At 31.1% G+C, this 47,108-nt stretch carries 41 protein-coding genes, 7 tRNA genes and 1 pseudogene; 25 read left to right on the top strand and 24 right to left on the bottom strand.

The genetic code is table 11. The features are described from left to right. Window positions 1–245 precede the first annotated feature (245 nt). From B4J88_RS01050 to rlmH, 4 genes are read right to left on the bottom strand one after another with little or no spacing between them, the layout of a single operon-like run. Complete coding sequence (locus B4J88_RS01050) at window positions 246–1,166, bottom strand: ribonuclease Z (protein WP_219034751.1); 921 nt, start codon at window positions 1,164–1,166, stop codon at window positions 246–248. Further along, window positions 1,163–1,744, bottom strand: coding sequence for an RdgB/HAM1 family non-canonical purine NTP pyrophosphatase (gene rdgB, locus B4J88_RS01045; RefSeq protein WP_038334525.1), 582 nt, complete (start codon window positions 1,742–1,744; stop codon window positions 1,163–1,165). Before rdgB ends, B4J88_RS01050 begins: the two co-directional genes overlap by 4 nt. Further along, window positions 1,745–2,578: a CPBP family intramembrane glutamic endopeptidase gene (locus B4J88_RS01040; protein ID WP_280052062.1), complete on the bottom strand. Its 834-nt coding sequence runs from the start codon at window positions 2,576–2,578 to the stop codon at window positions 1,745–1,747. Continuing rightward, window positions 2,571–3,044 (bottom strand): 23S rRNA (pseudouridine(1915)-N(3))-methyltransferase RlmH, encoded by a 474-nt coding sequence (gene rlmH, locus B4J88_RS01035; protein WP_115001348.1) that lies wholly within the window; start codon window positions 3,042–3,044, stop codon window positions 2,571–2,573. Before rlmH ends, B4J88_RS01040 begins: the two co-directional genes overlap by 8 nt. A 26-nt stretch (window positions 3,045–3,070) precedes the next feature. Between rlmH and B4J88_RS01030 the strand changes: the two genes are divergently transcribed. Beyond that, window positions 3,071–4,042: a YihY/virulence factor BrkB family protein gene (locus B4J88_RS01030; RefSeq protein WP_125348824.1), complete on the top strand. Its 972-nt coding sequence runs from the start codon at window positions 3,071–3,073 to the stop codon at window positions 4,040–4,042. Here the strand turns inward: B4J88_RS01030 and B4J88_RS01025 are convergent. Further along, window positions 4,039–4,914 (bottom strand): ion transporter, encoded by an 876-nt coding sequence (locus B4J88_RS01025; protein WP_291065928.1) that lies wholly within the window; start codon window positions 4,912–4,914, stop codon window positions 4,039–4,041. The genes B4J88_RS01030 and B4J88_RS01025 overlap by 4 nt on opposite strands. A 45-nt stretch (window positions 4,915–4,959) precedes the next feature. On the opposite strand from B4J88_RS01025, the gene B4J88_RS01020 reads away from it, so the two are divergent. Both B4J88_RS01020 and B4J88_RS01015 read left to right on the top strand, forming a co-directional pair. Then, complete coding sequence (locus B4J88_RS01020; protein ID WP_291065927.1) at window positions 4,960–5,850, top strand: TIGR01777 family oxidoreductase; 891 nt, start codon at window positions 4,960–4,962, stop codon at window positions 5,848–5,850. A gap of 70 nt (window positions 5,851–5,920) precedes the next feature. Continuing rightward, on the top strand, window positions 5,921–7,789 hold the full coding sequence (locus tag B4J88_RS01015) for a DUF3857 domain-containing protein (protein WP_291065925.1): 1,869 nt from the start codon (window positions 5,921–5,923) through the stop codon (window positions 7,787–7,789). Between the two features lie 42 nt (window positions 7,790–7,831). Here the strand turns inward: B4J88_RS01015 and B4J88_RS01010 are convergent, their stop codons facing one another. The 3 genes from B4J88_RS01010 to B4J88_RS01000 form a co-directional block, all read right to left on the bottom strand. Next, the gene (locus B4J88_RS01010) at window positions 7,832–8,815 is read right to left on the bottom strand and encodes an acyl transferase (protein WP_125348829.1); all 984 of its coding nucleotides are present in this window, start codon (window positions 8,813–8,815) and stop codon (window positions 7,832–7,834) included. A 208-nt stretch (window positions 8,816–9,023) separates the two neighbouring features. After that, complete coding sequence (locus B4J88_RS01005; RefSeq protein WP_115001331.1) at window positions 9,024–9,413, bottom strand: hypothetical protein; 390 nt, start codon at window positions 9,411–9,413, stop codon at window positions 9,024–9,026. Window positions 9,414–9,442: 29 nt separating this feature from the next. Beyond that, window positions 9,443–11,089 (bottom strand): Na/Pi cotransporter family protein, encoded by a 1,647-nt coding sequence (locus tag B4J88_RS01000; RefSeq protein ID WP_219034760.1) that lies wholly within the window; start codon window positions 11,087–11,089, stop codon window positions 9,443–9,445. Between the two features lie 277 nt (window positions 11,090–11,366). Here B4J88_RS01000 and B4J88_RS00995 point away from each other — a divergent pair. From B4J88_RS00995 to B4J88_RS00975, 5 genes are all read left to right on the top strand, one after another. After that, window positions 11,367–11,440: transfer RNA gene (locus B4J88_RS00995), tRNA-Thr, on the top strand. Window positions 11,441–11,457: 17 nt separating this feature from the next. Then, window positions 11,458–11,538, top strand: a tRNA-Tyr gene (locus B4J88_RS00990). A 7-nt stretch (window positions 11,539–11,545) separates the two neighbouring features. Continuing rightward, window positions 11,546–11,622, top strand: a tRNA-Thr gene (locus B4J88_RS00985). Window positions 11,623–11,663: 41 nt separating this feature from the next. After that, window positions 11,664–11,737 (top strand) — tRNA-Thr (locus tag B4J88_RS00980). 32 nt (window positions 11,738–11,769) lie between these two features. Then, a tRNA-Tyr gene (locus tag B4J88_RS00975) sits at window positions 11,770–11,850 on the top strand. Window positions 11,851–11,949: 99 nt separating this feature from the next. On the opposite strand, the gene B4J88_RS00970 is transcribed toward B4J88_RS00975, so the two are convergent. Next, window positions 11,950–12,708 carry a 5'-methylthioadenosine/adenosylhomocysteine nucleosidase gene (locus B4J88_RS00970; RefSeq protein ID WP_219034761.1) on the bottom strand — a complete coding sequence of 253 codons (759 nt, stop codon included), beginning with the start codon at window positions 12,706–12,708 and terminating at the stop codon, window positions 11,950–11,952. Between the two features lie 218 nt (window positions 12,709–12,926). Between B4J88_RS00970 and B4J88_RS00965 the strand changes: the two genes are divergently transcribed. From B4J88_RS00965 to B4J88_RS00955, 3 genes are all read left to right on the top strand, one after another. Beyond that, window positions 12,927–13,580 (top strand): hypothetical protein, encoded by a 654-nt coding sequence (locus B4J88_RS00965; RefSeq protein ID WP_219034762.1) that lies wholly within the window; start codon window positions 12,927–12,929, stop codon window positions 13,578–13,580. A 74-nt stretch (window positions 13,581–13,654) separates the two neighbouring features. Then, window positions 13,655–13,981, top strand: a complete 327-nt coding sequence (locus B4J88_RS00960) for a DMT family transporter (protein WP_038334569.1) — start codon at window positions 13,655–13,657, stop codon at window positions 13,979–13,981. A 21-nt stretch (window positions 13,982–14,002) separates the two neighbouring features. Continuing rightward, a complete protein-coding gene (locus tag B4J88_RS00955) occupies window positions 14,003–14,827 on the top strand; it encodes a helix-turn-helix domain-containing protein (RefSeq protein WP_291046460.1) in 825 nt (274 codons plus the stop codon). 392 nt (window positions 14,828–15,219) lie between these two features. On the opposite strand, the gene B4J88_RS00950 is transcribed toward B4J88_RS00955, so the two are convergent. From B4J88_RS00950 to B4J88_RS00940, 3 genes are read right to left on the bottom strand one after another with little or no spacing between them, the layout of a single operon-like run. Continuing rightward, complete coding sequence (locus B4J88_RS00950) at window positions 15,220–16,572, bottom strand: UDP-N-acetylmuramate--L-alanine ligase (RefSeq protein WP_125348833.1); 1,353 nt, start codon at window positions 16,570–16,572, stop codon at window positions 15,220–15,222. Window positions 16,573–16,590: 18 nt separating this feature from the next. Continuing rightward, on the bottom strand, window positions 16,591–17,475 hold the full coding sequence (locus B4J88_RS00945) for a lysophospholipid acyltransferase family protein (RefSeq protein WP_038334575.1): 885 nt from the start codon (window positions 17,473–17,475) through the stop codon (window positions 16,591–16,593). 19 nt (window positions 17,476–17,494) lie between these two features. Further along, window positions 17,495–18,139 (bottom strand): NUDIX hydrolase, encoded by a 645-nt coding sequence (locus B4J88_RS00940; protein ID WP_115001319.1) that lies wholly within the window; start codon window positions 18,137–18,139, stop codon window positions 17,495–17,497. A 225-nt stretch (window positions 18,140–18,364) separates the two neighbouring features. Between B4J88_RS00940 and B4J88_RS00935 the strand changes: the two genes are divergently transcribed. From B4J88_RS00935 to B4J88_RS00920, 4 genes are all read left to right on the top strand, one after another. Then, window positions 18,365–20,473 (top strand): M3 family metallopeptidase, encoded by a 2,109-nt coding sequence (locus tag B4J88_RS00935; RefSeq protein WP_280035593.1) that lies wholly within the window; start codon window positions 18,365–18,367, stop codon window positions 20,471–20,473. 95 nt (window positions 20,474–20,568) lie between these two features. Then, window positions 20,569–21,300 carry a YebC/PmpR family DNA-binding transcriptional regulator gene (locus B4J88_RS00930; protein ID WP_038334591.1) on the top strand — a complete coding sequence of 244 codons (732 nt, stop codon included), beginning with the start codon at window positions 20,569–20,571 and terminating at the stop codon, window positions 21,298–21,300. An 85-nt stretch (window positions 21,301–21,385) separates the two neighbouring features. Beyond that, window positions 21,386–21,793: a hypothetical protein gene (locus B4J88_RS00925; RefSeq protein ID WP_291065920.1), complete on the top strand. Its 408-nt coding sequence runs from the start codon at window positions 21,386–21,388 to the stop codon at window positions 21,791–21,793. Window positions 21,794–21,928: 135 nt separating this feature from the next. Then, window positions 21,929–22,013, top strand: a tRNA-Ser gene (locus tag B4J88_RS00920). A 94-nt stretch (window positions 22,014–22,107) separates the two neighbouring features. Here B4J88_RS00920 and B4J88_RS00915 read toward each other — a convergent pair. From B4J88_RS00915 to B4J88_RS00895, 5 genes are all read right to left on the bottom strand, one after another. Then, the gene (locus B4J88_RS00915; RefSeq protein ID WP_291065918.1) at window positions 22,108–22,995 is read right to left on the bottom strand and encodes a Ppx/GppA phosphatase family protein; all 888 of its coding nucleotides are present in this window, start codon (window positions 22,993–22,995) and stop codon (window positions 22,108–22,110) included. Beyond that, window positions 22,985–25,051: a polyphosphate kinase 1 gene (gene ppk1 / locus B4J88_RS00910; RefSeq protein ID WP_291065917.1), complete on the bottom strand. Its 2,067-nt coding sequence runs from the start codon at window positions 25,049–25,051 to the stop codon at window positions 22,985–22,987. The genes B4J88_RS00915 and ppk1 overlap by 11 nt, the downstream gene beginning before the upstream one ends. After that, window positions 25,048–25,533: a SixA phosphatase family protein gene (locus B4J88_RS00905; RefSeq protein ID WP_291065915.1), complete on the bottom strand. Its 486-nt coding sequence runs from the start codon at window positions 25,531–25,533 to the stop codon at window positions 25,048–25,050. Before B4J88_RS00905 ends, ppk1 begins: the two co-directional genes overlap by 4 nt. Window positions 25,534–25,625: 92 nt before the next feature. After that, complete coding sequence (locus tag B4J88_RS00900; RefSeq protein WP_180904766.1) at window positions 25,626–26,057, bottom strand: acyl-CoA thioesterase; 432 nt, start codon at window positions 26,055–26,057, stop codon at window positions 25,626–25,628. A gap of 23 nt (window positions 26,058–26,080) precedes the next feature. After that, window positions 26,081–27,115, bottom strand: coding sequence for an AI-2E family transporter (locus B4J88_RS00895; protein ID WP_291065913.1), 1,035 nt, complete (start codon window positions 27,113–27,115; stop codon window positions 26,081–26,083). Between the two features lie 114 nt (window positions 27,116–27,229). Here B4J88_RS00895 and B4J88_RS00890 point away from each other — a divergent pair, with 114 nt between their 5' ends. The 3 genes from B4J88_RS00890 (at window position 27,230) to B4J88_RS00880 (ending at window position 29,728) form a co-directional block, all read left to right on the top strand. After that, the gene (locus B4J88_RS00890; protein ID WP_291065911.1) at window positions 27,230–28,249 is read left to right on the top strand and encodes an isoaspartyl peptidase/L-asparaginase family protein; all 1,020 of its coding nucleotides are present in this window, start codon (window positions 27,230–27,232) and stop codon (window positions 28,247–28,249) included. A gap of 36 nt (window positions 28,250–28,285) precedes the next feature. Next, a complete protein-coding gene (locus B4J88_RS00885; RefSeq protein WP_114999766.1) occupies window positions 28,286–29,068 on the top strand; it encodes a hypothetical protein in 783 nt (260 codons plus the stop codon). Between the two features lie 84 nt (window positions 29,069–29,152). Continuing rightward, the gene (locus B4J88_RS00880; protein ID WP_114999765.1) at window positions 29,153–29,728 is read left to right on the top strand and encodes a hypothetical protein; all 576 of its coding nucleotides are present in this window, start codon (window positions 29,153–29,155) and stop codon (window positions 29,726–29,728) included. A 70-nt stretch (window positions 29,729–29,798) separates the two neighbouring features. On the opposite strand, the gene B4J88_RS00875 is transcribed toward B4J88_RS00880, so the two are convergent. Next, window positions 29,799–30,680 (bottom strand): NifU family protein, encoded by an 882-nt coding sequence (locus B4J88_RS00875; protein ID WP_125348840.1) that lies wholly within the window; start codon window positions 30,678–30,680, stop codon window positions 29,799–29,801. Window positions 30,681–30,739: 59 nt separating this feature from the next. On the opposite strand from B4J88_RS00875, the gene B4J88_RS00870 reads away from it, so the two are divergent. After that, the gene (locus B4J88_RS00870) at window positions 30,740–31,252 is read left to right on the top strand and encodes a gamma carbonic anhydrase family protein (RefSeq protein ID WP_125348841.1); all 513 of its coding nucleotides are present in this window, start codon (window positions 30,740–30,742) and stop codon (window positions 31,250–31,252) included. Window positions 31,253–31,694: 442 nt separating this feature from the next. Further along, a complete protein-coding gene (locus tag B4J88_RS00865; protein ID WP_291065909.1) occupies window positions 31,695–32,951 on the top strand; it encodes a DUF3748 domain-containing protein in 1,257 nt (418 codons plus the stop codon). Between the two features lie 172 nt (window positions 32,952–33,123). On the opposite strand, the gene B4J88_RS00860 is transcribed toward B4J88_RS00865, so the two are convergent. After that, a complete protein-coding gene (locus B4J88_RS00860) occupies window positions 33,124–34,635 on the bottom strand; it encodes a carbon-nitrogen hydrolase family protein (protein WP_219034775.1) in 1,512 nt (503 codons plus the stop codon). A 104-nt stretch (window positions 34,636–34,739) separates the two neighbouring features. Between B4J88_RS00860 and B4J88_RS00855 the strand changes: the two genes are divergently transcribed. Next, entirely contained in the window at window positions 34,740–35,777 is a 1,038-nt protein-coding gene (locus B4J88_RS00855) for a hypothetical protein (protein ID WP_180904915.1), read from the top strand. A gap of 51 nt (window positions 35,778–35,828) precedes the next feature. Here B4J88_RS00855 and B4J88_RS00850 read toward each other — a convergent pair whose 3' ends face one another. The 3 genes from B4J88_RS00850 to B4J88_RS00840 form a co-directional block, all read right to left on the bottom strand. Continuing rightward, window positions 35,829–36,044, bottom strand: coding sequence for a hypothetical protein (locus B4J88_RS00850; RefSeq protein WP_291065907.1), 216 nt, complete (start codon window positions 36,042–36,044; stop codon window positions 35,829–35,831). A 65-nt stretch (window positions 36,045–36,109) separates the two neighbouring features. Beyond that, a complete protein-coding gene (locus B4J88_RS00845) occupies window positions 36,110–39,109 on the bottom strand; it encodes a hypothetical protein (RefSeq protein WP_291065905.1) in 3,000 nt (999 codons plus the stop codon). A 181-nt stretch (window positions 39,110–39,290) separates the two neighbouring features. Beyond that, the gene (locus tag B4J88_RS00840) at window positions 39,291–40,730 is read right to left on the bottom strand and encodes a glyceraldehyde-3-phosphate dehydrogenase (RefSeq protein WP_291065903.1); all 1,440 of its coding nucleotides are present in this window, start codon (window positions 40,728–40,730) and stop codon (window positions 39,291–39,293) included. Between the two features lie 339 nt (window positions 40,731–41,069). On the opposite strand from B4J88_RS00840, the gene B4J88_RS00835 reads away from it, so the two are divergent. Next, window positions 41,070–41,154 (top strand) — tRNA-Ser (locus tag B4J88_RS00835). On the opposite strand, the gene B4J88_RS00830 is transcribed toward B4J88_RS00835, so the two are convergent. After that, window positions 41,145–42,668 (bottom strand): recombinase family protein, encoded by a 1,524-nt coding sequence (locus B4J88_RS00830; RefSeq protein ID WP_291065901.1) that lies wholly within the window; start codon window positions 42,666–42,668, stop codon window positions 41,145–41,147. The two genes, B4J88_RS00835 and B4J88_RS00830, sit on opposite strands and share 10 nt — an antisense overlap. Further along, entirely contained in the window at window positions 42,643–42,813 is a 171-nt protein-coding gene (locus B4J88_RS00825) for a hypothetical protein (protein WP_291065900.1), read from the bottom strand. The genes B4J88_RS00830 and B4J88_RS00825 overlap by 26 nt, the downstream gene beginning before the upstream one ends. Before the next feature lie 461 nt (window positions 42,814–43,274). On the opposite strand from B4J88_RS00825, the gene B4J88_RS00820 reads away from it, so the two are divergent. The 3 genes and pseudogenes from B4J88_RS00820 to B4J88_RS15255 form a co-directional block, all read left to right on the top strand. Continuing rightward, the gene (locus B4J88_RS00820; protein ID WP_291065898.1) at window positions 43,275–43,415 is read left to right on the top strand and encodes a hypothetical protein; all 141 of its coding nucleotides are present in this window, start codon (window positions 43,275–43,277) and stop codon (window positions 43,413–43,415) included. 404 nt (window positions 43,416–43,819) lie between these two features. Then, window positions 43,820–45,040 carry a DNA cytosine methyltransferase gene (locus B4J88_RS00815; protein ID WP_291065897.1) on the top strand — a complete coding sequence of 407 codons (1,221 nt, stop codon included), beginning with the start codon at window positions 43,820–43,822 and terminating at the stop codon, window positions 45,038–45,040. Next, window positions 45,033–45,533: pseudogene (locus B4J88_RS15255) on the top strand (ATP-binding protein); the annotation flags it as partial. The gene B4J88_RS00815 and the pseudogene B4J88_RS15255, both read left to right, overlap by 8 nt. Window positions 45,534–47,108: the final 1,575 nt, after the last annotated feature.

Raw genomic sequence — 47,108 nt, 5'->3', positions numbered from 1 at the left:
AGGATATGACGTACCCACATATAGAAATGGGTTGACAATGGATAGACGCTACCCTGGTACACATTTATCAGGAAGTAATCCATTATACACTATTCTTGCTACAGCAAATGAAGTAATTGAATATATTCCTGAACAACAAATTATTGTTTCTAAAGGAGTTTTAGTTCAAAATCCATAGGATTGAGAAACATTTGTAAAACTAAAATCCGTTCGACTATCGAACGGATTTTTTTATATTTTGATTACTAACTTTCTATTTTTATTGTTTTCAACAATTCTGGTAAAACGGTATTCGTAAATTCTTCTTGGGCTTCGATTAACAAAGGTTTATAATCGTGATAACGATTAGAAAAATGACCTAAAATTAATTTCTTTACATTGGCTTGTTTCGCAATCATTCCAGCTTCTTTTGCAGTTGTATGCCCTGTGTAAACCGCTAAATCTTTCAATTCGTGTAAAAATGTTGATTCGTGATATAACAAATCGACATCTTTTATAATTGGAACAATATCTGGTTTATATTTTGTGTCCGAACAAAACGCGTAACTCAAGGACTTTTGAGCATCAAATGTTAAATAATCATTCGGAATTATTTTTCCAGATTCTAACGTAAAATCTTTTCCATTTTTCAAATTTTGATAATCGCAGATTTCAATTTCAGGAAATTCTTCGATTGTATCCATATTCAATTTTCGAGGTTTTGGCTTTTCTCGAAAAAGATAACCATTGGTATACACTCGGTGATTTAGCGGAATAGAATAAACTTCAACTTTATCATCTTCAAAAACTAAAACAGATTCTTTTGTATGCAATTCATTGAAAATAATCTCGAATGAATTATTGGATTCTGTTAAGCGTAATTGTGTCGTAATAAATTCCTCAATTCCTTTCGGACCATGGATATGCAAAGGCATATCGCGACCAAGTAATTGAAGTGTGGAAATTAATCCAATCAATCCAAAAACATGATCGCCATGTAAATGCGATATAAAAATGTGGTTTATTCGGTTGAATTTTGCCTTTGCTTTTCGCAATTGTACTTGTGTTCCTTCTCCGCAATCAATCAAAAAATAGCGTTCTGCAATATTTAATAATTGTGCGGTTGGATGCGTAAAAGCCGTTGGTAATGCCGAATTAAATCCTAATATTGTTAGTTGTAAACTCAATTTACGTTTAGATTAATTAAAAAATCGTTTAATTTTTCGACAGCTTTTCCTCTATGACTAATGGCGTTTTTTTCTTCAGCAGTCATTTGAGCAAATGATTTTGAAAAACCATCAGGAATAAAAATAGGATCGTAACCAAAACCATTATCACCCATAATTTCGGTAGCAATTGTTCCATTTACGCGACCTTCGAAAAAATATTCTTTTCCATTCAAAATTAAACAGAAAATAGAAATAAAATAAGCTTTTCGATTCGTTTCTCCTTCCAATTCTTTCAACGCTTTTGCGATATTATCTTCGTCTTTTCCAGTACCTGCATATCGAGCAGAATATACACCAGGCGCACCATCTAACGCTTCTATCACTAATCCAGAATCATCTGCAAAGATATTTTTACCCGTTTTATCGAAAATAGTTTTCGCTTTTAATTGCGCATTTTCTTCGAAAGTTGTTCCAGTTTCTTCAATTTCATCAAAGAAATTAATATCAGTCAACGATTTCATCGATAGGTAAGAAGGTAACATTTTTGTAACTTCTTTTACTTTATTGTTGTTATGTGTGGCAAAAATTAATTCCATTTATATTGTTTTTGTTCTGTTTTTTTTGATTAATAAATAGACAGATAAAATTCCGATAAGTGTCATTCCTCCAATTAATAAATAATCTCTTTGCGCAAAAACTTCGCCTTCCATATCGCCTTGCATTAACATTAACGAGTAGGAAAGTGTATTGTTTAAGAAATGTAATAACATAGGCAAAAACAACGATTTTGTGCGGTAATAAACTATTCCAAAAATGATTCCTAAAAGTCCGGCGCCTATAAATTGCCAAGGATTCATGTGTGCGCATCCAAAAATAAAACCATTGATTAAGATTGCAGTGGTAGGATTTACATTGAAATTTAGCATTCCTTTCAAGATTATTCCTCTGAAAATAATTTCTTCGAAAATTGGAGCCAAAATACAAATCATAATAAATCCAGCGATTTTGTAATCTAACATCATTTCAAAAGAAGCTTGAAAGATTTTATAGATTTCTTCTAAAGGTCCAGTTGTTGGAATTAAACTTGTTGCAACCTCGGCTAAAGGCAAAAGAAATAACCAACAAGCTATTGATAATATGAGCTGAATTGGAGTAAAAGAATGTTTGATATCTTTTAAAATTGATGCAAATTTAGTTTGTGTCAACATCAATAAAATAACAATTGCGCAAACCGTTCCTGTTAAAAATCCTAACGGTAAAAGTAAGTGATTAAGCGGTTTGTAAAAAAGTGCTGGAACTGAAATAATTCCGCCAGCAAACTGCATTATAATCACTGCAATTGCGCTATACAAAAGAGCTTTTCCAATACCAAAACTTAGTTTATTTTCTTGCTTAGGAACAAATTCTTCAAATGGAGAGGTGTTATTCATGATGATAAGGTTTACCCTGCAATATACTAAATCCTCGGTAAATTTGCTCAGTCAAAAATAAACGAACCATTTGATGCGTAAATGTCATATTGGATAAAGACATTTTTTTATTTCCACGATTGTAAACAGATTCGTCAAAACCATAAGGACCACCAATCACAAAGACAAGATTTTTGACAGATTGATTCATGTAATTCTGAATATCATCTGCAAATTGCTTCGAAGTAGGCTGTTTTCCTTTTTCATCCAAAATAATAACAAAATCTGTATTGATGATTTTATTCAAAATTTGCTCAGCTTCTTTTTGTTTTTGTTGAATTTCGGACAAATTTTTACGATTTTTGATGTCAGGAATTTCAATTCTTTGATAATTAATGTGCGAAGGCAATCGATTTTCATACTTTTGTAATAGCATTTCGATGGCTTTTTCGTCTGTTTTACCGATACAAATGGTCGTAATATTCATTCAAAATTATTTATTGAGACAAAAATATGCGCATTCTACAAGATTTTAAAACATATACAGGAATAAATTATTTTCGAGCTTGGTCGAAAACAAAATTGATGAACAAAAATACAGGTATCACGGTATATGATTTCTTGAAAGTTTTTTGGATTCGCGTCATGAAAGGTAATTTTCCGTTGCGTTCGGCAGCAGTTTCATGGATTTTATTTTTTAGTATGTTTCCATTTTTGCTTTTTTTGTTTAGTATTTTACCGCATTTGGTTTATTACCAAGAGATAAAAAACTTGTTATTTACACAACTTCTTCCGCAACTTTTGCCTAAACATGTGAGCAATGAAGTGATTTCGTATATTGATAAAACGACGGCTGTACAAGGAAAACGTAAAGTGAATTATTTCTTGATTTTGATTACAATTTTTATGTCATCTAACGGAATACAAGGAATTATAAATGGGTTTAATGTTTCGTATCAAGATGTTTATGTAAAGCGAAAAAACTCAAAATCGAGAATGATTTCGATAATTTTAACCTTGTTTTTTACAGTTTTTATTGTGTTACAAGTGTTTTTATCTTATTCGACATCAATTATTTGGAAATACTTAACCAACGTTTCATTTTTAAGTAAACTTGGACAGTTTTCGTATCTAATCAACTATTTTTCGGTATTTCTTTTCTACTTTGTTTCGATGTGTATGTTGTATTATTTCGGACCAAATCACAAAAAATCGCGTAGCACAGTTTTACCTGGTGCTATTTTGACATCAGTTTTGTTCTTGTTAACTGTGATAGGTTTTAATTCGTATTTAAGTTATTTTACAAACATTGATTTGTTGTATGGATCGCTTGGATTAGTAATGATTATGATGATTTTTGTATACATCAATGTGATTTTGATGTTAGTTGGTTATGAATTGAATATGTCAATTAATTACACCAAAAATTACGAATACGTTAACCATATCGACAATAATCGATTTATTAATTTGGATAAATTTTAAGGCTCATTTAAAAGATGCCCGCAGGTTTTGCAATAAATAGCACCATCTAAATGATAATCATCACCACAATTGCGACATCTTTGTGTATTTGTAGGGATATCTTCATTATGTTTAGCTGCTTTATTCATTTCCATTGTTACAATACTTGTCGGAACAGCAATTACACCATAACCTATAATCATAACAACAGATGCTAAAAATTGTCCCAAACCAGTGACAGGAGAAATATCACCATAACCTACTGTTGTTAAAGTAACAATTGCCCAATAAATACTAATTGGAATACTTGTAAAACCAGATTCAGGATGATCGTGTTCAACCATATACATAATCGAGCCAATTACAACAACAATTAAGAGAACAAATGATAAAAAAACAATGATTTTATCTTTACTTTCTTTCAGTCCAAGTACCAACACATTTTTTCCACGTGTAAATCGAGTAAGGTTAAAAATTCTGAAAATACGTAGTAATCTTAAAATACGAATACTTGCTAGGTACTTACTTGTAGGTAAAACTAAACCAAGATAAAAAGGTAAAATAGACAATAAATCAATAACTCCATAAAAACTAAAAATATAGCGCCAACGATTTTTAACACAATAGATTCTTAATAAATATTCTATAGTAAACAAAAAGGTTAAAATCCATTCTAAAGATACTAAAACTGTATGGTGTCTTGCGTTAATTGCCGGAATAGACTCCAACATAACTAAGCCAACACTCAATAAAATTAAAAGTAATAAAGAGATGTCAAAAAATTTTCCATAAGGTGTATCAGCTTCAAAAACTATATCGAATATTTTTTGTTTTAGCTTCTTTTCTTCATCAGCTCCCATTCTTTTTAGATAAGGAAATCTACCTTTAAACATTAGTTTATATTTTTGGAATGAGCTAAATTAGGAAAAAATTTTAGTATGAATATTCTATTGACTGGTGGAAGTGGATTAATTGGTTCAGAATTAACAAAGATTTTAATTAAAAATGGACATCAAGTTCGTATTTTGACAAGAGAAAAAGAGATTGAACATCCTTTTTATCATTGGGAGAAAGATACAATTGATGAAAAAGTTTTTGAAAATTTGGATGGAATTATTCATTTGGCTGGAAGCTTAATTGCGAAAAGATGGACAAATTCTTACAAAAAAGAAATTTTTTCGAGTAGAGTTGATACAGCGAATTTACTTTTTGAGTATGTCAAAAAATTGAATATTGATTTGAAATTTTTTATCTCCGCGTCTGGAACTGCTTATTATGGACAAATTACTTCGAACAAAATTTTCAAAGAATCTGATGAACCGAATATTGATTTTTTAGGTAAAGTTTGTGTCGCATGGGAAAATGCTGCTTATCAGTTCGAAAAAATAGGTGCAAGAGTGGTTTGTCTTAGAACTTCTTTTGTTTTGTCTAAAAACGGCGAAGGTTTCAAATTATTAAAAAAACCTATTCAACTTGGTGTAGGAGCAAATCTAGGTAACGGAAAACAATGGATGCCTTGGATACATATTACAGATTTGATACAAATGTATGCGGAAGCTGTAGATAATGATAAAATAAAAGGAAGTTATAACGCATCTTCACCGCAATATATAAATCATTCGGAATTCAATCATACGCTAGCGAGAATAATGAATAAACCTTTTTTTATTCCTAATATTCCTGCTTTTGTTATGAAATTAGCATTAGGTGAGATGAGTAGTTTAGTCCTAAATGGATCTAGAATTGACGCAACTAAAATTCAAGAAATAGGTTTCAAATTTCAATATCCTACTTTAGAAAAAGCGTTAGAAGAATTGATAGAAAAGTAACGAAAATTTTATTTAGATTATTCTTTATGTATTATTGTGTATTGTACTTTTGCAGGAATTACAAATTGAAATGAAATTAAAAATTACTTTACTCTTTTTATTTATTGCATTATATACAAATGCGCAATCGAAAGATTTAAAATTCGGAAAAATTTCGGAGCAAGAAATTAACTTAACTCAAGTTCCTTTTGAGAAAAATGTAGATGCTGTTATTCTTTCGGAAGAAGGAAAAATGGATTTAACTTCGTCTAATTATTATTTGACTGTAAAACGAAGAATCAAAATACTGACTGATAAAGGACTTGATGAAGCAAATATACAACTGAATTATTACAGCAAGAATAGAAATGAATCTATAAGCGGAATCAAGGGAAGTACGATAAATATTGTAAATGGAGTAGAGCAAATGACTCCGATTGATGAGAAAGAAATTTTTGATGTTTCTTTAAATGAATTGTATGCTGTAAAACGTTTTACTTTTCCAAATGTAAAAGTTGGTTCTATTATCGAATATACTTATATCAAAAGTAGCGAACACAATTTTTCTATTGATGCGTGGAATTTCCAACATGATATACCAACGCTTTCGAGCAAGTTTCGATTAAATAATCAGGCTTATGGTACATATTCGATTATTACAATTGGTGATGGTTTGAATACAAAGTATAAAGGCAAATCAAGTTCAACGGAGTGGTTATTACATAATATCCAAAGTTATAATCAATTAAAATACGTTTATAATCCTGAAGATCAAAGTGAACGTATCAAAATACAGGCTGCTACTTATCATACAGATGGTGCAAAGAAAACTACGATGAGCGCGTGGAGAGATTTGATTCAAGATATAAATGCACAATATGATTTGTATCGAAATCCTTCTGCAATCAGAGATTTAGCGCAAAATATTCCGAATGGAAAAGATGAGATAGAAACTTTGAAAAATGTGATTGAATATATTGATTCAAATGTAAAATGGAACAGATTTTATGGAATTATTCCAACGCGTTCAAACAAAACTTTATTGAAAGAAAAGTCTGGTTCTACAGCAGATATGAATCTTTTATTGAATGAAATTTTAACAGCCAAAGGTTTCGAAACTTCGATGGTTATGTTTAGTAGTCGTCATCATGGACAAATTTTGTTTTCTTATCCAATTGTCAATCAATTCAATTCTGTTTTGACGGTTGTGAAATTGAATAATGGCGCTTCAAATATTATTTTGGATGCTTCGAAATTAAATAAAGAGCAAATCGAATTTGGACCTTTAGACGTGTTTAATTATCACGGAATTGTCATCAAAAAAGGTGAAGCTTCTTTTGTAAAGTTGAATCAAAAATTGTCTTATTACGAATCATCATTAAAGTATGATTTTATGAGTAATGGAAATTTAGTTCTTTATCGTAAAGACAAATTCAATGGTTATTTTTATGATGATGATGTAGACGAAAAAAATGTTTTGAATAGGTATTTGACTGAATCTTTAGATGTGCGTTTGGACGAAGAAATTAATGATAAAACGTTTTTTGATACTGATTCTTACGTTAAAAATTATAAAGCAAAAGCTGTAATTCCGAATGCTCCATTTTATACATTTATTAATCCTTTGCGCGAATTTCTAAAACAATATACTTTTGAAGATAAAAATCGTCAGCGCAAAATAGAATTTAATTATCCTTATTTGTTTAATATTCAGGTGAAATCTAAAATTCCAGAAGGTTATGAAGTGATAATTGATGAAAAATACAAAGCGCATCACAAAACTGAGCTTGGTTTAGAGTATTATCAGGAAGCAAAAGTGAAAGATGGACAATTGATACTAGCAATTCAATTTTTATTGCCAGAAGGTGTTTATGAAGCGGATAAATACAATGAATTGAAACAATTTTTTGAGAAAATAAAAACAGAATCTCTGAAAGAAGTTTTAATGAAAAAGAAATAAACAAAATCCCGCACTGAATTTTTCAGTGCGGGATTTTGTTTATTATTCAATCACCATCAAATTACAACCTCGCACATCCGAATGATCGAAACGTCCTAATATTTCAAATTGATTGTGAGTTATTTTTTTACCTAAATCATCAGTTGCAATAAAACTAATCGAATTGTAATTTGCTAAATCAATCACATTTACGCCACCTGTTTTTCCTTCTTCAACATACTGGAAAGGATCTTCGGTTTCTCTAATCAGAATTCGCATCCAATTTGGCGATTTAAATGTCAAATCTCCTCTAGAATATCCTTGCGAAAGCAATTCCGTCATTCCATATTCCGAATGAATTTCATTTGTGCCGAAACCATTTTTCAAAATTGAATGCAATTCTTCGCGCGTAATTTCCTTCTTGCGACCTTTCATTCCGCCAGTTTCCATCACAATTGTATGCTGCAAATTCATTTTATAATTTTCAACAAAATCTAATAAAGCAAACGAAACACCAATCAAAATAGCTTTTTTACCCGTTTTTTCATGCGCGAGAATATTTTCGTACAATTCATCGTGATTATACAAATAAAAACCACTTTTATCGCTGCCAGATTTCTCAATCCAATACTCCACCATATCAATTAAAGACGAACCTGTACGCTCCAAATACGAAGGTAAAAGCGCGAAAATAGTGTAATCGGAAAGAGGTCCGTAAAATTGTTCAAAACATTTTTCTAAACTATAATGATACAATGCCAAATCCGTTACTAAATGTTTACTTGTCGCCATTCCAGTTGTTCCAGAACTTGTAAAAATCTTTTCCACTTCACGATTTCCTGAAATCAATTCAAATTTTTTAAAAAACTGAATCGGTAAAAAAGGAATTTCGTTTGTGTGTTTTACAGTAGAATAATCAACGTTCAAGAAATTTAAGAAGTTTTTGTACACTTCATTTTCTTGCGCTTGATAACGGAAAACTTCCAATGCTACGTTTTGGAAATCTTTTTCGGATTGAATAGAAAAAATTTGCTTTGAATCAAACATTTTGCAAAATTACAAAATAGAGTAGAAGTGAGCGAAGTAATTATATTATTTTATAAATAAAACCGTCAATTCGAGTGAAATTCGTTTAGAATTTTGTGTCGAGAATAAGGTTTTAGAAGATAAAATTCATCTTAATTCTCGATACAATTTTTAGAAATATATTTCTAAAAATCACTCGAATTGACGAATTTTAATTCAAGACAAGTTATTATTTAAAATATTCATCAAAATGATGTTTGAATAAAGTTGACATCGTTTCAGATTCTAAACCATATAAAGTAATTTCAAATTCAAATACGTCATCAGAAATTTCAATTCCAGAAATAGAACTTCCCCAACTTTTTAATTCTTCTTTAAAATCATTATAATAAATTCTAAGATTTGGAATAATCGCTGTGTCTATCAATCTTTCTTTTTCAGAATCATAATTTATATGGATGTTATTTGCTAAACAATAATTTTTGAATAATAAATAAGGAGATTCAATATCTATAAAATTTATTTTGCCATAAACAACTCCCATCGGAACATCTGCAAATTCAAATTCTGTAGTTCCAATAATTTGTTCTTCAAGCTTTATTGTAAATGTAGTAGCCATGCAATAAATTTCTTTAAACTTACAAAAATCTACTGATTTTTTAGCTTAACAATTGTTGCATTGGCTTTGTAAAGATGATCGCCAAGAATTTCGTAATTCTGAATTAGATCTTTGTAGAAAAGCGCACTTGTAGTCAAAAGTTTCTCTTTTTCGATCGTCTTCATTAAATTTGCTTCGGCTTCTTTGTAAATTGTATTAATCGTTTTTTCGATAAACTCCGCTTGTTTGATAGAAACTTCTTCTTGTGTTTCGTTCAAATTTTGATTTAGAATACGCGTTGTTTGATCCAAATTATTTTGAAATTCGACCAAATACGTTCTCATTTTTGGTGTAAAATAACTATTTGTCATTCTACGACGACGATGAATAGAAGAAATCTTAATCGCAATATCGCCCACACTTTCCAGATGATGACAAAGTGTAATTAGTTGATGAATCGCAATTGTATTTTCGTTTGGTAAATCTAAATCAGCAATTTCATTCAAAAATTCATTGACTTCTCTCTCCAATTGATCACCTTCTTTTTCCAGTTCCAAAATTCGTTCACGAAAAACCAAAATCTTTTCTTCATCACTTTCAGTAATCATTCGCCCAAGCGTATAAATCGTTTGTTTCGTTGTAGAAGCGAGTTTCAGAAGTTTTTTGTTGGCTTCATTTTTATATAGGTCAGAATTTGTTCCGAATGGAATTGCATAAAATTCTAATTTATTGTCTGCTGATTTTACAGAGAAATATTTTTTCTGACAATAGAAAGCTATTTTATTGATAAAAGGCGTAAACAAAATGACCCCGACGAAATTACTAATAGTATCAAAAGTAATCAGTTGAACAGCGATATTTGATGAAATTGTTGTTCCAATAAATTTTAAAACAAAATTTGCAATCAACATAAAAATCAACGCAATTACAATATTGAAAAATGTATGAAATGCTGCGACAACTTTCGTGTATTTATCTCCAATTGCGGCAACTAAATGCGCTGTAAAAGTTGTTCCTATATTTGCTCCCAAAACAATCATTGCAGCTAATTCGATAGGTAAACCTTTGCTCGCTAATAAAATTGCAATCGTAATTGATGCTGATGAAAAGTGGACTAAAACCGTTAGTAATATTCCAAATAGAATAAATAACAAATTAGTCAAAAAACCATAATGCGATAATTGCTGAAAGAATTCTTGTAACTTCTGATGACTTTCGATAGAAGGTAAAAAAGTTTTCAGGAAATAAAGCGAAAGAAAAAGTAAGGAAAGCGAAAATAAAATTCCACCTACTTTTCTTTGGTTACGTTTTTTCGATAAATAAAATGGAAAAGCCACCAGTATAAGAGGCAATGCAATTTGTACCAAATCGAATTTCATTCCGAAATAGACCAACCACAATGTAAGCGTAGTTCCGATATTTGCGCCTAATATTAAGCCAAATGCTTTTCGCAAATTAATCAATCCAGCATTTACAAATCCCAATATAAACACACTCGCAGCCGAGGAAGATTGTATAGCTGTTGTAAAAAAAGTACCTGTAACAATTGTCGATAAATTGTTTTTGGTTAATTTGTTTAGAGTGCGTTTAAAATTCGATCCAGATAACGCTTGTAAATTTTCGCTTAATAGTTTTATCGCAAAAATGAACAAAGCAATTGCTCCGAAAAGTTGCAAAATTTGTATGATAAGATGCATTAATGATTAATTGACTACAAAAATAGGGACTCTAATGTAAATAGAATATTATCTTTTTTACTTTTATTGAAAAAAAGTTTAATCTTTTTTTGAATTCTAAAATTCTGATTTTCAAAATTGAAGTAAATTTTTAGAAAAAACTTCTACTTTTTTTTGAAAAAACATTTGCGAGATTCGAAAAACTGCCCTAATATTGCACCACGAAAAAGGAACAATACTTCTTTCGAGAAATGAATATCCTGTTTTCAATTTGAAATATACAAATAATAATATTTTTGCCGATGTAGCTCAGCTGGCTAGAGCAGCTGATTTGTAATCAGCAGGTCGTGGGTTCGAGTCCCTCTATCGGCTCAGCAAAAATATAGGTCGGGGAGATACTCAAGCGGCCAACGAGGACGGACTGTAAATCCGTTGGGTAACCTTCGCAGGTTCGAATCCTGCTCTCCCCACTAAAAAGCCGATGTAGCTCAGCTGGCTAGAGCAGCTGATTTGTAATCAGCAGGTCGTGGGTTCGAGTCCCTCTATCGGCTCCAAAAAAGTTTATATTTTACTTTTAAAACAAAAATAAAAAATCGCCGATGTAGCTCAGCTGGCTAGAGCAGCTGATTTGTAATCAGCAGGTCGTGGGTTCGAGTCCCTCTATCGGCTCTTCTTTTTTGAAGAATACTTTATTATTAGGCGGGGAGATACTCAAGCGGCCAACGAGGACGGACTGTAAATCCGTTGGGTAACCTTCGCAGGTTCGAATCCTGCTCTCCCCACAATCCATTTTAAATATTTGGAAAAGCAAATCATCAAATCTTTTGATGATTTTTTTATTAATGTGAGCATCAAAAAAAAAGCCCTTTTTAAAGGACTTTTTACTTGATGATGTTCTTAATAATTTCTATTGAATATACATTCGAAATCTTTTCTATAAAACTATTAAAATCTAATGTAGAATGATCGTCGGCATCATCTGATATTGTTCTTATGATGATAAAAGGAATATCAAATTCGTAACAAACTTGTGCTACTGCAGCGCCTTCCATTTCGACACAAAGTATTTCGGGTAAGTTTTGTTGTAATTTTTCTTTCTGAGAATTTGTCGAGAAAAATAAATCTCCAGATCCAATTAAACCAACATGTAGTTGAGGCTGATGAATATTAAATTTATCCAAATCTTTTTCAGAAATCACATTATGCAAATGTTGCTCTTCTAAAATTTCTAAAATAGCTGTTGTCGCAACTTCTAATTGAGAAGAATCAGCCTCAAAATAAGCTTTTCCTAACATTGGGATTTCGTAAGCAGGAAAAAGAGGTTGAGCATTCATATCATGTTGAATCAAACTTTGCCCTAGAACAATATCTCCAATTTTTACATCAGCATGAATTCCACCTGCAACACCTGTAAAAATCAATTCAGAAACGTTAAATTCAAGGATTAAGGTTGTAACCGTAGCAGAGGCAGCAACTTTACCAACACGAGAATAAACGACCACAACTTTTTGATTGTTTAATTTTCCAGTAAAATAACTTCTTCGACCAATTTTATGTTCTTGCTTGTTTGTTAATAAATTGACTACACCGTTTATTTCTTGCGGTATAGCGCCTATTATTCCTATTATTCTTTCGCTCATCTTTCCAATTTGAAAGCGAAGTTACCAATTTATTTTCTGTATTTGTAAACCGAACAATAAATCTCATAAATTAAGATAAATGGCAAACAAATGATAATCAAACATGTATTTAGAAGATTTTTTATCATCTTACAAAAGTAGAGTTTTTTCAGAATATGTTAAAAATCAATTGTGAATTAGTCTTGGCTTGTTGTATTTTTGTAGCATAAAAGTTTGAAATGAAAAAATTATCTATAGCGATTATATGCTGTGCATCAGTAATGCTGATGAATTGTACGAATAAAACAGAAGAAAAACCAGTTGAACAACCTGCTAAATCTGCTGTTACAGTGGAAGAACCAACGGAAATTGTAGAGGGTGTAATTAGAAAATCTGGAGTTGAGTGGACGGCTTATAAAACAACAGAAAAAGTGGCTGTTTCAGGACGTTTTGATGTTGTTTTGGTGAAAGACGCAAAAGAAGATGGAAAAACGCCTCAAGAAGTTTTAGAAGGTGCAAATATTATAGCGACAGTTGCTACATTAAATTCTGATCAAATTGATCGTGATCAAAAATTGAAAGATATTTTGTTTGGAAATATGATTAATACAAGCGAAATCAAAGGTCAATTACATTTCAGAGATGGTAAAACTTTCTTGAATTTAACGTTGAATAATGCTTCTAAAGAATACGAAGTAAAATCAACGTTTGAGAACAATGTTTTTTCAATTGAAACAGATGTTGATTTGATGGATTTTAACACAGGAAAAGCAATAGAAGCTCTTAATCAAGCTTGTTTAGAATTACACAAAGGTGCAGATGGCGTTTCTAAAACATGGAGCGAAGTACACATCAAAGGTCAAGTAGAATTTAGCGATAGTTTCGGTAAATAATTCAAAAAATAAATAATTAATTTTAAGGCTACAATTTTTTGTAGTCTTAATTTTTATAAATAAATCAGTAAAAAATGAATTGGGTAATTTTACTAATTGCAGGATTGTGCGAAGTCGGTTTCGCATCATGTCTTGGAAAAGCAAAAGAAGCAACCGGAAATGACACGTATTTATGGTATGGTGGTTTTTTATTTTTCTTAACGGTGAGCATGGTTTTGTTGGTAAAAGCAACGCAAACATTACCAATCGGAACGGCTTATGCAGTTTGGACAGGAATTGGAGCAGTCGGAACAGTTTTAGTAGGAATTTTTATTTTTAAAGAACCAGCAAGTTTTTGGCGCGTTTTCTTCTTAACGACTTTAATTTGCTCTATTATTGGGTTAAAATTTGTGTCAAATTAACTGAAATTAAAGTGTTGATTTATGGAGAATTTTAATGTTTTTGATCAAGAGGAATTTATTCAGCAAACTGTTGAAAATAAACGTTTGAAAAAAGATTTGATTAAGACGATTTTTATTCAGCATGGTTATTTAATTATTTCTCAAAATGACCAAGAAATTAAACTAAAACAACACGATGTTTTCTTCCCAGAACCTAATAAATCTTACCAAATAATTTCAAAATCATCTGATTTAGAATTGTTGAGTTTAGTTTTAACCAAAAAGATTTTAGATACATCGATTATCGATTTGAGTGGTTATGAATACAACCAATTTTTTGGTGAAGGTAGAATCAATAATTATCATTTCAATGAAATAGAATTTTCTGCTTTAATCGAACTTTTATTGCAATTGAAGTTGCGTTTGCAAGAGAAATTGACCAAATTCGTACGCTATTTACAGTTCAATTTATTTTATGCGATTGTTTACACAACGTTTAGCGAACTTTCGAAACAACAAACAATTATTGTAAGAAAAGGAACGCGAAAAGATGATATTGTAAAGCGTTTTTTGAATGATTTAAATAAGAGTTATACAGAAAACAGAGATGCAAAATATTATGCAGATAAATTGAATATTACAGTACGATATTTAACTGAATGTTGCAAATCAATAACAGGTAGAACGACAAAAGAATTAATCAGTTCTGTTGTGATTCGTGAATCGAAAGTATTGTTGAGTGAAACAACTAAAACAATCTCTGAAATTTCGAATGAGTTAAACTTTTCTGACCAATATTCATTCGGAAATTTTTTCAAAAAACATCTAAAAATTAGTCCAACTCAATTTAGAAAAAGTTTACAATAACTTCCGTTTTGGACATCTTTAGGCTACTTTTCAAACTTTTTTTTATCTCGATTTTTATCATCTTTGTTACTATCAAAAGGGTCACTATAATTTTATAGTAAAACAGAGGTGTTTTTTGATGGCGAAAGCTAACAAAAGTGAGTAGAGTATTACTAAAAGTTTATATCACCTCTGTTTTTTCTAAAATAATGTTTTTAAAATTAATAGTTCCGAAAAAGTTTAAAATAGTTCTAAGTTTACTGATATTTGAAAAGAAGTAATCCAAAAACCTAAAATGATTATTTTGACCATTTGACAAAAAACAAAAAGAGAACCTAAAAAATTAAGTTCTCTTTTTCTATATTTTATAGATATTTAAGTGGAAAATCACCTTTTATTGAAAGGTGATTTTTTTATGCTTTAAATAATTCATTCAAGTTTACTCCACCGAAGTTTCCTGAACTCATCATCAAAAATACTTTATCTTTTTTATCTAAACTTTCGATATAATCTTGCAATTGTTCACCATTTGTAAATACCAAAATAGAATCATCTCCAAAGGCTTTTTTGATATCTTCTGGAGAAATCATTTCCATACGTTTTATTTCTAATGCTTCTGGGCTATACATTACAATTTTGATATCAGCTTTGTCTAAAGCACCTTTGTATTGCACCAAAAACTCAGGATTCAAAGACGAATAGGTGTGGATTTCTAAACATCCTACAACTGTTTTATCTGTATATTGTTCTTTTACTGCATTCGTAACTGAAGTTACTTTACTTGGCGCATGGGCAAAATCTTTATACGCAACAAAATCAGAAGTACGATTAATTAATTCCAAACGTTTAGATGCTCCTTTGAATGATTGAATTGCTTCGTTGAAATCATCATCCATTACACCTAATTGTTTACAAATTGCACGAGCACCTTCTAAATTCATCAAGTTATGATTACCAAAGACTTCTAACGGAATTGGTCCATCTTCTGTTTCGATAAAAGTGATTCCATTTTCGATAAAATGTTCTGGTAAATGATAAGGGAATTTCTTGATTGCTTTCTCCGTTTCTTCTACCACTTTAACAACTTCTTCGTCTGTTTCGTTGTAAATTAAAGCACCTCCATTCACGATAGATTCTACGAATTTTGAGAATTGAGAAGTGTAATCTGCAAACGTTGGAAAAACATTGATATGATCCCAAGCAATACCTGAAATCAACGCAATATTTGGTTGATACAACAAGAATTTTGAACGACGATCTAAGGCAGATGATAAATATTCATCACCTTCCATAATCATAAATTCGTTGTCTTCTGTCAATTTTACCATCACATCAAAACCATCCAATTGCGCACCAACCATATAATCAACATCGATATTATGATAATGCAAAACGTGAAGAATCATTGATGTAATTGTCGTTTTTCCATGCGAACCACCAATTACAACACGCGTTTTATCTTTTGATTGTTCGTACAAATATTCTGGATATGAATAGATTTTTAAACCTAATTCTTGAGCACGTAACATTTCAGGATTATCAGCGTGAGCATGCATTCCCAAAATCACAGCATCTAAATCTGTTGTAATTTTTTCTGGAAACCAACCCATTTCTTCTGGTAAAATTCTACGTTGGTCCAAACGTGTTTTCGAAGGTTCGAAAATTGCGTCGTCAGAACCTGTTACTTGATATCCTTTTTCGTGCAAAGCAATCGCCAAATTGTGCATTGCACTTCCACCAATTGCAATAAAATGAACTTTTTTCATTTTGTATGTTGTATTCTTTTAGTCTTTTTTATTTTCTTCGTCGTAGCCCATTTCTTCGAAATCATCAAACTCTTCGTCGTCTTCATTCAAATAATCATCCAATGATTTTTCACTATTTTCAGCAAGAATTTCGTCCATTGGTCGAACTTTATTAAATTCTGGTGCTTGCTCAATTGCATTCATAATTTTTTTCATGATTGCATCACTCGAATCATTTTCATAATCGATTTCCAAAGGCTCTTTGAATGTCATTGTCGCATTAATTCCACGTTTTTTAATACGCAAACCTTTTTTATCAAAAGCTCTACGAAAACCATCAATTACAACTGGAATTACAATTGGTTTATTTTTCTTGATTAAATGTGCAGTTCCACGACGACCAGGTGCAAACGCAGTTGTAGTCCCTTGCGGAAATGTTACTACCCAACCACTTTGCAACGCAATATCAATATTGTTAATTTCGCTTAAATCTACTTTTCTATTTACATTTTCTCCTTTTGCACGCCACGTTCTTTTTACGGTAACCGCTCCTGTGTAGGCGAATAATTTCGTCAAAAGATTATCTTTCATTGTTTCTTCAGCGGCAACGTAATAAAAGTCAATCTTAGGATTAAGTAAATAAATTGGATTTTTGATGGTATCAATAAAACCATTTTTTACACTACAAAATACATGATACATCGCGAAAACATCAGCAAAATAAGTTTGATGATTCGAAACGAATAATACATTTTGAGCTGGCAAATGAACCAAGTTTTTTGTACCGCTAACTTTTAATTTATTAAAACCATTGTAACGGTTATAAGTAAATGATCCTAATAAGAAAATTAACGTCCTTTTTAGGAAATATAAATGTCCAAATGAATCGCGAAATGCGTTCTTTTTCTTTGCTTTTTGAGACACGAGTTCTTAATTGTTTAAGTTACAAATTTAATACGATTTTTAGATAATCTTTAAATTCTTCTAAAATCATTGCCGTTGCGCCCCAAAGAAATTCATCATCACCAATGTTATAACCAGGAATTTCGACAACTTGACCAGAAAATTCTCTCTCAAAAACTTCGTAATCAGCATTCAAAAAAGCTTCCAAATTTAATGGAACAACGTATTGTACTTCGCGCTCATCTGGATTGAAATGTGGTTCTCCATGATAAATTCCGATGTAAGGATAAACCAAGAAATTACTTGGCGGAATATACATTTCGCTCAATTGTCTTACAATCTCAATGTTTTCGTACTCTACACCAAGTTCTTCCATAGTTTCGCGAATAGCAGTTTCGTCAAAACTAATATCTTGTTCTTCAAATTGTCCACCTGGCAAAGAAAACTGATGTGAATGCGCTCCTTCGTAAGAAACACGCATGGTTACTGGGAATTCAACTTCTCCATCTTCGTTTTGATACAATAAAATCATCACAGACGCACTTCTAGGATTGGTACGTTTTACATATTCTAAATCAAATTTTTGACGATATGGAGGTGAAAGCTTTTGGTGTGATTCCCAACTTGGCAATTCTTCAACACTTTCAGCTAATAAATATTTTAATTCTTCTAAATCTAAATACAAAATGGATTGATTTTTAGGGTAATAAAAAAGAGTGAAATTTTTCCTCACTCTTTTTCAAAGATAATTATTTTCGTTGAAGAAAATTCAACCTTTTCGGTAAGGTTTATTAATTATTTAACTTTTAAGATTTAGCTTAAATATTTCCCATTGTTTGAATGAAAAATTGAATATTTTTGAAATTTAACATTATAAGTTTTAACTTCGTTAGGTCTAAAAATTATAAAAATGTTTAATAAAAAACTTTTTTACGGAATGATGGTTGGATCGTCAATCCTTGCCACTTCTTGTAGTGAAAAGTCAACAAATAGTATGTGGAACGATAAAAATCCTTTTTTTGAAGTGAGCACTTTGCCTTATCAAACTGCTGATTTTTCGAAAATTAAAAACGAAGATTTCAAACCTGCTTTGTTGCAAGGAATGGCTGAACAATTAGTCGAAATCAATAAAATTGCTAATAATTCTGAAGCACCAACTTTCGAAAATACGTTGGTGGAAATGGAAAAATCTGGTCAATTATTGTCGAGAGTTAGCCATGTTTTTGGATTATTGACAGGAGCAAATACAAACGAAACGTTGCAAGCAGTTGAGGAGGAAATGTCGCCTAAATTTGCGGCTCATAGCGATGCCATTTATTTGAATGATAAATTATTTCAACGTGTAAAAACTTTACATGACAATAAAAAATCATTGAATTTAGATAAAGAGTCATCTCGTTTGTTAGATGTATATTATCAACGATTTGAATTGGCTGGCGCAAATTTATCTGCTGCACAAAAAGATGAATTGAAAAAATTGAATGGAGAAATCGCTTCTTTAGAAACTAAATTCTCCAATCAATTATTAAAAGGAACAAAATCTGGTGGCGTTACTTTTACGAAAGAAGAATTAGCTGGTTTGAGTGATGCTGATTTAGAGGCTTTCAAACAAGCTGATGGTACATATTTAATCAGTTTATTGAATACAACGCAACAACCTGAATTACAAAATATGACCAATGCAGTTTCAAGAAAAAAATTATTTGATGCAGCTTGGATTAGAACAGAGAAAAAAGATGAAAATGATACACGTTCTACAATTTTAACTTTGGTTAAAAAACGTGCGGAGAAAGCTAAATTATTAGGTTTTGCAAATTATGCAGAATGGAATTTGCAAGATCAAATGGCGCAAAATCCTACAGCAGCAAAAGGATTTTTAAATCAAATGATTCCGGCAGCAACTGCAATGGCACAAAAAGATGCAAAAGAATTTGAAGCCTTAGCGAAGAAAGAAAATCCAGCAAATACATTAACAGCTGCGGATTGGAACTATTATGCAGAGAAAGTTCGTAAAGAGAAATATGATATCGACGAAAATGAAATGAAACCTTATTTCGTTTTAGATTCAGTTGTAGAGAATGGAATTTTCTTTATGGCGAAAGAATTGTATGGAATTTCATTCAAAAAGCGTACAGATATTCCAACTTGGCATGAAGATGTAAAAGTGTACGAATTGTTTAATGAAGATGGTTCGCAATTGGGATTATTTTATACAGATTATTTCAAAAGAGATTCTAAACAAGGGGGAGCTTGGATGAGTAATATTGTGGAGCAATCGCACTTATTTGGCACAAAACCTGTTATTTATAATGTCGGAAACTACACAAAACCTGCAAATGGTCAACCTGCATTGATTTCGTATGATGATGTGGTAACAACTTTCCACGAATTTGGACATGCGTTGCACGGTTTCTTTGCGAATCAAAAATATCCAACTTTATCTGGAACAAATGTTTCAAGAGATTTTGTAGAGTTTCCATCTCAATTTCACGAGCATTATGTAACGGAACCATCTATCTTAAAAAATTATGCAAAGCATTATCAAACAGGAGCTGCGATTCCTGATGCGTTGGTAGAAAAAATGAAAAAAGCATCTAACTTTAACAAAGGTTATACGTTAACAGAATTACTTTCTGCTGCAGCTTTAGATTTGTCTTGGCATACAGTTTCAGTTGATAAAACAATTACAAGTGTAGACGATTTTGAGAAACAAGCCTTAATTGATAATAAAACAAATTTACCACAAGTTCCGCCTCGTTACCGTTCTTCTTATTTTAGCCATATTTTTGGTGGAGGATATGCAGCGGGATATTTTGCATATATCTGGGCAGAAATGTTAGACCATGATGCCTACGAATGGACAATAGAAAATGGAGGAATGTCACGTAAAAATGGTCAAATTTTGAGAGATAAAGTATTTTCTCAAGGGAATTCGGATGATTTGAATGTGATTTACAAAAATTTTAGAGGTAAAAATCCTTCAATTGAACCAATGTTGAAATACCACGGATTGAAATAATCATTCTAAAATATTAACAACTTAAAAATCCAAGACATAGTTCTTGGATTTTTTTCGTTTTATGAATAAATTTGCAACTATTAAAACAAGTATAAATGGGAAGAGCATTTGAATTTAGAAAAGGACGTAAATTAAAACGTTGGGCGGCAATGTCTAAAGCGTTTACTAAAATTGGGAAGGATATCGTAATGGCAGTAAAAGCAGGAGGACCTGATCCGCATTCAAATTCTCATCTTCGTGCGGTGATTCAGAATGCGAAGGCTGTTAACATGCCAAAAGATAACATCGAACGCGCAATCAAAAAAGCATCTGATAAAAATACAGAAAACTATAAGGAAGTTATTTTTGAAGGTTATGGACCTCACGGAATTGCCGTTTTAGTTGAAACTTCTACAAATAACAACAATCGTACAGTAGCTAACGTTCGTTCTTATTTCAGTAAATGTAATGGACAATTAGGAACGCAAGGTTCTGTTGAATTTATGTTTGATCATATCTGTAATTTCAAAATTCAAAAACCTGAAAATGTAGATTTAGAGGAATTAGAATTTGAAATGATTGATTTTGGAGTAGAGGAGATTTTTGAGGATGAAGATGGAATTGTATTAATTGCACCTTTCGAGAATTACGGAACAATCTTCAAATCTTTAGAAGAAGGTGGATATGAAATTATTTCATCAGAATTTGAAAGAATTCCACAAACAACAAAAGAATTAACAGAAGAACAAAAAGCTGACATCGAGAAATTGTTGGAGAAATTTGACGAAGATGAGGACGTAAATAACGTTTATCACACGATGAAAGAAGACGAAGAAGAGGAAGAATAATCTTTTTTGAAAAGAATAATATGAAAACCGTTTAAATTAGTTTAAACGGTTTTTTTTATCTTTAACCATAATTGAATTTTTGGAAATGATAAAAATTTTTACTTTACTTGGTTTGATTTTACAATTTGTTGCATTTTGGATGGCAGCGCCAGAAATTCTTGGAGCTGATTGGTTAAGTAAAACTGAAGAAATGATTCGGAAAGCAATTAACCAGTTGCCACAATTAATATTAGCTGTATTAGGAATGGCGATGGGAGTGATGTTTTATCATTCGATGAGTTCTTTTTTTGTATTTATCGTTGTTATAATGATTATAATTTTATTATTGATTTTCTATAAAAAAGTAGAAAAGCTTTTGGACGAAAAAATCTCGAAACCATTGGTTAATAAATTAATCTTGAATGAAACTTTTCGCTTTACTTTATTGAAGTTTGCCGCTTTGTTTTTTACACTTGGTTTTCTTATTCAGATAGCTTTGGTAGTTATTGTATAATTTTTTTTTTAAAAAATATTTATTTGATACTGAATAAACTATGTTTTTGTATTAAAAAAACTTTAAATTAAGGTTTGCAAATTCGAAAAAGCGTTCTATATTTGCACTCGCAATACCGCAATAGACTGCGTTATTGGAGAGTTGGCAGAGTGGTCGAATGCGGCAGTCTTGAAAACTGTTGAGGGTCACACCTCCGGGGGTTCGAATCCCTCACTCTCCGCGAAAAGCTTGAACATTTGTTCAAGCTTTTTTTGTTTTATAAAATTTTAATCAAAATAAAAGGCCAGATTAATCTGACCTTATAATAGAAGTATTTATTTTTCTAAATCTTTATATACTTTTCGAATAATTCCGTCCGAAAGTCCAATTTTCGGAACATGAATTTTCTTTGCATGCGACCATTTTAGTACATTACTATAAATTTCTAATGCATAAACCACTACATCAGCACGGTCGGGTTTCATATTGAAATTCTGCATACGTTCTTCAGCAGTCATCGTTTGTAAAATTTGATAATGTTTTTTGACATAAACACTACTCAAAGGCATTCCCAGTTTTACGCCTGAATATTTGTATACATGGTTAATATTTCCACCAGAACCAATTAATTCGACTTCATCATCACCAATGTTTTCGTGAATCCATTGTTTCATTTCGTTAAAAGTATTTGGTGAAACTTTATTTTCCAACAAACGTACAGTTCCTACTTCAAAGGATTTTGACGTAAAAACCTTATTATCTTTTAATAACGTTAATTCGGTACTACCACCACCAACATCTACATACAAATAGATTTTTTCGTCTTGTATAAAATCACCTAATTCAGTATTAAAAAGTAATTCAGCTTCGGTTTTTCCATCAATAATTTCGATGTTAATTCCAGATTTTTTAATCACTTTTTTTACAACATCTTTTCCGTTTTTTGCTTCGCGCATGGCAGAAGTTGCATAAGCTTTATAGATTTCAATATCATAAACCTTCATCATTAATGCATAGGACAACATAGCATCACAGATACGATTTATATTTGTTTCGGAAATTTGTCCATCAATAAAAACGTCGTGTCCCAAACGAATAGGCATTCTCACAATACTAGTTTTATTAAAAATTGGCGCACGACCTTCTTCTTCGTAAACATAATTAATCAACAATCTCATAGCGTTGGATCCAATATCTATTGCTCCTAATTTTCTAATCTTCATTTTCTTGTTCGTTTAATTTTTTAAAATATTCGTAGGTCGTAAACTGAGAGCGGTTTGGTTTTTTATTATTTCTTTTGTATTCTAAAGAAGATTCAGCCGTTATTTGGCGACCTTTTACATTATCTTCAAAACTCAAATTAAACGTATCCATAACGATTTTTTTGAATTTATGATCGTAGATTGGACACGCAACTTCTACACGATTATCCAAATTACGTTCCATCATATCTGCCGATGAAATATAAACTTTGTCATCGCCCGCATTCTTAAACCAATACACACGTGGATGTTCCAAAAATTTATCAATAACGCTGACACATTCAATATTTTCGGAAAGATTTTTAACTCCAGGAATCAAACAATTTATTCCACGCACAACCAAGCGAACTTTTACTCCTTTTTGAGAAGCTTTGTACAATAAATCAATGATTTGTTTATCGCTTAAACTGTTCAGTTTCATATTGATTTCTGCAGGTAAACCAGCTTGATGATTTTTGATTTCTCGTTTAATCATCTTGACAATTTTTTTACGCGTTCCATAAGGTGAAACCAATAAATGATTGTACGTTAAGTTTAAATAATTAGCTCCGAAAAATTTAAAAATCTGTTCAACATCCTTTGTTATTCCCGGATTGGTTGTGAAATACGTATAATCTGTATAAATTTTTGCTGTTCCTGCATGAAAATTTCCTGTACTGATAAACACATATTTCTGTGCCAACATTCCTTCTGGTTTACGCTCGATATAACCAATTTTCGAATGTACTTTCAGTCCCGGAACCCCAAAAATAACATTCACACCAGCTTCTTGCAATTTTTTCGACCACATCGCATTATTCGATTCATCAAATCGCGCGCGAAGTTCCAAAACAGCAGTTACTTCTTTTCCGTTCATAGCTGCATTTATCAACGAATGCATCACTTGCGAATCTTTTGCTACACGATAAATAGTAATTTTTATTTTGGTTACTTTCGGATCAATTGCGGCTTCACGAAGAAATTTTAACAACAAAGAATAATCATGATAAGGCGCCATCATCATTTCCTCATTTTCCGTAAAAGCCTGAAAATAACTGTTATATTCAAAAGGTTTTTTCTGAATAATTGGCTTTATTTTTTCGTACGTTAAATTTGGAATATCAAAGCTTGGAAAGCTCATCAAATCTCGTTTGTTGTGATATTTTCCACCCGGATTGATGCTATCATATTCGTCTAATCGTAATTTTTTCAAGAAAAACTTCAACGTATCTGGTGCAATTTCAGCATCATAAACTAATCGGACAGGAACACCTTTTTTACGATTTTCTAAACTATTAATGACTTTTTCTAATAAACTATGTTCCAAATCATTATCAAAATCAAGTTCGCTATCTCGTGTAATTTTGATGGAATGAGCTTCAATTGTTTCAAAATCAAACATCTTGAAAATATCTTTCAAATGAAAACGAATAATATCTTCCAAATACATGACGTAAGTATTTTGATCATACTTTGGAAGCACAATAAAACGTGAAAATAAATGCGTTGGAACAATCAAAAGTGCATATTGAATTTTGTCTTTTAATTGCATTTTTACCGCTAAATAGAACGATCCATCGCGTAAAGGCGGCGCTTTTTTGATATCATCTAAAATAAAAACTCCAACTGTATGAATAAATTCGTTATAAAAATATTCGGAAATAAATTCTAAATAATTCTCTGGAATCGACGTATCATCAATCACAAAAATATTGTAATTCTCTAATTCTTTGAACAATTTATTATGCAAATCATCGTACTGAACGCGCTGTTGACGCACAATTTCATTGATTTCGTCGATCAATTCTTCATCTGTTTGATCTGGCACAATATTTTGATAAACAATTTCTACATCTTTGAACTGTATCGAGCGTAAAATTGTAGAATATCGAACCGAATAAAATTCATCTAAATTGTTCGAATAAATTCCTAAAAATCGAATTCGTTCTAACAATGGAACTGTTTCGTCAGAAGCCTCTTGCAACACGCGCGCATTGAAAGAAAGCCAACTGATTTCGCGGTTTATATATTTTTTCATTTAATTTCTTTAGGTAAAATTATTTTTATGGTTTTTCCTTTTTCTATTGATTTCCAATTATCCGAATCAAACTGTATCCAGACAAATCCAGAAGTCGAAAGATTGTAAATCATTTCATTTCCTAACTGATTGGTAATATCTGTAAACGCAGGATTATGCCCAAAAATAAGAACATTTTGCAATTCATTGTCTAAATTTCTAATCCATTTATCCAATAAATAATGCGAAAACGTATACAAATCATCTTCGATATGAATGGTTTGATTGGGAAATAAAATAGGTTTGACAAGTAGAGAAGTTTCTTTTGCTCGAACTGCTTTGCTCGAAAATATTTTATCAAATTTCAATTCAAAATTTTGATGAATATAATTCGCTATTTTCTTCGTTTTGAATTCACCAATCTCTGTGATAGAACGAAATTGATCTGAAACATTTTCGTTCCATTTACTTTTTGCATGACGCATTAAAAACAAATTTTTCATAACGCAACGAGTTTAAAAAGAAACAGTAGTTAAATCTAATCATTATCTAACGAAAAGACTTAACTACTGTTGTATTTTTTTAGGATTATTTTCTAAAGATTACCTTCGTAATTCTTAAAATCATTTTTTACCCAATCTGGCAATTCCATTGATTTTTTCTCTTCCATATCGTACATTACTTGTGTACTTTTTCCGATACAATGAATAACATCTTCGCCATTTTCGCTTTTACTTGTGACAATATATTCAAAATCGAAACTCTTGTTTCCTAATTTTGATACACGCACACCAATACGAGGATCTATCGCATTTGGACGTAATTCTTTTTGGTAACTTGCTTCTATATGCGCAATAACAAACATGTGATGCGTCCACTGCCATTTTTTGCTCGAAGCCATCATATAATAGGCTCTACCAGTCTGAAAATACTCGAAATAAAATACATTATTTACATGACCAATTGGATCAAAATCGCTCCAACGTGGTTCTAAAGGTTTAAAGAATTTAAAGTTTTCTATACTCATTTTTAATTGGTTTTTAATAATAATTAATCTTCTGGATTTGGATCAATAAATTCGTATTTGTACAATTTGACTAACCAAAAGAATACTGAAAATAAGATAGGTCCAAATATAATTCCGATAAATCCGAATAGATTTAAACCAACGATTACTCCAAAAATAGTAATTAATGGATGAACATCTGCCATTTTTTTTTGTAAAACTAAACGGATTAAATTATCTGAAAGCCCAACAATTACAAAGCAATAAATTAATAATCCAACCGCTGATCCAGTTTCACCTTTTGCAAGTAAAAATAGTCCAAGAGGTACATAAATAAGTGCGGCACCAACGACAGGCAACATTGCAGCAAAAATGGTTAAAATAAACCAAGTAAACGCATCATCTACACCAAATATAAGATATCCAATGTAGGCAATTATTGCTTGTAGAAAGGCTGTTAATGGCATTCCGACAGCATTTGAAATAACTAAATCTTTCAAATCTTTGTTCATTTTGACTAAATTACTTGTTTTAAGCGGAATTGTTCTGTAAAACCAATTTTCAAGTTTTTGATGGTTCATCAACATAAAATACAAAATAAGGAAAGCAACACCCAACTGAACTGTCATATCCATTGAAGCATTCAGTGTTTTTTCTAATAATTTACCTCCAACTTGTGTTATTTTTTCAATGTTTGTTGCACTAAACACATCGATATGAAATTTGGTTTGCAACATTTGAATAATTTTATTGACATCTGTTTTAATTTGAGCTGTGTCATTTAATAGTACCATTACTTTATTCGTTAACATTTGAATTAATAAATAAAGAGGTCCAATAATCAAAATCGCGCTACTAATCATTAAGATAATTACACTTGCTAATTTGTTCCATTTTTTTACTTTTACTAGCCATTGCAAAGGATTTAAAAGCAAAACATACAAACACAAAGCACCGAGAAATCCAGGGAAAAATGCTAAAAGATTTTTGGTAATTAATCCAAAAACTAAAAGTATTATTGCAATAAATGCTAACTGTAACAAGACATTGTTAGAAAGATAGTGTTTATTAGAGTTCATAGGTAATTTATTTGTTTATTAACAGTTGTTGATATTTCGTTATCAAATTCAATGCTAAAAATAGTTAATTTCTATAAACTTTTCTATTTTTAGACGTTGAATAAAATTTTACACATGAAAAAAATAGTCGGTTTAATCTTATCAGTTTTGACAATCTCTACATATGCACAAACGAAACAAGACAAAGTTGTTTTGGTAATTCATGGTGGTGCTGGTACAATTCTGAAAAAAAATATGACACCCGAAAAGGAAAAAGCGTACCGAGATGCTTTAGCTGAATCTTTGACAAAAGGTTATGAAGTCATCAAACAGGGTGGCGAAAGTGAAAATGCAGTGATAGAAGCCATAAAAGTAATGGAAAATTCACCTTTGTTTAATGCAGGAAAAGGAGCAGTTTTTACACATGAAGGGAAGAATGAATTAGACGCTTCGTTGATGATCGGAAATACAATGCAAGCTGGAGCTGTGGCTGGAGTTACAACGATTAAAAACCCTATTTTAGCAGCAAAAGCTGTTTTACAAAATTCTGCTCATGTAATGATGGTTGGAAAAGGAGCAGAAGAATTTGCTCAAAATCAAGGTTTAGAAATTGTTGATCCAAGTTATTTCAAAACGGAAGAACGCTGGAATTCTCTTCAAAAAGTTTTGGAAAAAGACAAAGAAAAAATGGAATTAGACCACGATGCTAAAACACATGCGTATGTTCCTTTCAATTTTGTTGACGAAAAATTTGGTACAGTTGGCGCAGTTGCTTTGGATAATAAAGGTCATATCTCGGCAGGAACTTCGACGGGCGGAATGACAAACAAACGTTTTCGTCGTGTTGGTGATTCGCCAATTATCGGAGCTGGAACCTATGCAAATAGCGAAGTTGGTGTTTCGAGTACAGGTTGGGGCGAATACTTTATTAAAGCTGTTGCGGCATATGATGTTGCGGCTTTGATGAATTACAAAAAACTTTCTTCGAAAAAAGCTGGTGAAGAAGTGATCAAGAAAATTGGTGATTTAGGAGGCGATGGCGGAATGATTATTTTAGATAAAAATGGTCAAGCAAGTTTTCCTTTTAACACTGCCGGAATGTATCGCGGAAGTATTACACAATCAGGTAAGATAACTATCGAAATTTATCAATAAATTTGGAACACATTTTAAAATAAAGATATACAATACATGATAAAACAAATTTTACTTACAGCCACTGTTGTTCTTGCAAATTTTGCAACAGCGCAAGTAACCTCTATGATTAATGATAAAAATGTAGATGCTTCGACAAAAGTATATGGAATGGCTCCTTTAAGCGATGAAACAAAGGCTTATGAGAAATTTAATTTTATGTTAGAAAATGCTGCGGCTATACAATTAGGAAAACCAATTTTGGAGTACGGATATCAATCGTCTACTTTTCAAGCACAAGATAATGGAGTGATGATTTATATGGTAAAAGATAAGAAAATTGTCGATCAATGGTTGGTGAATCCTGCGTTGTACAATGTTTTTCACGATGGAATTCCATATTCTTATGATGCCGATAAATTAGCTGTTCTTGCTGATAAATATCCGTTGATTTATAAAGAAGAAAAACGTCAATATAAAACCGAAAAAGAATATCAAAAACAGCGTCCTGCTTTGTTTGCTGATCCTTATAATTTGATTATTACAGAGCCAGATTTTACATACGAAGGATATTTTGATGTGCAATTTCCACAAAACGAACAATTCAAAAGTTCTGAAGCTGCGATTGCTTATTTAAAACCAATTGTGGAGAAATTGACAAAAAAGAAATTTGATATTAATTATACAATTACTGAAAAAAATATTTTAGATCGTACACAATTTACAATAACAGTTGCGGGAGAAGAAAATATCTACAAAAAAATAAAATTAGATAATCTGCAAAAAGGAGATTGGCAATCATTAAGTTATGAAGCTTCGATTTTCCGAAAAGCAAATTAATAGTAAGAAAAGGTTTTTGAAATAATCAAGAACCTTTTTTTTATCCACAAAGATTCGTAATTTGAGTCTTTAACCCAAAGAAATATGAATTCTAACTTCTATAAAATATTACAACATTCAAAAGAAAATCAATCAATTATTGCCGTTTACAATGATCCCGAAGGAGACAATTTTTGGGCTGGATATATTTTAGATTTTAATGACGAATTTTTTACGATGCAACACATTTCGAAATATGGTAAAAAAGATGGAATTTTAATCGAACCTTATTTCAAAATTAGTCGAATAGATGTTGATGATTACTGCAAATGTCTCAATTATTTGAAAGAACATCACACCGATTTGGATCAAGAAAATCCAATCACATTTAATGCAACAGCAGAAGAAAATTGGGTTCGTCAAATTTTAGGCGAAATAAATGATCAAACCGAATATGTCACACGTATTCAATTAAATAACAATAGTCGTTTTGCAGGTTTTATTCGAAATTTAACTGAAGATGATTTCGAGTTGAAATGTATTGGTTCGGAAGGAACAGACGAAGGTTCTTTATATTTTCAGATTGATGATGTTTCGTCGATTCGTGTCAATGATTTAGAAGCTCGCAGAAGATTATTTTTTTATAATTATCGCCGTTCTATCGACTTTTTTGATGAATAATCGAGAGATATTAAATAAAAAAAATCCAACTCAAAACGAGTTGGATTTTTTTGATACTATGTGTTTAATCTTATCCATTTACAGCTTCAACGTTGTCTACAACATCAGGCATCATTTGTTTTAAAATACCTTCGATACCATTTTTAAGCGTTGCTGTAGAAGATGGACAACCAGAACAAGCACCTTGTAATAACATTTTTGCTGTTCGCGTTTCTTCATCAAATTCAATTAATTCGATATTTCCACCATCATTTGCAACTGCTGGTTGAACATATTCGTCTAAAATAGCTTTGATTTGTTGCTCAACAGAAGAAAACTCTTCAGCAGGTTTTACCACAACATGCTCAGGAGCTTCTGTTGTGAATTCATAAAATTCATCAAAAACAGGACCTCCAGCTTGTAAATAATTCGTAATAAACGAACGAACATCCATCGCCCAAAGTGACCAATCTTCTGTTTCGTTTTTCGTTAAAGAAACATAATTATCAACAATAAAAACTTCTTCAACAAAAGGATATTCTTTGTAAATCGCAACAGCTAATGGAACTCCAGCAGCTTTTTCTCTCGATTTTATCTCGATGATTTCTGGCGCTAACATAGAATTTGAAACGAATTTCATCGCAGCAGGATTAGGCGTCATTTCTGCATAAATAGAAATAGGAGCCTTTTTCATTGGTGCTAAAATTGCATTTTCTTCTAAATGTTCATTGATAATTTCTTTCAAATCTTCTGTAACATCAGCCCAATCAACAGCATCTATTTTTTCTATCGCAACAAAATTCGCTGTGATAAATATTTTTTGAATAAATGGTATAGTCAATAAAACTTGCGCTAAAGGAGATTCGGTAGCTGTAGATTCTTTATCGAATTCCACGCCACCTTGTGTTAAAGTCTCGTCACAAACGAACTTCATCACATTATTATTTGGTGTAATTTCTTCGTATACTCTCATAGTTCTACAAAAATACGCTATAAAAATGTATCTTTATCATTAGAATTATAGATTTTGTTATGGCAATAATTAAAGAATTAAATGGGCATACACCAAAGTTCGGTGAAAACTGCTTTTTAGCGGATAATGCTGTGGTTGTAGGAGAGGTAGAAATGGGAGATGATTGCTCAATTTGGTTTTCAGCAGTTGTGCGTGGAGATGTACATTATATCAAAATGGGGAATAAAGTAAATATTCAGGATAACGCAACAATACATGCGACGTATCAAAAATCGCCAACAACAATTGGAAATAACGTTTCGATAGGGCATAATGCTATTGTACATGGTTGTACAATATACGATAATGTTTTGGTTGGAATGGGCGCAATTGTGATGGATGATTGCATTGTTGAATCTAATTCTTTGATTGCTGCTGGTGCAATTTTAACCAAAGGAACGCATGTAAAAGAAGGAGAATTATGGGCTGGAATTCCAGCGAAAAAAATTAAAGATGTTCCAAAAGAATTGAAAGAAGGCGAAATAGAAAGAATCGCCAATAATTATTTGATGTATAGTAGTTGGTATAAATAAAAGAAAGCTCAGTCTGTAACTGAGCTTTTATTTTCTACTTCCAGAAATTCCAAACTTTACCATCAAAAAAGGCAATTGTTTTGGATAAGGAGAAATAATATCATTGACAACATGTCTATACGAGGTAAAACTATTCAATTGTTGTTATCATTTCCAGATTGTGGAACATATTGCGAATCAATTCTGGTTGTAGATTTTCCAAAATCTTCATTAAATATTACCTTTGTTGTTTAAGGTTTAACAAAACTTATACTAAGGAAAATAAAAACATTGAAAAAAGTATATTATTAATCATAATTAATCCAGACAAAAAAAATAAAATGCAGTTTTGTAACAAATTTTTATAAAGAATGTTGAAATGTTTCTAGTAATCAAATAATTACGTTTTTAGTTGCTTGTTAAATGTTTATTAAGTAAATAAAATATTATTAAACAATACGATATGGTAAAGCAGTTAACTTATGATGATTTTGGACATACGCTTCATCATAATCAAATTCAATCGGTTGATGGTAATTATCTTGTTTTTGATAGACGAAATGATGATACAAAAATTGGAGAAACTTCTTCCATTTGTTTACTTCATACGAGAACTTACGAATCCGAAATTATTTATACAACAAATAATCAAACAGAGTTTGGTCCTGGAGTAGGTGCAGCCTCTTTTTCACAAATTGAGAATAAAGTTATTTTTATTCATGGTATTCGAAATGCGAATCAAGCAAATCCGTATTCGGCAACAAGAAGGACAGGTGTCGCAATTGATTTAGAATTTCCAAATCAGCCTATTTTTATGGATGCTCGAAATATAAATTTTCCCTTTACAAATGGTGCTTTGCGTGGAGGAACACATTCGCATTCGTGGCAAAAAGAGAAGAATTGGATTAGTTTTACTTACAACGATTATGTCTTGGAACAAGAATCCAAACACAATTCTAGTATAAAAGATCAGCGAGTGGTTGGAATGATGTTTCCCAAAAAAGTTGAGGTTGATTTTGATAAAACATTAGAGAATAATTTTGGTGAAATGTTTTCGATTATCGTTTCTAGAGTAGTGATAAATCCTAAAAATGGAAGTGATGAAATCGAAAAAGCTTTTGATGAATGTTGGATTAACTCAACAAACAATATCGCATTTCAGGGACATGTGCGTGATGAAAAAGGGAATTTGAAAACGGAAATTTTTATTGCTGAAATTCCAAATGAAATAAGGTTTGATGAAAACGATAATTTAAAAGGAACTTTAACTACTTTGCCAGATGTGCCAAGCTGTATTTCGCAAAAACGAATCACTTTTACTCAAAATGGAATTAGCAATTTTAGACATTGGTTACGTTCTTCACCAGACGGAAAAATCATCTATTTTTTGATGGAAGATGAATTCGATAAAACGCAATTATTTGGTGTAAATTTAGTTTCGAATGAAATTATTCAATATTCTTTTTTAGAAAATTCGATTACCTCTCCATTCAATCTTTCACCAAACGGAAAATATGCTATTTATTTTGTTAACGATAAAATATATCTAAATGATTTAACCGAAAAAAAATCTAAACAAATCTATCAAGTTCAAAAAATCAATAATGAATTAACGGGAATTCCGCATTTTTCTAACGATGGAAAAAAAATCTATTTTAATCAATTTGTTTCAAATAATTTCAATGAAAAGTTTATTCAAATCTTCGAATTAGAGTTATAAAACAAAATTGAAATATGTTAAAGTTCAAAGTTTTCTAAAAAATATTTGTCCCTTATAAAAAATATTTCTAATTTTAGTACAGATACTTAACCGAACCTAAGGTCTATGCTCTTATTCGAGTCTAACCAATGGGAATAAGAACTAAAAAAAACCTCCAATTTGGAGGTTTTTTTTATGTTTTTATTAGTCTTACTTCATACAAATCCTTGCGTCTGTCTTTCATCGTTTTTACAGTTCCATACTCATGCAACTCTTTTAGAAGATAAAGATCAACGTCTGAAATCAGTACCATTTCTGTATTCGGAGTTGCTTCTGCTTTAACTCCATTGTTTGGAAAAGAGAAATCTGAAGGTGTGAAAACTGCCGATTGTGAATATTGAATATCCATATTATTCACACGCGGTAAATTTCCCACAGAGCCTGCAATAGCCACATAACACTCATTTTCTATTGCACGAGCTTGCGCACAACTACGTACTCGCGTATAACCATTTTGCGTATCAGTCATAAATGGAACAAATAAAATTTCCATTCCTTGATCGGCTAAAATACGGCTCAATTCAGGAAATTCGACATCATAACAAATTAGTAAACCTACTTTTCCGCAGTCGGTATCAAAAACTTTTATTTCATCGCCACCATTCAATGCGTAATATTTGAACTCATTTGGTGTAATGTGTATTTTACTATACGAATCTAATTTCCCCGAACGATGACATAAAAATGACGTATTATATAGTTTTCCTTCCTTTAGATGAGGCATAGATCCTGAAATAATATTGACATTATATGTAATTGCAAATTCTTGAATTTTCTTCACAATATCGTCCGTCATCGTTGCTAATTGATGCATCGCTTCAATCTCTTTCAAATGATTATATGGACTCATCAACGGCGAATTGAAAAATTCTGGAAACATAATAAAATCAGAGCCATAATCGCTTACCGCACTTACGAAAAACTCAATTTGATCATAAAAATCTTGTAAACCATTAAATAAACGCATTTGCCATTGCACCAAACCAAGACGAATAGTACGTTTTGTCGGTGAATTAGATTTCAATTCAGGTTCGTAATAGATATTATTCCATTCTAATAAAGTGGCGTATTCTAAGGATTCTTTATCATCTTTCAGATAATTTTTCAAGATTTTTTTAACATTAAAATCATTCGAAATCTGAAAAGCTAAAGTTGAATCATAAATTTCTTTACTTTTTACTTTTTCTATATATTGTCTAGGAGATAATTCTTGCGAATATTTATGATAATTTGGAATACGTCCACCAGCTACAATTGATTTTAGATTCATTTCTTCACAAAGCGCTTTACGTTCGTCATATAAACGTCTTCCCAAGCGCAATTGACGATAATTTGGATGAACAAAAACTTCAATTCCATACATTACATCACCTTCTGGATCATGTTTTAAAAATTTACCATTAGATGTTATCGTATCATAATTCGATTCGATATTCGTTTTTTTCGAATTAACCACAATACTTAATGCCGAAGCAACAACTTTTCCATCCACTTCAACACAAAGTTGACCTTGCGGAAAAATAGCTAATAATTCTTTAATTTCGTCGACAGTCCAAGTTCCAAGCTGATTGTGATAGGCTTCTTTTGTAGATTCAGTCAAATCACTATAATCTTCAAGAGTCAAATTTCTGACCTGAATATTCATTTTATTTAGATTTAGATTATGTTTGAATTTAGCAAATATTAATCCAATAAACAATTTTAAAAAATAAATTTAGACCTATCTTCGTATAGACTAATAAGCATGAAATGAAAGATGTAAAAATAGAGTTTAGAAAGCCTATTTATCCTGTGAGTGACGAATTAAATCATTATTTAGAGAAATATCATCGCAAAACAAAAGCGAGTGTAGAATATGATGATTTGATGCGTTTTTCGGGTTGTGTAGCATTGGAAGATAAGGAAGGAAATGATACGCATTGGTTAGGTGTTTATTATACCGACTCGGAACATCAGGAAATTCAAGATAGTCTAAACAGAATTTACACCTACTTACATTCAGACGGAGATGAGGAGTCTTTGCCTTATCTTGTTGTTGATTCTATTGATTATTGTACGTTCGGAAATTCGAAACCTTTTCGTATTCGGGTTCGTAATATTTTGAATGATAATTATACCAATTTTTACATCAAAAAAGCAGATGCTTCGCGTATTTATGGTTTAGAATTAGAAGATATTTTGTCTCCACATCGAATCAATTTTTTGGTCTACAAAAATACATTGATTGAAGAGCATATTTTAGGAATTCCAGGAGATGTTTTTATCAAAAATTATTTGGATAAATGTAATGATTTAGAGAAAAATCAGATTGCAAAAGAGTTTGTAAAGTTCAATGAACGCTGTTTTATTGGTCTTTTAGGTGATATGCGATCGTATAATTATGTGGTGATTCCAATTCACGATTTTGATCAAGTTATCTATAGAATTCGACCAATAGATTTCGATCAACAATGTTATGAAGGAAATTTAAAAATTTATCGACCACAGTATTTCAAAGAAAATAAAATTATGGTTGATTTGGTGAATAATCGCTTGAAACCAAATTCTGTCGATCAATATAGAAAAGAAGTAAAATCCTTGATTTCGAAAAGAATTTCGAATAGTTCGAAACGTTTTCGTGATTTAATGAAAATCATGAAAAATGATCATATTTCTAAACCAGAAAATGTTGCACAATTACGAACTGGTTTTGCAAAGTTTTATAAAGATCAATCTTACGAAAATTGTGAAAGAATGGGTGAAGTTCTATATAAAGCAATTGCGAATAGTTTGGAACAGATAAAATAAGAAAAGCTTCTCAAAAATAGAGAAGCTTTCTTTTTTTATATAATTTAGAAATTAGTTTTTTAATAACTGCTTTCTGAAACGTAAAGCAACCAATCCTGCCCCTATTACCAATAATGGTAAATAATCATCGATTGGTGCTGGATCAGCATCTTCAACATCTGTTCCACCACCACCGGTTCCTGGTCTAGCAGAACTTTCATTTTGATTAGTTGATTCAAAGAACGAAATCTTATTTTCTTGAGCAGATAGACCTATTGAACAATGCAAAACTCCTGCAACTAAGATAATTTGTTTTATATTTTTCATATTGTACTATTTTATTAGATGTTAAATTATTTGTTTACAACTTTTTGAGTCTTAACTTTTCCGTCTTCAGTCAGAACTTTTATAACTAAAATTCCTTTTGCAGAAGATTCAACTTGGTAAACACTTGCACGAATGTTATTTTTCACAAATATTTTTCTTCCTTGAATATCATACAACTCTACCGAAGAAATTTTATTTTGTTTTGCATCCACTACAATTGTATTGTTTTTAGTATAAACAATAACATTTTCTTTTGACAATTCATCTGTACCTAATGTTTTATTTGTATACACAAGTTCAAAACGAGTATCAAATATTCCTGCTTTAGAAGTGAATGAATAAGCTGATTCTGATAAGTTATGTACTTGATTTAACTCTTTATCTCTTAAATAAACAATCTGTCCTTTTTCAAACAACCCATCAGCTTTCTCTATATTGATTGTGTAATTTCCTTGCTCTAAAGTTTCAAAACCTAATTTTACGACATCATCAGTTTTAAAAGGTAAGCTACGTCCTTGGATTGCATATGCTTCATTATTAATCAATGAGTAGATTGCTGAAGATCCTCTTTGCATCACTTTTGCATCAATTTGATTATCCGCATCGTTTGTAGCTCCATCCATATAAGCTAATAAAATTTGGCTAATTGTTTTACTTTCTTTTGATAAACTTAACCAAATTCTGTTTTTCTCTGCAATTGAATTTTTATAGAAAAATGCATCTTGCGAAGTTCTCATTGTATTGTTAAAATTAACTGTAGGTGTAGCTTGAGAAAGTCCTACGATAAATCCTTGTCCAACAGAAATGTTTGACAAATCAGGAATAACACCACCTACAACGTTGAATGCGGCATAATTATTTGCATATTCTGAAGAACCAACAGGGAATTGATGTGTCCAGAAATATAATGAATTAACATTCTCATTTGCTAATAAGAATTTTTCCACATTAATGTTAGAAGCATAAGGGTTACCAACTAAATTGTATCCATTTGCTGTAAATTGAACAGGAACTGTTATATCTCCATTGAACGGAACACCTAAAAATGCACCATTATGAATTGTATTTTGCCCTGTTGGTAAAGTGTTTTTAACACGGATAGAAACCCCTTTACCTGGTTCAAATAATTTTGAGTCTGTATCTGAAGTTAAAATCTGAGTAAATTCATCTGTTGTTTCATTATATGTCCAAAAACGATTGTATAATGTTTCCGGAGAGAATGAACGTATAGTTTGTTGCGATGCTTCCTGCTGAACCGGAGAAGACCAGAACGTCATATCATTACGAACCATCGATTTACTATCGCGGTTAACTGTAATTGCTCCTGAGTTAGCAACGTTTTGATTTTGGATTAAATTACCACCATTTTCTACAACTAATCCTGTAAGACCAGCTTGATTGTCGATCTTCCCATCAACGATTAAACGAGCACCTGACTTTACGACAACTGAACCTCCAGCATCTGAAACTGTAAACGTTTTAGCTTCTAATTGCGTATCAACTGTTACTTTACCTTTGATGATTACATCTTTTGTAAGATCCGGCGTTCCATTAGACCATGCAGTTCCGTCCCAAGTTGTAGAGTTTTCAGCTGTTGAACATTGAATTTTAACATTGTCAATAAATGCTCTTTTTGCCGATGTTTCTAATTTTAAAGTAGAACCAGCAGCTACGTTTTCAAAACTTACAGTTTGTGTTTCGAAATTATCTGCCATTTTTGACGTATAAACAACATTTTTAGTTTCTGAACCTAATGTAACATTGACACTTCCTTCAATTGTTGTCCAGCCTTTTACATCAAAAGAAACTGTTACATTACCAGCTATTTGATCTAACACTTTTGATGTTATCCCCCCTTTGTTATTACTTGAACCTAACCTAATAGCATTTCCTGCTTGATAAACAGTAGCTACAGTAGGAAAATTAGAATTCCCATTCCAACTTACTGATGAACCTGTTGTCGATGTGTTATTTCCTGATACACCTTCAAAGTCTTCTTCAAAACAATACGTTGCATTTGGATCTGTTACTGAAACATCAAAAGTTGTATTAAATTCGTTATAATTATTATTACTAACGGCAGTTGCAGTAATAGTTGTAGAACCAAGTGCGTCAAAAGATAACATATTTCCATTTGTAGAAACAACAGAATTATTAGCAGAAGTATATACAATATTTAACCCTTGATCTGTTTGTGATGGTAAACCAGAAAAAGTAGTTCCTTGGCTTTGAGTCAAATGCTCAAAAGTATAATTGACTGTTTGATTTGCTTTTGCTATTTCAAAAGTTACATTAGCCAGGTCAGAAGTTCCATATTGATTTGTGGCTGTTAACTGTGCTATAAATGTTCCTGGTTGTTCAGGTGTACCTGAGAAAACACCATTATCAAATGTAATTCCTAAAGGTAATGTCCCCGTTTGCGCCCAAGAGGTAGGGTTATTAGTCGCTGTCACAGCTCCATCAGACAACAATACACCATAAGTTCCTGTAATTGTTCGTGGAGACACAACTGGTTTTTCCGTTGCTACTCCAGCAGCAGTCCAAGAAATATTATCTAAAGTAAGTTGTGGTCCTGCATTTCTAAAAGTTACAGTTACTACTCCTGTTTTGTTTATTTCTACTTCATAATTGTGAATAGTTGTATCGGTACTAGTTGTACCAAAAGTAGGAGAAGTAAAAACAACTACGTTATCTACTAAGATTTCAATCTTTCTATTATTTGAACCTCCAGTAAAAGCTTTTCTGACATCAAAAGATAATTTTCCGATTCCATTAGAAATTGTAGTTTCTAATGTATTTCCTGAAGCTTGAAATAGGATTCCTTTATTTGTGATTGGATATGTACTTTCATTTCTTGCATTTGTATAATTCCATACAATTCCTCCTGTTTCTCCAGTAAATGATCCTGTTGCATAAGAACTACTTAATGCTGTTTGGGACTCAAAAGTTTCTGTTCCCTGTCCAAAAGCAAATCCTGATAACAATAATGTTAATAAGGATGATTTAAAAAAGTAAAGTTTTTTCATACGATAAATTGTTTTAAGTTTTTTTTAAAAAAAGTTAATTTTCTAAACTAATATTAATATAACATTAACAAAAATAATACATAAAATTTACTTAAGTATTTTTAAATGAATATCCTACAAAAAAAATCCGCTAACAAATAAATGTTAACGGATTAATTTTAAATAAAGGGAAAAAATACTATTAATAGTATGTATATCTTCTAACACCTGCAATGTGTTTTGCTAAACGCATTACTTGGTGACTGTATCCATATTCGTTATCATACCAAACATACATCACAACATTTTTACCATCGGCAGAAACAATTGTCGCATTACTATCGAAAATCGACGGAGCAGAAGTTCCAACAATATCCGAAGAAACCAATTCATTGTTCAACGAAAATTTAATTTGCTCAACTAATTCTCCGTTCAATGCAGCATCTTTCATCAAATTGTTTACCGCTTCTACAGAAGTATCTTTACTAACTTCTAAATTCAAGACAACCAAAGATCCATTTGGAACAGGAACACGAATTGCATTCGAAGTTAATTTACCTGCTAAACTTGGTAAAGCTTTTGCTACAGCACTACCAGCACCAGTTTCAGTAATTACCATATTTAAAGCAGCAGCACGTCCACGACGGTATTTTTTGTGCATATTATCAACCAAATTTTGATCGTTTGTATACGCATGTATTGTTTCTAAATGTCCTTTTACAACACCTAAATTATCTTCAACAACTTTCAAAATAGGCGTAATTGCATTTGTTGTACAAGAAGCAGCTGAGAAAATATTTACATTTTCTGGGCTATATTCTTCATGATTAACACCGTAAACAATATTCGGAACACCTTTTCCTGGCGCTGTTAATAAAACTTTATCAGCACCAACAGATTTTAAATGACGAGATAACGCTTCTTCATCTTTAAAAACACCTGTGTTATCAATAATTAAAGCATTATTAATTCCGTAAGCAGTATAATCAATATCTTCTGGTTGAGCTGCAGAAATCATGTAAACAGAAACTCCGTTGATGATTAACGCATTATTTTCGTGATCAGCTACAACGTTTCCATCAAAATCACCATGAACAGAATCATGACGTAACAAAGAAGCTCTTTTTTCTAACAAAACAGGATCGTTTTTATCACGTGTTACAACAGCGCGTAATCTTAATTGTTGACCTTTTCCCATTTGAGAAGCCAACTCACGAGCTAATAAACGTCCGATACGACCAAAACCGTATAAAACAACGTCTTTTGGTTCAACACTTTTTACATTTTTGCTTGCACCTAATTTCTCTTCAACGAAAGCTTCTGCCGAAGCGTAATTCCCAGAAATATATTCTTTAGCTAATTTTCCAACATCAAGTCTAGAAGCTGGTAATTTAGCTTCAGAAATAGCTTTAGCAATCGCTAATGTATCGTCGATAGCAATCTTTTTTTCTACAAATTCCTCAGCATACTGATGTAGATTTACGATGTCACTAACGTTTTTATCAACTAATTGATTACGGAAAATTACCAATTCAACAGATTGATCATACCATAAATCTGAAACAATTTTAATGAATTCTACAACCTTTTTGCTCATTTCATTGAAAGATGCAAGTTGTTGATCATAAGAAGAGTGGTTCATTTAATAAATGTTTATTTGTGTTTATTTACTTAATTCTTGGCAAAAGTAATCAATTATAACGATTTCGTACATTTTTTTTACAAAAACTAATTATTGTCATAAAAACACAACTATTCCTACGAAAATACTAAAATATAGAAAAAAAATAAATTTTTAATAGGAAATTTTAAATTTTATGAATACTAATAAGTAGCTATTAACCATTATTTTATTGTTTAATTTAAATTGAATTGAATTTTACGAAAACGTTTTCGTAAAATAATTGTTAAAAATTTTTATTTGCAAATTCGAAAAAGCGTTCTATATTTGCACTCGCAATACGGCAATAAACGCTGTGTTGGAGAGTTGGCAGAGTGGTCGAATGCGGCAGTCTTGAAAACTGTTGAGGGTCACACCTCCGGGGGTTCGAATCCCTCACTCTCCGCTGAAAGGGATTCTATTACTTAGAATCTCTTTTTTTGTATAAATAAAAAAGTTTTCTTCCTTTATTTTCAAATGGTTACTCGAAAATAAATCCATCATTGTAGGTATTTGATAAATCCCATTTTCATAGTGTAAACTGCTGTCGAACACTATGTTTACAAATTCTTTTTTCTGTAAAGTATTAGCTTTAGAATAAACAAACTTCATATCTGTTAATTGGTTCAGATTCTTTTCTAAGATTTTAAAAGCAACTTGTTGATCAGTACTATATCGCTCTATTGCCCCTTTAAGAGTTATAATTTCATCATTGTAACTAGAAAACCAACGTTGATACGTATCCTTGCTTACTTCGTTTTTAATCCATTTTTCTTCTACCGAAAATAATTTCTCTTGAACTGCTAGTAATTGATTTTGTTTTTCAACAACCTTTTTTCTATTGTTTGACAACTCGATTTCAAGTGATTTATTCGTTTCAGATTTAATTTTATTGAGTTGAACAGATGATAAACTCATTAACTCACAAATTTGAAGAAATTGTTGATGAGCTTTTTTAGCACTAATGTTATTGTGTCGTGAGTGTCTGCATTTATAATAGTAAAAATATTTTCCTGATTTCCCCCTCGACGGTGCTCCTGATAATGGTGTTCCACAATGGCATTTTAATATTCCGCGTAATGGAAGTTCATCATCTATGACTACACGCTGTTTAGTTGGATTCTTAAATTTTTCTTGAACCATCATCCATGAAGTTTTATCGATGATTGGTTCATGTATCGCATCAAATAATCCTCCAGAATAATTTTTATAAGCTTCCACTTTTAATAATCCAGCATAAACAGAATTTTTCAGAACACGTTCAATCGCCATATTTCCTTTAGTGGTGAAACCAAGATTTCTAGCTTCTTCTTTTATCAAATAAAGTGGCGTGTTTTTAAGAAAAGCGTCATAAATATAGCGGACAATTTTAGCTTCTGTTTCTTCTACAATTAGTTTTCGTTCTTTTCGTTCACCGATTTTTCTGTAGCCAAATGGAGCATTTTTAAAAACAAATCTTCCTTCTTTTGCTTTAGCAGTATATATACCGCCTTTTACTTTTATACTTCGATTAATGTTGTCTTCTTCGGCTAGAAGTAATTGTAAACCTGCTCTGAAAAAACTACCAGGCGTGTCGTAATCGAAGATTATTCCCTCTGTAACGCTTACAACTTGAATGTTGTATTTTTTCTGAAGCAATTTCACCATACTCATCGCTTCACCTGCATCGCGACTAAAACGATCCAATTGGTCGACAAGAAGATAATCAACTGTTTTGTAATGTTTCTTAATAAAGTCTTTGAGTTTAATAAAATCTGGACGATCAAATGTGCGAGCACTTTTACCACGATCAATAAAAGTGTCTATTAATTTAATTTCATTAAATTCTAACCATTGATCAGTATAAAGTTCTTGTCGTTCTATTGAACCATTACTCTGTCCGAGCTGACTAAACCTAAGGTATCTTATTGCTCTTTTCATAGTATTCCTTTAAAGTGGTAGATAAAATGATCTCTATAATCAAATTTACAACTTTTTCTTCCTTCTTAGCTAGTCTTTTTTGATTTACATCAATATTATCTTTTTGATTATCAGTTATTTTTAAATATCCATCACCTTTCTTCATTATCTTAGTCTTTATTATTCATAAAGTTTTTAAACATTTGAATCGTTTAATAAAAAGTAGTTCTAAATGATGAAGTAGCTATAAATAGGCATTTGTTGGAGCTATATGTCAGGTATTGGTTTTCATTACTTCGCATTCCAAGTAAGCACAAAAAAAGCAGTAATCGTTAAAAATACTGCTTGTGTAGTTTAAAACTAAACTTTGATAACTCCATAAAAATTAAAAGCTAACTCTGGTTCCGTTCAACAAGCTTTGATCTCATGCCCTCTAGGCAAGACGAAAACTTAGTTATTATGTGATGTTTTTATTCCTTGTAAAAGTGATTATGAATTTTTTCAATGAAATCTATTCCCTCTTTGTTTAATGTTTCTTTTATTTTTGCTAAACTATTGTTAATTAGCGTCATTATATGGCATTATAGTTTTTTACTTTTGGTATTATTAATTCTAAATTATTTGACAATGATTTCAATTTTAGCAATCAAACCAGGCCCAAAACCTAGTAAACCTGATGGAACTCCTGATAAAAGGAGAAGAGTAACGCCTTCTAATCAACCCAAACATCCAGGATTAAAACCTCATAAACACAAACCTGGAGATTAATTCTAAAAATTAGTATTCGTCACAAAAAAGTGGCGAATACTTTTTTAGTAAAATAATTTTAATAAATCTATCTAATAATACGGGAAACCGTAATTTAAACAATAATCTAATATCTAACTTTATAAAAAAATATGAAATAAGAAAGAACAATATAAATAATACCAATTGAATTATTAGGATAATAATTTTTTTAGTTGGAAGGTGTTTTATGAGAAATTTTTCATTATTATTTATAGACTCTTATCATATATTAAAGTAAAAACATACAACTAATTACTCTATATATTAATTAATACAACTATTTCTTTAAACGTTATATTGATTTTATTAATTTGAAGTATATTAGTAATATTAAATTTAAAGAGCTATATTTTAATTAATTTTGTACATTATTTAGCACATAAATGAGTGATTTAAAATACATAGATTTATTTTCGGGATGTGGAGGTTTATCATTAGGATTACATAATTCTAAATGGTCAGGCATTTTCGCAATAGAAAAAAATCCAGATGCTTTTAAAACTTTAGAGTTTAATTTAATCAAAAATAAAAAACATTTTGATTGGCCAACTTGGTTACTTCAATCTGCTCACGATATCAATGAAGTTTTAAAAAACCATAAAAAAGAATTAGAAAAGCTTAAAGGAAAAGTAAATTTAATAGCTGGAGGTCCTCCGTGTCAAGGTTTTTCTATGGCAGGAAGAAGAAATGAAGCTGATGAAAGAAATAATCTAATTAATTCTTACATTGAATTTGTTAGTTTAGTAGAGCCTGATTTAATTTTCTTCGAAAACGTGAAAGGTTTTACGATGGAATTTAAGAAAAATAAAGAAAAAGGTATTGCATACTCTAAAATTGTTTTAGAAAGCTTAGATAAACTTGGGTATTACGTACAAGGAAAGTTAGTTAATTTCTCTGAATATGGTGTACCTCAGAAAAGAACACGATTTATTTTAGTAGGAGTAAAGAAAATATTGCCTAATGCATCTCAAGAATTAGCCGATTCTTTTTATTCAGATTTAGAAAAAAATAAATTTTCTTTTTTAAAATCGAAGAAAATAGGCGTATTTAATACTGTTCAAGATGCAATCTCAGATTTACATCAAAGCAATGGTTTAGTAGAATCGTTGGATTCTCCAGGTTTCAATTCGGCATATTATGGAGATGCAACATCCAAGTATCAAAAATATATTAGAAAAAATACTAAAAGCCCTATTCCTGATAGCCATCGTTTTGCAAAACATCAACCTACAACTGTAGCTAAATTCCGCAATATTTTAGAATTAACTGCAAGTAGACGAAATCTTGATATTTCGAAGGAGATTAGAGAAACGTACAATATAAAAAAACACACTATCATACCTCTTTCTGCAAATGCCTGTAGTCCAACAATTACAACATTACCAGACGATTATATTCATTATTTAGAACCAAGGATTATGACGGTTCGTGAATATGCGCGTTTACAATCTTTTCCTGATTGGTATAAATTTCAAGGAAAATATACTACGGGAGGAAAATTAAGAAAACAAGAAGTCCCTAGATATTCACAAATAGGAAATGCCATTCCGCCATTATTTGCTGAACAAGCAGGTATAATTTTACAAAATTTTTTAAATGGGTAATAAGGAGTTTGATAAAGGGTTTCTACAGTTTGATGTAAAGACAGGGATGAAAAATATCATCGGTAGAGATTTGATTACTGATGATTTTATTGCGATATATGAGCTTGTAAAAAATTCTTATGATGCTTATGCAGATTATGTGAAAATCATTTTTAAAAAAGATGAAATAATCATTGCTGACAATGGAAAAGGAATGTCTAAAGATGATTTAGTAAAGAAATGGTTTGCCGTTGCTTATTCTGCAAAAAAAGACAATACAGAAGATAATGATTTGAAAAGAGATTCACATCTTAATAACTTGAAATCTAGAAGATTTTACGCGGGAGCTAAAGGTGTTGGTCGATTTTCTTGTGATAGACTAGGAAATGAATTAGAACTTATTACGTCTAAAAGTGATTCCAATCAGACATTTAAAGTTGAAGTGGATTGGGAAGCATTTGAAAAAGATGCAAAACAAAGTTTTAGTGATATTAATGTGCCGTTTGAAGAAATTGAAAATATTTCATTATTTCCTAAACAGAGAAATCATGGAACAATTTTACATATTAAAAAATTAAATTCTAAATGGGAGGAGCGGAAGCTAATTGAATTAAAAAGATCATTAGAGAAGTTGATAAACCCTTTTTCTAACGAAAAAGATTTTTTAATTGAAATTGAAGTTTCAGGACTGGACTATTTAAATGAATTACAAGCTTCTGGACTGAATGGTGTTATTGGAAATAACATTTTAAAGGTTTTAGATTTAAAAACTACTCAATTAGAGTTGAAAGTTACCGATGAGATAATAAGTACAAAAGTACTTGATAGAGGAGTTTTAATATATCATATTGAGGAAGTTAATCTTTTTAGCAATTTAATAGATGATTTAGAGATAAACTTGTATTTCTTAAACCGAAGCGCGAAGATTAACTTTGGTAAGTTAATGGATATTGAACCTGTAAATTACGGAAATGTATTTCTTTACAAAAATGGATTTAGGGTACAACCCTATGGAAATGTTGGAGATGATAGCTGGGAAATAGATACAAGGAAACAACAAGGATATAATCGTTTTCTTGGTACAAGAGATCTATTTGGAAGGGTTGATTTAACTACTGATAAAAACGACGAATTTAAAGAAGTTTCAAGCCGAAATGGAGGATTAGTAGAATCTATAGGTAAAATTAAACTCTTTGAAATCTTTACTGATAAAGCACTAAAAAGATTAGAGAGGTATGTTGTTGGTGTGCTTTGGGGTGAAGGTTTTAGAAGAAAAAATTATTTTCTTGATACAGAACTTGCTGATAAATTACGTAGTAATCTTTCTGAAGATAAAGATAAAGATTCCTACGAGGATGCACTTAATAATTTAGGCAGTAAGATTGATTTTGTTAATCTTATTAAATCTTTAAGTGACGATAAGAATATTAAAATTATCAACTATAACAAAGACTTAGTTAATCTGGTAAATGAAAGACTAGATGATGTACAACCTAAATTCATTACCGATTTAGAAAAAATTGCAGAAAGAACAAATGATAAAGATTTACTAAATCAAATTAAGTTAACCGAAGATAACTTTAATAAAATAGTTAATGAAAAGGAACAGGCTTTAGCAAGAGAAGAAGAAGAACGCAAAAGAAGAATTGAAGCTGAGATAAAAGCAAAGGAAGAAGCAATAAAAAGAGCTGAGGCAGAAAAAAAACAAAAAGAAGAGAAAGATAAAAGATTAAAAGCAGAAGTTGAAACTGAAAGGAAAGAAAAAGAAAGAGCTTTAGCAGAACTTGCAAAATTTAAAGCGGAGCAAAAAGCTAAAGAAGAAGAAGAAAAACGAAAAGATGTTTCAGATAAACTAGATATTGAAACTAAAAAAAATCAATATCTAAATGCAACAAGAAAAACATTAAGTGATGATGCGACACTATCACAAGAAGTGTGTAAGTTTAGAAGTGACGGCTTGGATTTTTATAATCTTAGCCTTTCTTCAAAAATAAGCATAAATTGGTTTAAAATCAAACCCCAATAATGGATGGGAATTGTCCATTTTTTGGTCGATTCTTTGAAAGCAAGATAAACCGATTTCAAAAAT

Origin of the sequence: Empedobacter sp. UBA5036, from assembly GCF_002415215.1 — a bacterium.
GTDB classification, from domain to species: Bacteria; Bacteroidota; Bacteroidia; order Flavobacteriales; family Weeksellaceae; genus Empedobacter; species Empedobacter falsenii_B.
Note: the sequence above shows the minus strand (reverse complement) of the source record. Positions and strands in the feature narration are given on the sequence as shown.

What these genes read in the sequence shown, in the direction of transcription:
- rdgB (WP_038334525.1), bottom strand. Translation starts at nt 1,744, where the DNA reads ATGGAATTAATTTTTGCCACACATAACAACAATAAAGTAAAAGAAGTT.
- B4J88_RS01040 (WP_280052062.1), bottom strand. Translation starts at nt 2,578, where the DNA reads ATGAATAACACCTCTCCATTTGAAGAATTTGTTCCTAAGCAAGAAAAT.
- rlmH (WP_115001348.1), bottom strand. Translation starts at nt 3,044, where the DNA reads ATGAATATTACGACCATTTGTATCGGTAAAACAGACGAAAAAGCCATC.
- B4J88_RS01030 (WP_125348824.1), top strand. Translation starts at nt 3,071, where the DNA reads ATGCGCATTCTACAAGATTTTAAAACATATACAGGAATAAATTATTTT.
- B4J88_RS01025 (WP_291065928.1), bottom strand. Translation starts at nt 4,914, where the DNA reads ATGTTTAAAGGTAGATTTCCTTATCTAAAAAGAATGGGAGCTGATGAA.
- B4J88_RS01020 (WP_291065927.1), top strand. Translation starts at nt 4,960, where the DNA reads ATGAATATTCTATTGACTGGTGGAAGTGGATTAATTGGTTCAGAATTA.
- B4J88_RS01015 (WP_291065925.1), top strand. Translation starts at nt 5,921, where the DNA reads ATGAAATTAAAAATTACTTTACTCTTTTTATTTATTGCATTATATACA.
- B4J88_RS01010 (WP_125348829.1), bottom strand. Translation starts at nt 8,815, where the DNA reads ATGTTTGATTCAAAGCAAATTTTTTCTATTCAATCCGAAAAAGATTTC.
- B4J88_RS01005 (WP_115001331.1), bottom strand. Translation starts at nt 9,413, where the DNA reads ATGGCTACTACATTTACAATAAAGCTTGAAGAACAAATTATTGGAACT.
- B4J88_RS01000 (WP_219034760.1), bottom strand. Translation starts at nt 11,089, where the DNA reads ATGCATCTTATCATACAAATTTTGCAACTTTTCGGAGCAATTGCTTTG.
- B4J88_RS00970 (WP_219034761.1), bottom strand. Translation starts at nt 12,708, where the DNA reads ATGAGCGAAAGAATAATAGGAATAATAGGCGCTATACCGCAAGAAATA.
- B4J88_RS00965 (WP_219034762.1), top strand. Translation starts at nt 12,927, where the DNA reads ATGAAAAAATTATCTATAGCGATTATATGCTGTGCATCAGTAATGCTG.
- B4J88_RS00960 (WP_038334569.1), top strand. Translation starts at nt 13,655, where the DNA reads ATGAATTGGGTAATTTTACTAATTGCAGGATTGTGCGAAGTCGGTTTC.
- B4J88_RS00955 (WP_291046460.1), top strand. Translation starts at nt 14,003, where the DNA reads ATGGAGAATTTTAATGTTTTTGATCAAGAGGAATTTATTCAGCAAACT.
- B4J88_RS00950 (WP_125348833.1), bottom strand. Translation starts at nt 16,572, where the DNA reads ATGAAAAAAGTTCATTTTATTGCAATTGGTGGAAGTGCAATGCACAAT.
- B4J88_RS00935 (WP_280035593.1), top strand. Translation starts at nt 18,365, where the DNA reads ATGTTTAATAAAAAACTTTTTTACGGAATGATGGTTGGATCGTCAATC.
- B4J88_RS00930 (WP_038334591.1), top strand. Translation starts at nt 20,569, where the DNA reads ATGGGAAGAGCATTTGAATTTAGAAAAGGACGTAAATTAAAACGTTGG.
- B4J88_RS00925 (WP_291065920.1), top strand. Translation starts at nt 21,386, where the DNA reads ATGATAAAAATTTTTACTTTACTTGGTTTGATTTTACAATTTGTTGCA.
- B4J88_RS00915 (WP_291065918.1), bottom strand. Translation starts at nt 22,995, where the DNA reads ATGAAGATTAGAAAATTAGGAGCAATAGATATTGGATCCAACGCTATG.
- ppk1 (WP_291065917.1), bottom strand. Translation starts at nt 25,051, where the DNA reads ATGAAAAAATATATAAACCGCGAAATCAGTTGGCTTTCTTTCAATGCG.
- B4J88_RS00905 (WP_291065915.1), bottom strand. Translation starts at nt 25,533, where the DNA reads ATGAAAAATTTGTTTTTAATGCGTCATGCAAAAAGTAAATGGAACGAA.
- B4J88_RS00900 (WP_180904766.1), bottom strand. Translation starts at nt 26,057, where the DNA reads ATGAGTATAGAAAACTTTAAATTCTTTAAACCTTTAGAACCACGTTGG.
- B4J88_RS00895 (WP_291065913.1), bottom strand. Translation starts at nt 27,115, where the DNA reads ATGAACTCTAATAAACACTATCTTTCTAACAATGTCTTGTTACAGTTA.
- B4J88_RS00890 (WP_291065911.1), top strand. Translation starts at nt 27,230, where the DNA reads ATGAAAAAAATAGTCGGTTTAATCTTATCAGTTTTGACAATCTCTACA.
- B4J88_RS00885 (WP_114999766.1), top strand. Translation starts at nt 28,286, where the DNA reads ATGATAAAACAAATTTTACTTACAGCCACTGTTGTTCTTGCAAATTTT.
- B4J88_RS00880 (WP_114999765.1), top strand. Translation starts at nt 29,153, where the DNA reads ATGAATTCTAACTTCTATAAAATATTACAACATTCAAAAGAAAATCAA.
- B4J88_RS00875 (WP_125348840.1), bottom strand. Translation starts at nt 30,680, where the DNA reads ATGAGAGTATACGAAGAAATTACACCAAATAATAATGTGATGAAGTTC.
- B4J88_RS00870 (WP_125348841.1), top strand. Translation starts at nt 30,740, where the DNA reads ATGGCAATAATTAAAGAATTAAATGGGCATACACCAAAGTTCGGTGAA.
- B4J88_RS00865 (WP_291065909.1), top strand. Translation starts at nt 31,695, where the DNA reads ATGGTAAAGCAGTTAACTTATGATGATTTTGGACATACGCTTCATCAT.
- B4J88_RS00860 (WP_219034775.1), bottom strand. Translation starts at nt 34,635, where the DNA reads ATGAATATTCAGGTCAGAAATTTGACTCTTGAAGATTATAGTGATTTG.
- B4J88_RS00855 (WP_180904915.1), top strand. Translation starts at nt 34,740, where the DNA reads ATGAAAGATGTAAAAATAGAGTTTAGAAAGCCTATTTATCCTGTGAGT.
- B4J88_RS00845 (WP_291065905.1), bottom strand. Translation starts at nt 39,109, where the DNA reads ATGAAAAAACTTTACTTTTTTAAATCATCCTTATTAACATTATTGTTA.
- B4J88_RS00840 (WP_291065903.1), bottom strand. Translation starts at nt 40,730, where the DNA reads ATGAACCACTCTTCTTATGATCAACAACTTGCATCTTTCAATGAAATG.
- B4J88_RS00830 (WP_291065901.1), bottom strand. Translation starts at nt 42,668, where the DNA reads ATGAAAAGAGCAATAAGATACCTTAGGTTTAGTCAGCTCGGACAGAGT.
- B4J88_RS00825 (WP_291065900.1), bottom strand. Translation starts at nt 42,813, where the DNA reads ATGAAGAAAGGTGATGGATATTTAAAAATAACTGATAATCAAAAAGAT.
- B4J88_RS00820 (WP_291065898.1), top strand. Translation starts at nt 43,275, where the DNA reads ATGATTTCAATTTTAGCAATCAAACCAGGCCCAAAACCTAGTAAACCT.
- B4J88_RS00815 (WP_291065897.1), top strand. Translation starts at nt 43,820, where the DNA reads ATGAGTGATTTAAAATACATAGATTTATTTTCGGGATGTGGAGGTTTA.